Annotated in this window: 54 protein-coding genes (1 of these 54 running past the window's edge); 37 read left to right on the top strand and 17 right to left on the bottom strand. The window is 67.0% G+C overall.

The annotated features are described in order from the left end of the window. Both VNF71_06575 and VNF71_06580 read right to left on the bottom strand, forming a co-directional pair. A partial coding sequence (locus VNF71_06575; GenBank protein ID HVA74213.1) for a hypothetical protein occupies window positions 1–380 on the bottom strand: 380 nt, incomplete at its 3' end. Between the two features lie 112 nt (window positions 381–492). After that, on the bottom strand, window positions 493–966 hold the full coding sequence (locus VNF71_06580) for a MarR family transcriptional regulator (GenBank protein ID HVA74214.1): 474 nt from the start codon (window positions 964–966) through the stop codon (window positions 493–495). Window positions 967–1,055: 89 nt separating this feature from the next. On the opposite strand from VNF71_06580, the gene VNF71_06585 reads away from it, so the two are divergent. From VNF71_06585 to VNF71_06645, 13 genes are all read left to right on the top strand, one after another. Continuing rightward, the gene (locus VNF71_06585) at window positions 1,056–1,568 is read left to right on the top strand and encodes a cupin domain-containing protein (protein HVA74215.1); all 513 of its coding nucleotides are present in this window, start codon (window positions 1,056–1,058) and stop codon (window positions 1,566–1,568) included. A 247-nt stretch (window positions 1,569–1,815) separates the two neighbouring features. Then, window positions 1,816–2,250 carry a VOC family protein gene (locus tag VNF71_06590; protein ID HVA74216.1) on the top strand — a complete coding sequence of 145 codons (435 nt, stop codon included), beginning with the start codon at window positions 1,816–1,818 and terminating at the stop codon, window positions 2,248–2,250. A 428-nt stretch (window positions 2,251–2,678) separates the two neighbouring features. Next, window positions 2,679–2,918, top strand: coding sequence for a ribbon-helix-helix protein, CopG family (locus VNF71_06595; GenBank protein HVA74217.1), 240 nt, complete (start codon window positions 2,679–2,681; stop codon window positions 2,916–2,918). Then, window positions 2,905–3,222, top strand: a complete 318-nt coding sequence (locus VNF71_06600) for a type II toxin-antitoxin system PemK/MazF family toxin (GenBank protein HVA74218.1) — start codon at window positions 2,905–2,907, stop codon at window positions 3,220–3,222. Before VNF71_06595 ends, VNF71_06600 begins: the two co-directional genes overlap by 14 nt. Before the next feature lie 879 nt (window positions 3,223–4,101). Further along, on the top strand, window positions 4,102–4,734 hold the full coding sequence (locus VNF71_06605) for a TetR/AcrR family transcriptional regulator (GenBank protein ID HVA74219.1): 633 nt from the start codon (window positions 4,102–4,104) through the stop codon (window positions 4,732–4,734). Between the two features lie 44 nt (window positions 4,735–4,778). After that, complete coding sequence (locus VNF71_06610; GenBank protein ID HVA74220.1) at window positions 4,779–5,966, top strand: amidohydrolase family protein; 1,188 nt, start codon at window positions 4,779–4,781, stop codon at window positions 5,964–5,966. Window positions 5,967–5,974: 8 nt separating this feature from the next. Beyond that, window positions 5,975–7,687, top strand: a complete 1,713-nt coding sequence (locus VNF71_06615; GenBank protein ID HVA74221.1) for an NAD(P)/FAD-dependent oxidoreductase — start codon at window positions 5,975–5,977, stop codon at window positions 7,685–7,687. Between the two features lie 65 nt (window positions 7,688–7,752). After that, complete coding sequence (locus VNF71_06620; GenBank protein HVA74222.1) at window positions 7,753–8,928, top strand: amidohydrolase family protein; 1,176 nt, start codon at window positions 7,753–7,755, stop codon at window positions 8,926–8,928. A 30-nt stretch (window positions 8,929–8,958) separates the two neighbouring features. Beyond that, entirely contained in the window at window positions 8,959–9,774 is an 816-nt protein-coding gene (locus VNF71_06625) for a class II aldolase/adducin family protein (GenBank protein HVA74223.1), read from the top strand. Between the two features lie 61 nt (window positions 9,775–9,835). After that, window positions 9,836–11,077, top strand: a complete 1,242-nt coding sequence (locus VNF71_06630) for a CoA transferase (GenBank protein HVA74224.1) — start codon at window positions 9,836–9,838, stop codon at window positions 11,075–11,077. Then, window positions 11,074–11,628: a carboxymuconolactone decarboxylase family protein gene (locus VNF71_06635; protein HVA74225.1), complete on the top strand. Its 555-nt coding sequence runs from the start codon at window positions 11,074–11,076 to the stop codon at window positions 11,626–11,628. Before VNF71_06630 ends, VNF71_06635 begins: the two co-directional genes overlap by 4 nt. A gap of 17 nt (window positions 11,629–11,645) precedes the next feature. Beyond that, window positions 11,646–12,833, top strand: a complete 1,188-nt coding sequence (locus VNF71_06640) for a CaiB/BaiF CoA-transferase family protein (GenBank protein HVA74226.1) — start codon at window positions 11,646–11,648, stop codon at window positions 12,831–12,833. 238 nt (window positions 12,834–13,071) lie between these two features. Next, the gene (locus VNF71_06645) at window positions 13,072–15,615 is read left to right on the top strand and encodes a plasma-membrane proton-efflux P-type ATPase (GenBank protein ID HVA74227.1); all 2,544 of its coding nucleotides are present in this window, start codon (window positions 13,072–13,074) and stop codon (window positions 15,613–15,615) included. Window positions 15,616–15,682: 67 nt separating this feature from the next. Here VNF71_06645 and VNF71_06650 read toward each other — a convergent pair whose 3' ends face one another. The 4 genes from VNF71_06650 to VNF71_06665 form a co-directional block, all read right to left on the bottom strand. Further along, window positions 15,683–16,534 (bottom strand): alpha/beta hydrolase, encoded by an 852-nt coding sequence (locus VNF71_06650; protein ID HVA74228.1) that lies wholly within the window; start codon window positions 16,532–16,534, stop codon window positions 15,683–15,685. 2 nt (window positions 16,535–16,536) lie between these two features. Next, complete coding sequence (locus tag VNF71_06655; GenBank protein ID HVA74229.1) at window positions 16,537–17,709, bottom strand: amidohydrolase family protein; 1,173 nt, start codon at window positions 17,707–17,709, stop codon at window positions 16,537–16,539. Window positions 17,710–17,817: 108 nt separating this feature from the next. Then, the gene (locus tag VNF71_06660) at window positions 17,818–18,969 is read right to left on the bottom strand and encodes a phytanoyl-CoA dioxygenase family protein (protein ID HVA74230.1); all 1,152 of its coding nucleotides are present in this window, start codon (window positions 18,967–18,969) and stop codon (window positions 17,818–17,820) included. Between the two features lie 78 nt (window positions 18,970–19,047). Then, window positions 19,048–19,716, bottom strand: coding sequence for a GNAT family protein (locus tag VNF71_06665; GenBank protein HVA74231.1), 669 nt, complete (start codon window positions 19,714–19,716; stop codon window positions 19,048–19,050). Window positions 19,717–19,798: 82 nt separating this feature from the next. Between VNF71_06665 and VNF71_06670 the strand changes: the two genes are divergently transcribed. From VNF71_06670 to VNF71_06695, 6 genes are read left to right on the top strand one after another with little or no spacing between them, the layout of a single operon-like run. After that, entirely contained in the window at window positions 19,799–21,238 is a 1,440-nt protein-coding gene (locus VNF71_06670; GenBank protein HVA74232.1) for an amidase family protein, read from the top strand. A 46-nt stretch (window positions 21,239–21,284) separates the two neighbouring features. After that, complete coding sequence (locus VNF71_06675; protein ID HVA74233.1) at window positions 21,285–21,965, top strand: response regulator transcription factor; 681 nt, start codon at window positions 21,285–21,287, stop codon at window positions 21,963–21,965. A gap of 21 nt (window positions 21,966–21,986) precedes the next feature. Then, a complete protein-coding gene (locus tag VNF71_06680; GenBank protein ID HVA74234.1) occupies window positions 21,987–23,453 on the top strand; it encodes a HAMP domain-containing sensor histidine kinase in 1,467 nt (488 codons plus the stop codon). Window positions 23,454–23,474: 21 nt separating this feature from the next. Beyond that, entirely contained in the window at window positions 23,475–24,548 is a 1,074-nt protein-coding gene (locus tag VNF71_06685; GenBank protein HVA74235.1) for a class I SAM-dependent methyltransferase, read from the top strand. A gap of 48 nt (window positions 24,549–24,596) precedes the next feature. Further along, complete coding sequence (locus tag VNF71_06690; protein ID HVA74236.1) at window positions 24,597–25,730, top strand: nitronate monooxygenase family protein; 1,134 nt, start codon at window positions 24,597–24,599, stop codon at window positions 25,728–25,730. Beyond that, on the top strand, window positions 25,727–26,350 hold the full coding sequence (locus tag VNF71_06695) for a DedA family protein (GenBank protein ID HVA74237.1): 624 nt from the start codon (window positions 25,727–25,729) through the stop codon (window positions 26,348–26,350). The genes VNF71_06690 and VNF71_06695 overlap by 4 nt, the downstream gene beginning before the upstream one ends. A gap of 19 nt (window positions 26,351–26,369) precedes the next feature. Here the strand turns inward: VNF71_06695 and VNF71_06700 are convergent, their stop codons facing one another. Continuing rightward, a complete protein-coding gene (locus tag VNF71_06700; GenBank protein ID HVA74238.1) occupies window positions 26,370–27,416 on the bottom strand; it encodes a cation diffusion facilitator family transporter in 1,047 nt (348 codons plus the stop codon). 41 nt (window positions 27,417–27,457) lie between these two features. On the opposite strand from VNF71_06700, the gene VNF71_06705 reads away from it, so the two are divergent. The 3 genes from VNF71_06705 to VNF71_06715 are packed head-to-tail and all read left to right on the top strand — an operon-like array spanning window position 27,458 to window position 30,999. Next, complete coding sequence (locus VNF71_06705) at window positions 27,458–28,270, top strand: phytanoyl-CoA dioxygenase family protein (GenBank protein ID HVA74239.1); 813 nt, start codon at window positions 27,458–27,460, stop codon at window positions 28,268–28,270. Window positions 28,271–28,307: 37 nt separating this feature from the next. After that, the gene (locus tag VNF71_06710) at window positions 28,308–29,714 is read left to right on the top strand and encodes an FAD-binding oxidoreductase (GenBank protein HVA74240.1); all 1,407 of its coding nucleotides are present in this window, start codon (window positions 28,308–28,310) and stop codon (window positions 29,712–29,714) included. Window positions 29,715–29,736: 22 nt separating this feature from the next. Then, window positions 29,737–30,999, top strand: coding sequence for a cyclopropane-fatty-acyl-phospholipid synthase family protein (locus VNF71_06715; protein ID HVA74241.1), 1,263 nt, complete (start codon window positions 29,737–29,739; stop codon window positions 30,997–30,999). Between the two features lie 170 nt (window positions 31,000–31,169). On the opposite strand, the gene VNF71_06720 is transcribed toward VNF71_06715, so the two are convergent. After that, complete coding sequence (locus VNF71_06720) at window positions 31,170–32,129, bottom strand: acyl-CoA desaturase (GenBank protein HVA74242.1); 960 nt, start codon at window positions 32,127–32,129, stop codon at window positions 31,170–31,172. A 124-nt stretch (window positions 32,130–32,253) separates the two neighbouring features. Here VNF71_06720 and VNF71_06725 point away from each other — a divergent pair, with 124 nt between their 5' ends. The 3 genes from VNF71_06725 to VNF71_06735 are packed head-to-tail and all read left to right on the top strand — an operon-like array spanning window position 32,254 to window position 34,107. After that, entirely contained in the window at window positions 32,254–32,982 is a 729-nt protein-coding gene (locus tag VNF71_06725) for a hypothetical protein (protein HVA74243.1), read from the top strand. 11 nt (window positions 32,983–32,993) lie between these two features. Next, complete coding sequence (locus VNF71_06730) at window positions 32,994–33,644, top strand: hypothetical protein (GenBank protein ID HVA74244.1); 651 nt, start codon at window positions 32,994–32,996, stop codon at window positions 33,642–33,644. 7 nt (window positions 33,645–33,651) lie between these two features. Continuing rightward, entirely contained in the window at window positions 33,652–34,107 is a 456-nt protein-coding gene (locus VNF71_06735; protein ID HVA74245.1) for an NAD(P)H-dependent oxidoreductase, read from the top strand. An 11-nt stretch (window positions 34,108–34,118) separates the two neighbouring features. On the opposite strand, the gene VNF71_06740 is transcribed toward VNF71_06735, so the two are convergent. The 3 genes from VNF71_06740 to VNF71_06750 are packed head-to-tail and all read right to left on the bottom strand — an operon-like array spanning window position 34,119 to window position 37,633. Then, a complete protein-coding gene (locus tag VNF71_06740) occupies window positions 34,119–34,820 on the bottom strand; it encodes a crotonase/enoyl-CoA hydratase family protein (protein ID HVA74246.1) in 702 nt (233 codons plus the stop codon). Window positions 34,821–34,854: 34 nt separating this feature from the next. Beyond that, window positions 34,855–36,198 (bottom strand): polysaccharide deacetylase family protein, encoded by a 1,344-nt coding sequence (locus tag VNF71_06745; protein HVA74247.1) that lies wholly within the window; start codon window positions 36,196–36,198, stop codon window positions 34,855–34,857. 55 nt (window positions 36,199–36,253) lie between these two features. Further along, window positions 36,254–37,633, bottom strand: coding sequence for an MFS transporter (locus tag VNF71_06750; protein HVA74248.1), 1,380 nt, complete (start codon window positions 37,631–37,633; stop codon window positions 36,254–36,256). Between the two features lie 26 nt (window positions 37,634–37,659). On the opposite strand from VNF71_06750, the gene VNF71_06755 reads away from it, so the two are divergent. From VNF71_06755 to VNF71_06770, 4 genes are all read left to right on the top strand, one after another. Beyond that, a complete protein-coding gene (locus VNF71_06755) occupies window positions 37,660–38,790 on the top strand; it encodes a CoA transferase (GenBank protein HVA74249.1) in 1,131 nt (376 codons plus the stop codon). A 196-nt stretch (window positions 38,791–38,986) separates the two neighbouring features. Next, a complete protein-coding gene (locus tag VNF71_06760; GenBank protein ID HVA74250.1) occupies window positions 38,987–39,394 on the top strand; it encodes a hypothetical protein in 408 nt (135 codons plus the stop codon). Further along, a complete protein-coding gene (locus VNF71_06765) occupies window positions 39,391–39,972 on the top strand; it encodes a hypothetical protein (protein HVA74251.1) in 582 nt (193 codons plus the stop codon). The genes VNF71_06760 and VNF71_06765 overlap by 4 nt, the downstream gene beginning before the upstream one ends. Continuing rightward, window positions 39,973–43,437 carry an NAD-glutamate dehydrogenase domain-containing protein gene (locus VNF71_06770; GenBank protein HVA74252.1) on the top strand — a complete coding sequence of 1,155 codons (3,465 nt, stop codon included), beginning with the start codon at window positions 39,973–39,975 and terminating at the stop codon, window positions 43,435–43,437. Between the two features lies 1 nt (window position 43,438). Here VNF71_06770 and VNF71_06775 read toward each other — a convergent pair whose 3' ends face one another. Both VNF71_06775 and murA read right to left on the bottom strand, forming a co-directional pair. Beyond that, window positions 43,439–44,350: a MurR/RpiR family transcriptional regulator gene (locus VNF71_06775; protein HVA74253.1), complete on the bottom strand. Its 912-nt coding sequence runs from the start codon at window positions 44,348–44,350 to the stop codon at window positions 43,439–43,441. 59 nt (window positions 44,351–44,409) lie between these two features. Then, window positions 44,410–45,708: a UDP-N-acetylglucosamine 1-carboxyvinyltransferase gene (gene murA / locus VNF71_06780; GenBank protein HVA74254.1), complete on the bottom strand. Its 1,299-nt coding sequence runs from the start codon at window positions 45,706–45,708 to the stop codon at window positions 44,410–44,412. A 55-nt stretch (window positions 45,709–45,763) separates the two neighbouring features. On the opposite strand from murA, the gene VNF71_06785 reads away from it, so the two are divergent. Continuing rightward, complete coding sequence (locus VNF71_06785) at window positions 45,764–46,024, top strand: hypothetical protein (GenBank protein HVA74255.1); 261 nt, start codon at window positions 45,764–45,766, stop codon at window positions 46,022–46,024. 21 nt (window positions 46,025–46,045) lie between these two features. On the opposite strand, the gene VNF71_06790 is transcribed toward VNF71_06785, so the two are convergent. Then, window positions 46,046–47,107, bottom strand: coding sequence for a hypothetical protein (locus VNF71_06790; protein ID HVA74256.1), 1,062 nt, complete (start codon window positions 47,105–47,107; stop codon window positions 46,046–46,048). Between the two features lie 9 nt (window positions 47,108–47,116). Continuing rightward, complete coding sequence (locus VNF71_06795; GenBank protein HVA74257.1) at window positions 47,117–48,316, bottom strand: DEAD/DEAH box helicase; 1,200 nt, start codon at window positions 48,314–48,316, stop codon at window positions 47,117–47,119. A 170-nt stretch (window positions 48,317–48,486) separates the two neighbouring features. Here VNF71_06795 and xseA point away from each other — a divergent pair, with 170 nt between their 5' ends. Continuing rightward, window positions 48,487–49,773, top strand: a complete 1,287-nt coding sequence (gene xseA, locus VNF71_06800) for an exodeoxyribonuclease VII large subunit (protein ID HVA74258.1) — start codon at window positions 48,487–48,489, stop codon at window positions 49,771–49,773. Beyond that, window positions 49,766–49,969, top strand: coding sequence for an exodeoxyribonuclease VII small subunit (xseB, locus tag VNF71_06805; GenBank protein ID HVA74259.1), 204 nt, complete (start codon window positions 49,766–49,768; stop codon window positions 49,967–49,969). The genes xseA and xseB overlap by 8 nt, the downstream gene beginning before the upstream one ends. Before the next feature lie 33 nt (window positions 49,970–50,002). On the opposite strand, the gene VNF71_06810 is transcribed toward xseB, so the two are convergent. Next, complete coding sequence (locus VNF71_06810; GenBank protein ID HVA74260.1) at window positions 50,003–51,166, bottom strand: metallophosphoesterase; 1,164 nt, start codon at window positions 51,164–51,166, stop codon at window positions 50,003–50,005. Window positions 51,167–51,323: 157 nt separating this feature from the next. Continuing rightward, window positions 51,324–53,936: a M1 family metallopeptidase gene (locus tag VNF71_06815; protein HVA74261.1), complete on the bottom strand. Its 2,613-nt coding sequence runs from the start codon at window positions 53,934–53,936 to the stop codon at window positions 51,324–51,326. Between the two features lie 95 nt (window positions 53,937–54,031). Between VNF71_06815 and VNF71_06820 the strand changes: the two genes are divergently transcribed. The 5 genes from VNF71_06820 to metG all read left to right on the top strand — a co-directional run. Further along, on the top strand, window positions 54,032–55,027 hold the full coding sequence (locus VNF71_06820) for an adenosine kinase (GenBank protein HVA74262.1): 996 nt from the start codon (window positions 54,032–54,034) through the stop codon (window positions 55,025–55,027). Window positions 55,028–55,211: 184 nt separating this feature from the next. Then, window positions 55,212–56,288, top strand: coding sequence for a redox-regulated ATPase YchF (gene ychF, locus VNF71_06825; GenBank protein HVA74263.1), 1,077 nt, complete (start codon window positions 55,212–55,214; stop codon window positions 56,286–56,288). Window positions 56,289–56,292: 4 nt separating this feature from the next. Beyond that, the gene (locus tag VNF71_06830) at window positions 56,293–56,631 is read left to right on the top strand and encodes a hypothetical protein (GenBank protein HVA74264.1); all 339 of its coding nucleotides are present in this window, start codon (window positions 56,293–56,295) and stop codon (window positions 56,629–56,631) included. Then, window positions 56,628–57,476 carry a 16S rRNA (cytidine(1402)-2'-O)-methyltransferase gene (rsmI, locus tag VNF71_06835; protein ID HVA74265.1) on the top strand — a complete coding sequence of 283 codons (849 nt, stop codon included), beginning with the start codon at window positions 56,628–56,630 and terminating at the stop codon, window positions 57,474–57,476. The genes VNF71_06830 and rsmI overlap by 4 nt, the downstream gene beginning before the upstream one ends. A 19-nt stretch (window positions 57,477–57,495) precedes the next feature. Continuing rightward, window positions 57,496–57,671 carry the 5' portion of a methionine--tRNA ligase gene (gene metG / locus VNF71_06840; GenBank protein HVA74266.1) on the top strand. It continues 1,333 nt past the right edge of the window, so the window shows 176 of its 1,509 coding nt (coding positions 1–176); the start codon lies at window positions 57,496–57,498; its stop codon lies beyond the right edge, outside the window.

Consider the following 57,671-nt stretch of genomic DNA (forward strand, 5'->3'; position numbering starts at 1 on the left):
GCCCGGCAGCCCGACGGCGGCGCTGCGACACCGACAGCGAGCCCAGCTTCAACTGCCGGCAGCGGCACGTCGCGGGATAGGTCGATGGGCCCCACGAACGTGGGGTCGTTGGCGAGCCGCAACCGGAACCGGCCCGGCTGGACCTCGACCAACTCGTTGCCACTCGGCAAGGAGCCTTCGCCCCGACCGGCCATCGCTCGGACGACTTCGCCGACGTCCTTCACAGACATCGCCCGCCCGTTGCGCTCAAGGCCGGCGGCGACCTGCTCGACGGTGACCGTGGCCCCCGGTGTCTCAGCCTGTAGCTGCTCGAAGAGGACGAGGACCGCAGCCCGCCGGCTTGTCCGCTTGGTCCGAGGTCGCCGGCGAAGCAGAACCACTCGTGCTACTGAGCTGCCACCGCTTCCCGTTTTGCATGAACACAGCTCGGGTCCACTTGTTCTGAGTTGGGCCGATGCATGCGTCGGGTATCTGTGGAGGGCCGAACCCGGGTTAGAGGATGGCTAGTGAACCCGCTAGCTGCTGGGTCAGCAGCTCGAGGGAGCTGTGCAGCTGGGCGAAGCGCCGCGGCCCCAGGATCCCTGCGATGCGCAGCTGGGCCGCCCCAGCCTCGGCGTAGATTGTCTGCTCGAGCCGCCGTCCCTTGGAAGTAAGTCGGATCACGCGAGCCCTTCCGTCGGCCGAATCGGGCACGCGCAACAGGTACCCGTGTTGTTCCAGGTGCCCGAGCAGGTCGTTGACCGACTGTTTCGTGATCCCCACCCGGTTCGCAAGCTGGCTTGGACGTACTCCCTCGAGGCCCGGATAGCGCCAGAGCCCGACGTGCGCGGCGTTCAGGTCGTCGTATCCCGCCGCAACGACTCCCGCATAGAGCTGACCACGGACCCACTGCCAAACGACACCCAGCATGGCGCCGACGTACGGGCTTCGCTCGCCGTTGGGGTGGTCGAAGGAATCGCTTGACATACTCGTAAGGCTACCTTACCATGAGATCTAGTCGTAAGGATGCCTGACTATCCGATTCGGGACAGGTTTCTGACTAGGAGGTGGCCGAAGTGACGACGGCAATTGTTGACTCCCCCGACAACGAAGAAGGGCTGGCGTGGTGGTTCCTCGACACCTTGGTCGTTGAGCACCGCTGCGCACCCGGAATGAACACCGTGGTGCTAGAGATGACCTTGCCAGTCGGCTCGGCGCCCCCGCTGCACGTCCACGACGACCTCGACGACACCTGGTACATCCTCGAGGGCCAGATGGTCGTGCGCTGTGGCGACGAGGAGCTGGTGGTCGGAGCGGGGCACTGGGTCTCCATGCCCCGCGGCGTGCCACACACGTTCCGAGTGGTCGGTGAGCGCGAGGCGCGGATCTTGCTCGTGCACGACAACGCCAGCTTCCGTGATTTCATCCGCGATCTCGGCACTCCACCTACGGCGCGTGTCGTGCCGAGCCACCCAACGTTCCCGCCCGTGGACGAACTGGCGCGCATCGCTGCGTCTCATGACCTCAGGCCAATCGGGCCTCCCATGAGCGCTGAAGACAGTGACACCGTCCTAGCCGGCGCTAGCTGATCCGCTGGCGATCCGAACGGGAACGAGATCGAGCCATACGTCGATATCTCGAACGCTTGACCCGTTAGATCCTCCCTGGGGGTACTGGCCGCAGCACGCGTCGTGCCCGAGCAGCCCACCTTTCCCACCATGGACGAACTCGTCCGAATGGCCAGCGCCAACGACGTCACGCCGGTCGGGCTAAGTGACACGCCTCAATGGCGCTCCTGAGCCTCGCCAACCACAACTGATTGCGAAGGGACCAGCTATGCGAGTTCAATCACTCGGCCACGTTGTCCTCAACGTCAAGAGCATTGAACGCTCCGAAGCATTCTATTCACAGATATTGGGAATTCCTGTTATCTCGCGGATCTCGCATCCGGCGCAGATGACGTTCTTCTCGCTCGGGAATCACCACGACCTCGCCATAACGGCTATAGGGGAAGACGCGCTCTCCCCGGATCCGACCGCCACCGGACTGGCGCACATCGCCTTCAAGATTGGTGATTCACTCGACCAGTTCTGTTCCGCGAAGACCGACCTCGACGGCGCAGGTGTCCCGATCCTCTACGTGGCGGACCGCGCCTACACAAAAAGCATGCACCTGCTCGATCCCGACGGGAACGAAGTCGAGCTTTACATCGACACCTCCGACGCATGGAAGACCGATCTCCCACCCCTCACTCTGATGCCGACCCAATGACGTGGCCGATCGAGCCCCTGGCCGTGCCACTCTGCGGCCGGCTCGAATGTCCCGCAGAACATCGCCCTCGCCAGACCGCCGCATCGCGCCCTAATTGACGGCGATCGGTAACAGCGGCCGGGTATCGGCGACCGGTTCCCAGCAGCGACACAACGACAACCGTCAGGTCGGCAGCCGATGCTCGTCGATGTAGCGGTCGACCTCCCGGTGAGCGTCGGCCTTGACGTTCCACAGCGACCAGTATCTGCCAGTTGACTTAACCCGACGGGTGACAAACGCGTCCCCAGTCGGTAGAAACTCCCATCCATCGGGCTCTTGCAGCTGGGAGCCCGACCTTCCATGTTGGGCCCTCGGTGGCTCGGCCGGCTGAGGGGTGTGCGGCCCACCGCCGGCGTCTCCTGTATTACATTCTGTGGTACACTATTGCCATGGCAAGAGCGATCTCCGTCCGCCTCGACGACGAAGCCGACAGGGCGTTAAGAGCCCTGGAAGCGACGGGGTTGAGCCAGTCGGAAGCGATCCGGATGGCGCTGCTTAGCGAGGTCCGCCATCGTCGCCGGAGCAAGGAGCTCGCCAAGGAAGTTGCGGCTCTCGAAGCCGACGAGCAAGACAGGGAGGAAATGCTGGCGGTCGCCGAGCTGATGGAAGCCCTTCGTGCTGCGCGGTGACGTCTATCGCTTCAGGCTTCCCAAGGGGGTCGGGCACGAACAGCACGGCGATCGGTACGGCGTTGTCGTGCAAGCGGACGAGTTCCTGCCGCGCTCCGTCGTAATCGTTGCACCCACATCCAAGAGCGCTCGAGCTGCTTCCTTTCGTCCCGAGGTAGAGGTAGCGGGAGAAACGACACGCGTGCTGGCGGAACAGATCGGTGCCATTGATGCCAACCGGCTGGGTGACCTCGCCGGTCATCTGACTCCGGAGGAAATGTGGGGAGTAGACGAGGCGCTACTCGCCGTACTCGGGCTGGGCTGAGGCATCGAGGATCTCGCGCATGTGCCGCTTGCTACCGCGCCTGGGGTAGGAACAGGGGGGAGAGTGACCACGGAGGTGCGGTTATGGCTGACACGCCGACATCTGGGACCAGTCCTCAGCCTGGGGCGACAGCAACCAGGGCGCAGCGTAAGGGGGACCCACGCCATCCCACCCGGCGCACGCGAATCTCAGCGGCATGGGTCGGTGTCATCGCTGCCGCCGTGGTGCTAGTGCTGCTGCTCGTATTCATCCTCCAAAACACGAGATCGGTCAAGATCTCGTACTTCACCGCCAACGGGACAATGCCCCTTGGCGTCGCTCTTCTGCTCGCCGCCGTCGGCGGGGTGCTCCTTGCAGGCGTCGTCGGCTCACTGCGAATCTGGCAACTACGTCACAGGCTGAGCGGTCAAAGGAAATCTGATCGCCCGACTAGCCGAGTCGAGGGCCAGCCCGTCACTCGAGTCACCAGGGATCCGCAAGAACCTTGAGTATCGACAGGCGGACTACCGGTTGCCGACCCAGGCGACCTATCGGCGCGTCGTCTCTCATGGTGAGGGCACTGACCAGGCGGACGATGGTGCCGGTCTTTGGGTCGCAACGGACGTCGACTTTGTCCATCACGGCCCGCATTATCGCGACGCCACGACCCCGAGCCGAGTGCAGGTCGGGCGTCAGGCCGCTCAGCCCGGCGGACTGACGCGGGATCCGGACGCGACCTCGCGCCCAGCTCCTCCGGAGACCCCCCGAATCCCTTGACACGCGACAGGCTTGGCGCGACACTCCCTGTTAACGGCTGAGCGATGCATCAGTCACTGAGAACAGCTCTTGGGGGGACCAGACGGGATGCCGACGGTGTCGTCTAGGCGTGAGACCTACCGGGTGAGCACCGGTGAGTCCGGGCGGTATCTCCATCCCGACGTTAGGCGTAGGCAGATAGTTGAAGCCGCGTCCAGGGTTTTCGCCGAGAAGGGCTTTCCGGCTACGCGTATGTCGGATATCGCGGCTGAGGCGAATATCGCGCAAGGGACGATTTACAGGTTTTTCGACTCCAAGGAGGAGATAGCGAAGGCGGTCTTCGAGGTTTCCGAGGAGATCTGTCGAGCGGCTCTGCAGCGGATTCTGCGTGAGTCCCCCGATGGCGATGCGAAGGCCATTTTGGGTCGCTATATCGCCTGGTACGTCCGCTTCTTGGCCAGAGGAAGGCGAATCGTCGCGGCCCTGTTCGCGTGGGAAGTCGACACGAACGGGAGGTCCGGTAGCGATATCGGCTGGACGCACTGGAGAGGTGAGCAGCTCGGCCGGCTCCTCAAAGAAGCTGGAGTCGAAGAGATCGAGGGGACGGACATGGGCCGGCTCCTTCCTCTTCTGATTTACAGCTTGACGGCGTTGTCCAATCTTCACGCAGAGGACAGCCAGGAGGACGAAGAAGCTTTAGGTAGACGGATCATCGATATCGTCGAGCGGCTCTTCGATGTCGAAGTCCCGAAAGAAAAGGGGGGACCCAAAAGGTGACTCAGACCCTTTCCCGCGATGTCGGCGGTCAGTTGGATGACGCGTTGAGTGACGATCCGGAACCCCGGCGGCGGCTGTTACCGATCATCTCCGTAGACGACCATCTGATAGAGCCCCCGGATCTGTTCGAGGGTCGGCTCCCGAAGGCTTATGCGGACCGCGCCCCGAAGGTGGTGGAGGTCGATGGCAGGCAGGTGTGGGAGGTTGATGGTAGGCAGGAGCTGAATATCGGTCTGAGTGCCGTGGCCGGTCGCCCGAGGGACAGTTGGAGCCGGGATCCGGTCCGCTTCGATGTCATGCGCCGGGGTTGCTGGGACATCGATCGGCGAGTCGCCGATATGGATATCAACGGTGTGGGTGCTTCTATCTGCTTTCCTTCCGGCCTGATCGGGTTCTGTGGTTCGAAGCTGCTGCAGGTGAAGGACGACGACTTCGCTCTCGCTCTGCTGCGGGGCTACAACACCTGGCAGCTCGAGGTGTGGCACGGGCGTCATCCGACACGGATCATCCCGATGCAGATGCCATACCTGCAGGACGCAAAAGTGGCAGCGCAGGAGATCCGTTCCAACGCAGAGCTGGGATTCCGTGCGCTTTCGTTCTGCGAGGACCCCGCCAAATTGGGGCTCGCGTCGATCTGGTCTGGATACTGGGACCCCGTCTTAGCGGCTTGCGAGGAGACCGGCACGGTTCTGTGTCTCCACGTCGCATCGTCCGGCTGGAATCCGACGGTAGCGAAGGAAGCTCCCCCGGCGATGCGCCCGATCCACTTCATGTCGATCGCGCTCATTGCAGCGACAGACTGGCTGTGGTCAGGGATACCGACGCGGTACCCGAAGCTCAAGATCGTCATGTCCGAAGGCGGGGTGGGCTGGGTGCCGGTGCTCGCCAGGCGGAGCGACTACGTCATGAATCACGCCATCGCCGGAGAGGAGGCCGGTGCGTGGACCGACTCGCTTCTTCCGAGCGAGGTATTGAAGAGGAACTTCTGGTTCTGCCTGTTGGACGAGCCTCTCAGCCCGGAGGTGGTCTACACAGCCGGCATCGACCACCTCCTGGCGGAGAGTGACTATCCGCATGCCGATGGCACCTGGCCCAACACGCAGGACGTCATGGCGAAGCGTCTGAGCTGGCTGGATGAGAAGGATGCGCTGAAAGTGTCATATCGGAATGCCGAGGCTCTCTTCGACTTCAAACTCGATGAGGCTCAGACTCAGACCGCGATGACGGCGTAGGGACTGCCATGGAATCAGAGCACTATGACGCTGTCATCGTGGGGGCCGGATTCTCCGGGATGTATGCGCTTCACAAGCTCCGTGATGATCTCCAGTTCAATGTCATTGCTGTCGAACAGGGCAGTGACGTAGGGGGAACCTGGTACTGGAATCGCTACCAAGGCGCCCGGTGCGATGCTGAGTCGATCTACTACTCCTATTCGTTCTCACTGCAGGTCGAGCAGGGATGGAGCTGGACCGAGAAATACGCGACAGGTCCAGAGATCTTTGAGTACGCGCGTTATGTGGCCGACTGCCATGATCTCCGCCGCAGTATCCGGTTCAAGACGACCGTCGAGGCAGCGGTCTTCGATGAGCAATCGAATGTCTGGCAGGTAAGGACCTCGGATGGACGGAGCGTCAGCGCCAGCTTCTTGATCATGGCGACAGGTCCACTGTCCATCCCTTATGTCCCGGACTTCCGCGGTCGGGACAAGTTCAAGGGTCGCGCATTTCACACCAGTGAATGGCCCGACGATCTGGATCTGACCGGTAAGCGAGTGGCCTGTATCGGCACCGGCTCGTCCGGAATACAGACATGCACGGCGATAGCCCCGGCGGTCTCACAGCTGTACGTCATGCAGCGCAGCGCCAACTTCGCGGTGCCATCGGCAAACCGCCCGTTGACACCCGAGGAGATCGAAGCGGTCAAGGCTGCTTACCCTGAGGAGCGGCGCAACGAGTTGCGCTCGAAGGCACCGAAGACGGCGATGTCGGTCGGCGAGGAGGAACGTCTTCAGCACTATTCGGAGATGTGGGAAGCCGGTGGACTCCGGTTCCTCAACTCCTTCTCTGACATCATGTTCGACGAGCAGGCGAATGAGACCGTGGCGGAGTTCGCTCGATCGAAGATTCGCGAGATAGTCGAGAATCCGGAGGTCGCGGAGGCCCTGTGCCCGGTGGATCACCCCTTCGGCTCGAAGCGGCTCTGCGTGGACACGGGCTACTACGAGATCTTCAACCGCCCGAATGTGACGCTGGTCGACCTGCGCCGGGACCCGATCGTCGAGTTCACGGAGACCGGCATCAAGACCGAGGCGCATCAATATGACGTCGATGTCGTCATCTTCGCGACCGGGTTCGACGCGATGACCGGCGCCGTCCGGCGGATCGATCTCGTTGGCCGGAACGGGATGAAGCTCAAGGACAAATGGAGTCACGGACCGACGACTTATCTGGGGTTCGCGATAAGCGGCTTCCCGAATCTGTTCCTCATCCACGGCCCGGGCAGCCCATCGGTCCTCGAGAACATGATCAGAGGATCAGAGAACCAGGTCGACTGGGTCAGCAGGTGCCTTGCGTACCTGAGAAGAAACGGGATCGAAACGATCGAAGCCACCCCCGAGGCCGAAGCCGACTGGACCGAGCATGTCAACCGGATGGCGAACGCCACCCTGTTCCCCCGCTCGAACTCCTGGTGGGCCGGAGCGAACATAGACGGGAAGCCTCGGGCGTTCATGCCCTACGTGGCAGGACTTCGCCGCTACATGAAGTTCTGTTACACAGCCGCCGCGCAGCGTTACAGGGGCTTCGTGCTCGACGGCAAGGACCAAAGCGGCGACGAAGACCTGACCGAAACCTCGGTCGAGGACTTGCTCGACGTCGCGGAACACCGATGGTACGGCATTGCTGGCCTCCCCCCGCCTCCCCCAAGGAGGCGCCAGAAAGCGGTGACGTCCTGACGTCTCCTCCGCCACCAGCGGGTTGCAGGTAACGGGATCTTGCCACGAAAAAGGAGTTTGGCGAATTGCAGTACAAAGTGATCTCAGCGGACAACCACATCACGGAACCGCCCGGTACGTTCATAGAGAGGGTGCCGGCGAGGTTCCGGGACCGCGCTCCGCGGATACTGCCGGGGGACGATGGCGGAGATGGATGGAGCTTCGACGGCGGTGAGCCCCGGACGACGTTCGGCGCCGGAGGGCAGATGGGCGGCCTGGCCTCCCCGAAGGCGAAGTACCGCGGGATGAAATGGGAGGACATCCTCCCCGGCAATTACGACGGAGCGGCTCATCTCAAGGACATGGAGCTGGACGGCATAGATGCGGTAGCCGTGTATCCCCTGGCGAGTGCAGCTACGTACGCGATGGAAGATCGCGACCTGGCGCTGGCATGCGTCCGGGCCTACAACGACTGGATGATCGACGAATTCTGTTCGGTCGATCCTTCCAGGCTGCTGGCCATGTGCCTCGTCCCGGTGGATGACCCCATGGACACGATTCTCGAAGAGGTCGAGCGCACCGCGCAGAAGGGAGCCAAGGAGTTCTTCCTGCCCTTTTACTCAGCGCGACCTTACTGGGACCCCTACTACGACCCGCTGTGGAAGCTGGTGAGCGATGCGGGCTGCCCGGTCACGATCCATAGGGAGCATGGTGGGAAGGGCGGAACGCAGGAGGGCAACCGCGGCTATCAGGGTGTCCAACTTCCCGACAGCGGCGAGATAAAGGACTCACTGTGGGTGTCGAGCACCGTCCAGCGCTTCTTCTCCGTGATGGGGAGGATCACCGACATGATCTTCACCGGCGTGTTCGACCGCTTCCCGAACCTGAAGATCGTCAACGCAGAATGCAACTTCGGCTGGGTCCCGTTCTGGAGGCAGACGATGGACGAGGAGTGGGAGCGCCACCAGACGACCGGATGGACGAAGATGCTGGCCGTACAGTCACCCTCCTCGTATCTCGGGCGAAACGTCTTCGTGACGATCCTCGACGACAAGGTCGGCTTCGACTTGGCGAGAACCGACAAGGGCCTTCAAGAGATGGCGATGTTCTCCAACGACTATCCCCACAGCGTGACGCTCTGGCCTCGAAGCCAGGAGGTAATAGCGGACTTGACGCAGGGCATGGACGAATCAGCCAAGCACGCCATTCTCGCCGGCAACGCCATCCGCGCCTTCAACCTTGACGCCATGGCGACCATATAGCGGGCCAAGCAAGAGAGGATGTGAGAACGAATGGGAGTGACCACCGTAGACGTCAGCTCGCAGGAGCTGGGTGACCAAGAACAGCAGTGGGCCGTCCGTTGCGATCTGGCCGCCTGCTGTCAACTGGTGGACCTGTACGGCATGTCGGACTTTCCGGGAACCCATATCACCGCAAGGGTCCCTGGGACTTCCGACCACTTCTTCATGACACCCCCTGGTATCCATTTCGGCGAGATGAAGGCGTCGGATCTGGTCGAGGTCGGACCGGACGGGAAAGCCGTCGGCGAGGGGATGCCGCCTATCAACTACGCCGGGTTCGTCATTCACAGTGCGGTGTATTCCGTGCGGCCGGACGTGGCGTGCGTCGTTCACACCCATACCGAACCGGTCAACGCGGTCGGGATGATGCGAGAGGGGCTCTTGCCCATCACCCAGAAGGCCCTCTTGCTCTGGGACGCTGTGAGGTACCACGAATTCGAAGGAGCGGCGCTCGATCTGGAGGAACGCCAGCGCCTGGGCGAGGACCTCAACGACGGTTGGTGCATGATCCTGAAGCACCACGGCGGACTGACGGTCGGCCGCACCGTCGGTGAAGCGTTCTCCTGGACTCTCAAACTCGAGGTGGCGTGCAAGCACCAGGTCACCGGCCTGAGCTGCGGGCGGGAGCTGGAATGGCTCTCCCCGGAGGTCGTGGAAAAGACCATCGAGCAGGGCCGCCGCTTCCGGGCCGCGCGGTTGGAACGGGAGGCGAACGGGCTGCAGTGGTCGGCTCTGATGGGCGACCTGGAGTGGCCGGCATACCTGCGCAAGCTCGAACGCGAGCGAGGCGGGGGGTGGCGGCAGTAGGAGTGCTGGCTGTGGCTCTCTGCCGGGAGGGCTCACTTTTTCTTGATGCAAAGGACTGCGAGTGTCGTCAGAAGGTAATGGTCTTCCGCACCCGGCTGCCCTGGAAGGGGTAGTCGTCGTCGACCTGACGAGGCAGATGGCCGGTCCCTATGGGACTGTCATCCTCGGCGACTTCGGCGCGGATGTCATCAAGGTCGAGTCCCTGCCCGACGGCGATCCGAGTCGGAAGTCCGGGGTGGCTTTCTGCGGTACCGAATCGGCTGTATTCCTCCAGTGGAACAGGAACAAGCGAAGCATCGCGATCGATCTCCGGCGCCCTGAGGGCTTGCAGGTCCTGCTCGAGCTCATCGACCGGGCGGACGTACTGGTGGAGAACTACCGGCCCGGCGTGGCGGAAGAGATCGGGATCGGTTACGACGTCGTGTCCGAGCGCAATCCGCGGCTGCTCTACTGCTCGCTTTCTGCATTCGGCCGTGAGGGCCCCTACGCCCTGTCCCCGGGCACCGACCCGGTAGTACAGGCCATGTCGGGTGTGATGTCGCTCACCGGCGAGGTTGGAGGCGGCCCGCTCCTGGTCGGGATCCCGGTTGCGGACTTCACAGGGGCGCTGATGGTGGCTCAAGCCGTGCTGCTCGGCCTGGCTGCACGGGAGCGGACCGGGAGAGGCCAGCGGATCGACATCTCGATGCTCGCCTCGCTGCTGTTCGGCCTGACGACACGGTTGGCGACTTACTGGGCTACAGGTCGAGATTCGGAGCGGTACGGCAGCGCTCACAGCGTCGTGGCACCCTACGAGGCGTTCCAGACGGCCGATGGCGAGATAGTTGCCGGTTCGTGGGCGCCGGATGCGTGGCCCCGCTTCTGCGAAGCGATCGGCATGCCCGAGCTCGAGAATGATCAGCGGTTCGCAACGAACAAGGAACGCGTGGCCAACCGAACCGACCTCAGGTCTGTGCTCACACCTGTCTTCAAAACGCACACCACCGCCGAATGGGAAGAACGGTTCAGGGCCGCGACCGCATTGTTCGGGGAGATCTGCAGCATCTCGAGGGCGCTTTCACATCCCCAAGCGGAAGCGCTCGGCGTGGTCACATCAATGCCCCACCCGCGGCTGGGAGAGATACAGCAGCTGGCGAATCCCATCCGCATGTCCGAAACGCCAGCAGAGCTGCATCACCCTCCACCGCTGCTCGGGCAGCACACCGCGGAGATCCTCCGCTGGGTGGGTTATAGCAGCAAAGAGATCTCGTCCCTCATGAGCGACGGTGTCGTGCTTGCTGCACAGGAAGAGGCGGCGCGTTGAGCCTTCGCCGCCCCGCACGTCCTCGAGTTGGACCGCGTCCCGACATCCTGGAGAAGAGCAAGCCGATCACACCGGCCGCCAACGTGCGGGCAACCATCGCCCACAACCCACCGTTGGCCAGAGCAGTCGGCGCGCTGTGCAACACGGTCCTGACCGAGGGCAAGACACCCCGTCGGCAGCGGGAACTGGTGATCCTTCGCACCGGCTGGAACTGTGAGGCCGAGTACGAGTTCGGCCAGCACACGCTGTTCGGTCGCGAAGCCGGCCTTACCGACGACGAGATCGCCGCGCTGACAAGACCGCTGAAGACCCACCCCTGGGACGATGAGGACCTTGTCCTGCTCCGGATGGCAGACGAGCTCCGAGCCGACTTCACGGTCACCGACGAGACATGGCAGGAACTTGCCGCACGGTGGTCGACCCCCGAAATCCTGGAGCTCGTCTTCGCGGTGCTGTGTTACATGATGGTTTCCGGATTCCTCAACACCATGGGTGTCGAGATTGACCGTGGAGTACCGGGGTGGCCGGTTCCCAAGGAAGCAGCGGGTTGATCTCATTCCTCGAGGGTGTGAAGGTAATCGACCTGTCCTGGCTGATTCCGGGGCCGTATGTCAGCATGCTCCTGTCGGACTTCGGCGCCGACGTGATCAAAGTCGAAGACACCAATTCGCCCGATTACCTGCGGACTTCGATCGACGCGGCCCGGCATGGCGGCACATCGTCCATCTACCAATGGCTGAACCGCAACAAGCGCGGTATCGCGGTGAACACCCGAGAGCCCGAGGGCGTCGAGATCGTCAGGACACTGGCGCGAGAGGCGGATGTGCTGGTCGAAGGCTTCCGACCAGGCGTGGCAGAACGCCGGGGTCTCGGATATGCGGATATCAGCGAACTGAACCCTTCCATCGTCTACTGCTCTGTCACCGGCTTCGGGCAGTCCGGACCATGGGCTGCCATGGCGACACACGGCGGTGCCTATGACGCGGTGGCCGGTCTCGCCGTCCCCTACAGACTCGACGACGGCACCTATGCCCAATACAGGCCATTCCCGCATGGACTGACATATGGATCATGGCTGGCGGCCATGGCGGTCTCCGCGGCGCTGACGCGAGCGAAGACAGCAGGTGAGGGTTGCTACATCGACATCTCCTGCGTCGATGCCACCATGATGGCCCTCGCGCAGGAAGCGTTGCCCGTCCTGAACGACGGAGCGCAGTGGCCGCCTGATGCCGAGGACGAGGCGAGGCTGAAGTACTGCTACTACGAGACCAAGGACGGCCGCTTCATGTTGCTCCAGGCTCTGGAGCGACCGTTTTGGGAGGCATTCTGCGACGTCGCTGGCCGCCCCGATCTGAAGGAACGCGGGGCCTGGAACGGCGATCCCATGGATCGAATCAAGGCCAAGGATGACCCGGAACTGCGCCGGGAGCTCGTTGATATCTTCCGGAGTCGCACCCAGGCGGAGTGGACGAAGCTATTTCTCGAGAACAACGTCGCTGGCGCTCCCTATTGCTCCCTGTCCGAGGCCGCGCGCAACGAGCACTTCCTGTCGAGGTCGATGTTCTTGGAGCAGCAGCACCCGGACAATGCGAAGACCATCACCACCGTGGCCAACGCCACGAAAGTCCTGGGCCAATCCTTCGAGATACGTCGACCTGCGCCTGAGTTCGGTCAACATAGCGATGAAATCTTGTTGGCGCTCGGATACGAAGAGAGTTCAATCTCGGATCTACGTGCCAGGCGAATCGTGAGATAAGGAGCTGCCGAGTGACGCGGCGCCGGCCCGCCTATCTCGATACCGGCACCTTTGGCTGGCATGGCCGGGGTGTTCGAGCAGCCGACGACTTGCCCGAGCAGCCGCCAGAGGGGCCTTCGGCCCTATGGGGCAAACCCGCCTGAGCGCGATGGTAGGGGATGCCAAGAGATTCGGGACTGGGAGTGGCCGAACCGCACATCCCCGGAGAAGGCTCTGCTTCGTCGAGAAGGGCGTGAGCATGAATCGAGGAGCCGCCAAGCTGAGAGACCTGCGACACAACGGCACCGACGAGGCCACGCCGAAGCCTCAGGCTGAAGCCTCCGACCACGAGCCGGGCTCGAAGCGTGCGGGGAAGGACGATCTGCAGACCGTTCCCCTGGCGGAGGTGGAGAAACGGTTGGAGTCGTCACCGGACGGCCTGACCCAAATCGAGGCGCAGAAGCGGCTCGACCGGTACGGGCCGAACGAGATCGAGGAGAAGAGGGCCAATCCGTTACTGAAGCTGCTCGCCTACTTCTGGGGTCCCATCCCGTGGATGATCGAAGCGGCGGTGATCCTGTCGGCCGTGCTCAAACACTGGCCCGATTTCTTCGTCATCCTGGTCCTGCTGCTCGCCAACGCCGGGGTCGGGTTCTGGGAGGAGCGCCAAGCGGGCAAAGCTATCGACGCCTTGAAGGCCCAGCTGGCGATCAAGGCCCGGGCGCTCCGCGACGGGAAGTGGGTCACCCCGCCGTCGCGTGAGTTGGTACCAGGCGACGTCATCCGCCTCCGCCTGGGCGACATCGTGCCGGCCGATGCGCGTCTGCTGGAGGGCGACCCGGTCGAGGTGGATCAGTCGGCACTGACCGGGGAATCGCTGCCCGCCACGCGCAAGACCGGCGAGGCGGTGTTCTCCGCTTCGATCGTCCGCCAGGGTGAGATCGGCGCCCTGGTCTATGCCACGGGCGCGAACACCTACTTCGGCAAGACCGCGCAGCTGGTCCAAGAAGCACGAACTGTCAGCCATTTCCAGCGGGCAGTGATGAAGATAGGCACCTTCCTGATCGCGCTCGCGGCTGCGCTAGTAACGGTGATCGTCGTCGTATCGATCGCCCGCGGCGACCCGTTCTTCACCACGCTGCAGTTCGCCCTGGTGTTGACCGTGGCCGCGATTCCCGTGGCTATGCCGACGGTGTTGTCGGTGACCATGGCCGTCGGGGCGCGTCTGCTGGCCACGAAGAAGGCCATCGTGAGCCGGTTGGTGGCCATCGAGGAATTGGCGGGCGTGGACGTGCTGTGCACGGACAAGACCGGCACCTTGACCCAGAACAAGCTGACCCTGGGCGAACCCTTCGCCGTGGACGATGTCCCCTCGGCACAGGTCATCGTCAATGCTGCGCTGGCGTCGCGCGCCGACGATGCCGACGCCATCGATCTGGCCGTGCTGGGCGCCCTGGAGAGCGATCAGGCGTTGCAGGGCTACCAGGTGGTCCACTTCCAGCCGTTCGACGCCGTACGCAAACGTACCGAGGCGGCCGCCACAGCCGCCGACGGAACCTCGTTCAAGGTGGCCAAGGGCGCACCGCAGGTGATCCTCGAACTGTCGGCCAACGCAGAACAGGTGAGACCAGACGTCGACCGGGCCGTCAGCGAGTTCGCAGTGAGGGGCTTCCGTTCGTTGGGTGTGGCACGGGCCGAAGGAGGCGGGCCATGGCAGTTCCTCGGCGTGTTGCCCCTGTTCGACCCGCCACGCGCCGACGCCAAGGCGACCATCGCTACAGCGCGCCACATGGGCGTGGACGTCAAGATGGTCACCGGTGACGCCCTTGCCATCGCCCAAGAAACCGCCAAGACACTCGGCATGGGCAGCGACATTGTCGATGCCTCCGGGCTGGGCGACGTCAAGCGCCAAGAGACGGCAGCTACGGCCGAATCCATCGAGAACGCCGACGGGTTCGCCCAGGTGTTTCCCGAACACAAGTTCCACATCGTGGACGTCATGCAAAAGCGGGGGCACATCGTCGGCATGACCGGTGACGGGGTCAACGACGCCCCGGCGCTGAAGAAGGCGGACTGCGGCATCGCCGTATCCGACGCCACCGACGCGGCACGCGCCGCCGCTTCCATCGTGCTGACCACACCCGGGCTCTCGGTGATCATCGACGCGATCAAAGAGAGCCGGAGAATCTTCCAGCGGATGAGCAGCTACGCCATCTACCGCATAGCCGAGACGCTCCGCGTGCTGGTGTTCGTCACCCTCGTGATCTTGATCTTCAACTTCTTCCCCGTGACCGCGATACAGATCGTGATCCTGGCCCTGCTCAACGACGGAGCAATCCTGTCCATCGCCTACGACAACGTCCGCTACAACGAGCAACCCGAGGCCTGGAACATGCGCCTCGTGCTCGGAATAGCCACGGTCCTCGGCGCCGTCGGACCCATCGCCGCGTTCGGCCTGTTCTACCTCGGCGACAAGGTCTTCCACCTCGACCACCCGCAGCTTCAGACCCTCATGTACTTGACGCTCTCGATCGCCGGGCACCTGACGATCTTCCTGGCCCGCACACGCGGCCCGTTCTGGTCGATACGCCCCGCTCGGGTCCTCCTACTCGCCGTGCTCGGAACCCAGACACTAGCGACGATCATCGCGGTGTTCGGCATATTCATGACCCGCCTCCCCTGGGGATATGCAGCCCTCGTATGGGGCTACGCGCTGGTGTGGTTCCTCCTGACCGACCGAGTGAAACTGCTCGCGTACCGGATTCTTGACCCAATGAACAACAACACACCCGCCGATCGCTAGCCACCAGACGCATCCAGCAAGCCGTCTGGTGTCGAAGCACGGGCGCGTCCCGACCTTGTGCTGATGTCTAGGCGGGGCCGAACCCGGCCGACCACTCCAGGAGTTGGGGTACGAGGAGCGGCCAACGCACGAAGAGCTGCCCCTTCGCGCTCTGCTCGTTCCACTCGCTGTCGCCCCACGGCGGCTCGACCAGCTGGCTCTGGGGCAGGAGACCGGCCAGCCGCTCCGAGGTCTCCCGGGTGTGGTGAGCGTCGCTCTCACCGCTGCGAAACACCAGCGCCGGAATGTCGAGCGCCCTGACCACCTCGTCGGCGACGCCGGGGATCAGCTCGCCCTCCCTCGGGTAGTAGGCGAGCATCCAACGCTCCATCGTGCGGATGAACGTCTGGCGGTCCTGGGCCAGGATGCGGTCTCTGTTCCCCGGGTTGCGAGCCTGGACCTCCTGCCATTCGGGCAGGCCGGCCACCGCCTCCATCCCGTATTTCCAGGCGGCGGCGATCGACCCCGAGCAATAGTGGACGCCCAGGCTCAGCAGTCCGTAGGGCCCACCGCTGATCCACCACGTGGTCACCGCCTTGGCCACATCCCGGTGCCGGGCGGCGGTGAGCAGCGATACGCGGGCCCCGCCGGAGCCGCCGGCGACGACCGCCGGGGCCATGCCCAGCTCGCGGATCAGGCCGGCCAGGGTGTCAGCCTGCATGGCCGACTCATTGTCTCCGTCGAAGCAGACGTCGCTCGACCCGGTGTTCGGGCGATCCCAGATCAGCACCTGTTTGCCACCGGTGGCCAGGGCCTCGGCTGTCTCCCGCACGCCGGGGAAGTCTCGGGCGAAACGGCCTCCGGGCGTGAGCGCCCATGGCTCCCCGGCTCCGATCACGTCGTAGGCGACCTCGATCCCGCTGATGTTGAGTGTCGGCATGGTTAAAGACGGTATAGCTTTGCCGCGTTCTCGCCCAGGACCTTGCGGCGGGTCTCCGGCCGCAAAGCCAACATTTTGTCCGCAATGGAATCCAGCGGAGACGGATAGAGGCACGTCGGGTGCGGGAAGTCGGTTTCGAACAGCACGTTGTCCTCGCCCACGCTGTCGATCAGGTCCTGCACCTTCCCCCGGTTCTGCTCGAACCAGAACGTGGCGTACCAATGGTCCTTGAAGTACTCCGACGGCATCCGCTTGAGCTTGGCCGCCTGCACCGGGGCGTTCTCCCACAGCTCATAGTCCATCGTCTCCAGGATGAACGGGATCCACCCGACGCCGCTCTCCACCGACACCATCTTCAGCTTCGGGTGACGGTCGAATATGCCGGCGAACACGGTGTTGATGATCACCCGGGCGTTGTTGATGAACAGCATCGAGCCGCCGATAGCCGGCTTCACGAACTCGTCCTGAGACGCCCAAAAGTAGTTCCCGTAGAAATTCATAGCGGTCAGGCTGGCGCCGATGTGGAAGTGGACGGGCAGGTGGCGGTCGGCGCACACCTCCCACAGCGGATCCCATTCCCGGCTGGCCAGGTCCGGGGAGCCCAGGTCCTGCGGATCGCTGGTCATGTTCACCCCACGCAGGCCGAGCCCGGCGACCCGTTCCGCCTCCCGTACGCAGTCGGCGACGTCCCAGGCGGGTAGCACCGGCATCGGCAGCATCCGGTTGCCGGACCACTCCTGCAGCTCGGCGGCGTTGTCGTTGTAGATCTCGACACACAGCCGGCGCAGCTCCAGGTCCTGGCTGGCACCGCCCAGGCCCTGCCCACCGAGGCCGATCGAGTTCGGGAACATCACCTGGGCGTGGATGCCGCACGCATCCATTACCTGCAACCGAACCTCCGGGTTGTAGGCCGCCTCGTGGACGCGGTCGATGCCCCACACGATCATCGACTCGGCGAACGGGAACTTTTCCCCGTCCCGGTCAATGACACCACCGCCGCCGGCGAACCCGAGGGGGGTGCCGTCGAACACCCACGTCGGCCGCCCATCAACGGTTTCGACGCGGGGAACCCGGTCCTTGTACTTCTCCGGCGCCCGCTTGGTCCACAGGTCGTGGGCCTCGGTCAGATGCGTGTCGGCATCTACCACCAGTACGTCCTCGGCCACCTTGCTCATTTCGGTCCCCCTTGGTCCCGGGTGCTACGGCCTAAGCGGGAGGCTAGTCACTCGGAAGGCGAGGCGGTCCCAGCCGGTGGCGCCCTGAACGGATACGGCCGGCTGGCGTTACGTCGCGTCGCGCGAGGGCCCCCCGAGCCGGGCGACCTGCTCGGTGCGGTTGCGTACCAGGTCGTTGAGCGCTTGACCGGGCCCGATGTGGTCCCAGAGGGCGGGGGGGTAGTGGGTGACGTACATGGTGCGGCGCTGGCCTGCGCCGGTCGGTTTGGGCGAGGCGTGCATGACGTCTTGGATGTGCACGGTGACGTCGCCGGGGGCGGTGTCGATGCCAACGACGGGGACGTTGGTGAGGCGGTCCTTCCAGAGGTAGTGGAGGGTCTGGCCGTGGCTGCCCGGGACGACCTGGAGGTTGCCGGTGGCTGCGCTGGAGCCGGTGAGCTGGATGCCGATGCTGACCGAGGGGCAGAAGATCGCGTGGCCGCCGGTACCGCAGTCCTGGTGCCAGGGGATGTTGGACAGGCCGCTGGTCCGGCCCGGGACCTTGATCAGCACGGCAGTTCCTTCCATCCGGTCGGGCGCGATCCTGAGATTCGGGTCCAGGAGGGTGCCTAGCCGCTGGACTCTGGGATCGCTCTCGAGGGCGGCCAGCACAGGGGAGCGGAGGCTGGCGTAGACCAGCCGGCACAGCGCAGTCGAGCCATCTTCGGTGGTGACCCACCACGACTGGTCGTCGCCGGGACGGGCAAGTGAGGCCAGCCGGTCGATCTCCTGGTTGGCGGCTTCTGTCTCCTCGGCGCTGAAGACGCCTTTGATGTGGAGGTAACCCATGGTGCGCAGCTGGGCGGCGAGCTCGGCGTCGTCGGTGTCCGCGGTGAAAGTGGCAGCAGGGTCCCGGCCATGGAAGTCTGCCCGCGAAGGGTCATAGGGCGGTATGCCGGCGTGGAGGTACTTGAGGATCGGGTCCCAGTCGGCCAGCTGCTCGAAGCCGCCTCGCTCGAATGTCAGCTCGTTGCTGAGAAAAAGGCCGACGAAGGTGCTCACCTGCCCCACCAGGTCGTTCCATGCCCGGCGGCTGAGACGCACGGCGGCGGCTCCGTGGTCGAGACCCTCCTCGACCAGCACGGACGTCCCGTCGGCGGTGTAGGTGATCGCCTCGTCCTCCACGTAGAAGGTGAGACCCCCCGTGGCGGACACGTCGGCGGCGACCCTTCGAAGCACATCGTCGTGCACGCCGGCCGGGACTGCGGGAGCGAGCGTCATGGCGCCAGTATGCAGCAACCCGAACAGACGGGCCGTATGCCATTGGCTCCGGCAGCACGGTTCCGTCGGCTGCACCGTCTACGAATCTGGCCCCACCTCACCGAACATCCACAGCGCCGGCCCGAGCCCCTCGATCGTCACTTCTGGCCAGTCCGTCGACAGATCTTCCCAGCGCGATCTCGTAAGCACGAGCCGGATGATCGTCGCGCTCTTGCCGCGCCTCTCCACGGTCTCGGTACCGTCAGGCACGTAGCCGAGCTTCTCCGACACGCGAAGGCTGGTGGCATTGTCGGAGAACGCCCCGCTTCGTGCCACCTCGGTGCCGAGGCCGGTGAATGCGAGGTGCAGAACTGCCCGCCGCATCGCCGTCCCGATGCCGGAACCCTGGTATCGCCTTCCTAGCCACGAGCCGGTCTCGATCGCGCGCGTGGTCGCGAACTTCGAGGCGCTCATACCCTGCGTCCCGACAACGCAGCCATCGCGTGTCGTTACGAGAGGAAGATGCCACGAGGCCGGATCCCACTCTGCCCTCATCTTCCAGTTCCACTGGAGCACGCTGCGGGCTCTCTCCTCGGGAGCTACGTCACTCCACGGGACGCTGAAGGGCATCGTGTCGGGGTCGTGAATGTCCTCCAGGGCGAGGGTCGCCAGCGCGGCCAACTCGGCCTCGTCCGCGAAACGCAACTCGATGTCGCCGGTGCGCACCCGCAGCGAGTAGAGCGGCCAAAAGGCGGAGATGTCTCCCATCGCTCTATGAAACCCACTTCATGTCAACGGGGCCAACGATTTCGAGCAGCGATGGGGCGCCGGCACACCTACAGTCCCGAACGTGCACGACGACCTCGCGTACGCAGACGTCTTCACTCTCCGGGCTGAGCAGGTCCCTGCAGCAGAGTTGGCCAGGGCGCTGGTCGAGCGCATCGGGGCCATCGACGAACCAGGATCTCCGACCGAGCTCCGTTCCGTCCTGGCTGTGTCGCCACGGGCGGTGGACGAAGCCAAGCGCTGCGACACCGGGCCCAAGAGGGGTCCGCTCCACGGCCTGCCGGTCCTGGTCAAGGACAACATCGAAGTCGCCGGCATGCCGTCTTGTGCCGGGGCCACGAGTCTCGCCGGCCGCCCAGCCGTCCGCGACGCGCCGCTGGTGGCACGCCTGCGAGAAGCGGGTGCGATCGTCCTCGGCACCACGAACCTGTCCGAGTGGGCCAACATCCGCTCCCCGCGATCGACTTCGGGTTGGTCGGCGATCGGGGGACTCACCGCCAACCCGTGGGCGCTCGACCGAAGCGCGGGTGGGTCCTCGTCGGGATCGGGTGCGGCGGTCGCAGCAGGGCTCGCGCCGCTGGCGGTCGGTACCGAGACAGACGGGTCGATCACCTGTCCCTGCTCGCTCAACGGCGTCGCGGGAATAAAGCCCACCGTCGGTCTCGTGCCGGCGGGCGGCGTCGTGCCCATCAGCCGGAGTCAGGACAGTCCCGGGCCGATGGCGCGAACGGTCGAAGAGGTGGCACTGCTACTCGAGGTACTGAGCGCGACGCCCGGAATCCTCGACAGAACGAGACGCGGGGTCGCTGACCTGAGGGTCGGCGTTGCCCGAACCTGGCGGACGGGGCACCCGGCAACCGACCGCCTGTTCGATGACACCACCGCGCTGCTGCGGGACTCCGGTGCCGACCTGCTCGACATCGAGGTTCCGGTCCCAACGCCCGAGGTCGAAGAGGATGAACTCACCGTCCTGTTGTGCGAGCTCGTCGAGGGAATGTCTCTCTATCTCCCGACACGCGGTCCGCAAGGTCCGCAGAGCCTCGCCGAGGTGGTCGAGCACGAGAATGCGAACAGCTCCATCGAGCTGGCACATTTCGGCCACGAGTTCTTCGAACGAGCGCTGTCGCTGGGCGGTACCGGCACCGGCACGTACCGCGACGCCCGCACCCGCAACCTCGCATGGGCCCGCGGTGATTGCCTCGAGCCCGCCCTGAGCAAGTGCGACGTCCTCATCGCACCGTCCTATGGTCCCGCGTGGAAGAGCGATCTCACCCTCGGTGGCCACCCGGCGGCCGCGTCGCCCGTCACCACACCGCCGGCGATTGCCGGGTGGCCGGTAGCCACCGTGCCCATGGGAGCAGTGGACGGTCTGCCGGTAGGAGTCTGCGCTGTCGGGCGCCCCGGATCGGAGCCGCTGCTGCTGGCCGTCTGCCGTGCAGTGGAGCAGCTCAATGACGGCAATCCGCCTCAGCGACCTGCGTGGCGCCAACCCACCCGCGGCTGATGGATCTCACACTTCCCTTACAAGCCGGTGCGACACTTGGCAACGCATGACGACCGAGCAGGCGACGATCGTGGTGGTAGAGGATGACCCAAACATCGCGGACCTTCTCGACATGTACCTCCGCAGGGACGGACACCGGGTCATCCAGGCTTCCGACGGCGAGTCAGCACTCACCGCGGTCAGCCGCGAACGACCGGCTCTGATCGTCCTCGACATAGGCCTGCCCGGCGCTGTCGACGGCTTCGAGGTCTGCCGGCGCCTGAGAGCGACCAGCGCCGTGCCCGTCATGATGCTCACCGCCCGGGGCGACGAGATCGACAGGGTGCTCGGCTTCGAGCTCGGCGCAGACGACTACGTCACCAAACCGTTCTCTCCGCGAGAGATTGCGGCGCGCGTCAAGGCCATCCTGCGACGAGCTGCCGGCCCACCGCCGCAACAGCCCTCGATCCTGCCGGCAGGCGACGTCGAGGTGGACCTCGCCCGCCGCGAGGCGCGAGTCGGAGGGCGCCCGGTGGCACTTGCGACCCGCGAGTTCGACCTCCTCGCCTACCTGGCCGGGAACAAGGGGCTCGCCCTCTCGCGCCAGCAGCTCCTCGACGGAGTGTGGGGTCCGGGTTGGTACGGCGATCAGAGGACCGTCGACGTCCACGTCGGGCAACTGCGGAAGAAGTTCGGTGACGCTCTGACGTTGACCACCGTCTGGGGCGTCGGGTACAGGCTGGACTAGGACGGAAGGAGGAGCACGTCTATGCGCCGCCGCCTCACCGTCGCGATGGTGGTCATGGTCTTCGGCACCCTCGTCCTGTCCGGTCTCGTAAGCCTCGCGCTCGCAGCTCACAGCGCGACCGTGCAGACGCGCCACGAGTTGATGAACGAGGCAGAGGGACTTGCGGCCAGCGTCACGACCGAAGCCAGAACCGCCAACCGCAACGACCCGGCCAAAGCGCTCCGGACCCTTCTCGCCGGGCTCAAGTCGCCGCTCAGGCTCGATGGGTCCGCGGTACTGGTCGTCTCGCCGGACGGCCGCTTCCTCGATCCGGTCAACCCCCGCCGGACCCCTGTCCTCCCCGGTGGGCTGACAGCGGCCGACCTGCCACCGCAGACCCTCCTCGACCTCCAGCCGGTATCGGGCACCACGGGGGGAGTCGTCTTCGCGGCCTTTCCCTACAAAGCAACGGTCCAGATCCTCGGTGCTCCGCGCGACGTGGTCCAGACCGTGATCCTGACCCGTCGGCCCCCGAGCGCGCTGGTGAGTGCCGGCCCTTGGTTCGCGCTCTCGTCGCTGATCATCCTCATAGTGGCGTGGATACTCTCGCGCCGGCTCGGGCGGAGATTCGTCAAACCGGTCGAAGCTGCCCAGCAGGTGACGAGCCGGATCGCCTCAGGCGACCTGGATGCTCGGCTCCCCGAACACCCCGGGACTGATCCCGAGCTAGCGGCGCTCGCCGCGTCGATCAACTCGATGGCGACGAGCCTGGCGGAGGCCAAGAATGCCGAGAGGCACTTCCTGCAATCGGTCTCGCATGACCTCAGGACGCCTCTGACGTCCATACGCGGTTTCGCGGAAGCGATCGAGGACGGCACGACAGCGGACACCGTCGCCGCGGCCGGCGTCATCGCGTCCGAGGCCCGCCGCCTCGAACGGCTCGTATCGGACCTCGTCGGGCTTGCCAGCCTCGAAGCCAAGAGGTTCAACCTCGAGCCTCGACCACTCGACCTGAGAGCAGCGGTTGCCGATGTGACCGCAGCGTTCGCGCCGGCCGCCGCCGAGCTGCATCTGACGCTCGCAATGGACCGGCCACCGGCACAGGACGCGGTGTGGACGTACGCCGACCCCGACCGCCTGGCCCAAGTGGTCGCGAATCTGATCGAGAACGCGCTCCGCTACGCCCGAGCCGCCGTGAACGTCGGTGTCGGCCAGTCCGCCGGCAGCGCGGTCATCACCGTCGCCGACGACGGGCCCGGGATCTCGGCGCAGGACATGCCGAGCATCTTCGAGAAGCTCTTCGTCGCTCGCCCTCGGCCGGACAGGCCGATCGGCTCCGGGCTCGGTCTGACGATCGTGTCGGAGCTCACCCAGGCCATGGGCGGGTCGGTACGGGCGGAATCGCCGATCGAGGGGGAGGGGGGCACGCGGATGGTCGTGACGCTTCCTCTGGCCGCGTCATCCGGGACCCCGGCGGCGACTCCGGCCGGAGCCACCCCGCGCCGCTGATCGGGATGCTAAGCACTTTGCATGCCCTCCGAGCCGACCGCTGATCAAGTAGCCCTTTTCGCGCTGAAGGTCTGGGAGTACAAGCAGGGGGAGAGCGTCTCGCTCATGGTCCACCTGGGCGACCGGCTCGGTCTCTACAAGGCGATGGCCGGAGCGGGACCGCTGACCGCCGGCTCACTCGCGGACAAGACCGGGCTCCACCCGCGCTGGCTACTGGAGTGGCTTCGCTCCCAGGCGGCCGCGGGCCTCATCAGGTCCGACGACGGCGAGGTGTTCGAGATGCCACCCGAAGCGGTGCCGGTGCTCTCCGACGAGGGAGGAAGCCTGTGGTTCGCCGCCGGCGCGTTTGCGGGCGCGGCCGTACCGCCCGGGGTCGTCGACCGACTCGCCGACGCCTTCCGGACCGGCAAAGGACTCAGCTACGACGATCTCGGACCCTCCGCCGCCCACCATGTCGAAAGGATGCTCGGCCCGTGGAGCCGCCTCGCGCTCGTTCCGGTGATCCTTCCCGCGCTGGAGGGAGTAACAGACCGGTTGTCCGCCGGGGCGCGTGTCGCCGACATCGGCTGTGGCGCCGGCGTTGCGCTGCGAGCCATGGCTGAGGTTTTTCCGAACTCGACCTTTGAGGGTTTCGACCCTTCGACCCATGCCATAGCCCGAGCCCGGGAGCGCGCGCGCGAAGCGAATCTCCCGAACATCCGGCTCCACGAGGTGGGCACCGAGCAGCTGCCAGGCGACCCGAGCTACGACCTGGTCCTGACGTTCGACTGCCTCCACGACATGCCCCGCCCGGCCGAGGCGATGGCCGCTATCCGCAGGGCGATCAAGCCCGACGGCACGTGGCTCATCAAGGAGATCCGGAGCTCGTCTCGCTGGTCCGAGAACCTGCGAAACCCGCTGCTGGCGATGATGTACTCGACGTCGGTTACGACTTGCATGTCGTCGGCCATGTCGGAGCCAGGCGGAGCCGGACTGGGGACCCTCGGGCTGGACCCCGAGCTGCTCGAGCGGATGTGCACGCAGGCCGGCTTCACCCGTTTCGCTCAACGTGACTTCGAAGACCCCGCGAACCTCTACTACGAGGTGAGGCCCTGAGCATCCTCAACTAGAAAAAGAGCCACCCGTCCCCGGAAGGAACCTGTCGTGCACACAAGAGCCTGCGACCTGCTCGGAATCGAGTTCCCCATATTCGCCTTCAGCCACTGCAGAGACGTCGTGGCCGCGGTGAGCAAAGCGGGAGGCTTCGGTGTGCTCGGCGCAGTCGCCTACTCGCCAGAGCAACTCGACATAGCCCTGTCTTGGATCGACGAACACGTAGGCGATCGGCCCTACGGCGTCGACGTCATCATCCCGGCGAAGTACGTGGGGGACGAGAGCGGTGGACTGATGGCGAGCCAGGTCCGGGATCTGATCCCCGAAGAGCACCGGAACTTCGTCGAGCAGATCCTCGGTCGCTACGGAGTCCCGTCGATGACGGAGGAGCCTGAGGTTCCGGGCTCCGACCGGCGGATGCCCTTCTCCAAGGAGAGCACCGACGAGCTTCTCGACGTCGTCTGGCGGCATCAGAAGGTGCGGTTCATCGCCAACGCCCTCGGGCCGGCGCCGGCGCACCTCGTCGAAGCCGCCCACGAGCGCGGGCTGGTCGTCGGCGGCCTTGTCGGCACGGTCGAGCACGCCAGGCGCCAGAAGGCGGCGGGGGTCGACTTGGTCATCGCTCAGGGCTACGAGGCAGGCGGCCATACGGGGGAGATCTCGACCATGGTGCTCGTTCCTCAGGTGGTCGACGTCGTCGCCCCTGTTCCCGTGCTCGCCGCCGGCGGGATCGCCGACGGACGCCAGGTCGCAGCCGCCCTCGCGCTCGGCGCGGAAGGTGTCTGGTGCGGGTCTGTCTGGTTGACGACTGACGAAGCGGAAACACACCCGGTTGTGAAAGCGAAATTCCTTGCCGCCTCGTCCACCGACACCATCCGTTCCCGCGCCAAGACCGGCAAACCGGCCCGGCAGCTGAAGTCCGCATGGACCGAGGAATGGGAGGACCCCGCAAACCCCAAGCCGTTGCCCATGCCACTGCAGGGGGCCCTCGTCGCGGAAGCTGAGACCCGTATCGCCCGCTCGGCCGCCACCAACGACGGAGCCCGCCAACTCATCAACTACTTCGTCGGTCAGGCCGTGGGACAGATGAACCAGCCGAAGCCTGCGGCGAAGGTCGTCCTCGAGATGGTAGAGGGGTACATAGACGCCGCGAGCCGGCTTGGTTCGACGCTCACCACCGCGTGAGCGCCGATCATCTCGTATCGAGTTACGGATACTGGGCGGTCTTCGTCCTCGTTGGTCTGGAGAGCATCGGGATCCCACTTCCGGGCGAAACGATCCTCATCGTCGCCAGCACGCTCGCAGGCAAGTACCACCACCTGAGCGTCTGGGGCATCTTCGCGGCGGCATCCGCAGGGGCGATCATCGGCGACAACATCGGCTTCTGGGTCGGCGACAAGGGCGGTTACCGGCTCCTCCGCCGCTTCGGGAAGTACATCCACCTCGATGAGGGCAAGCTCAAAGTCGGCCGCTACATCTTCGACCGCCACGGGGGCAAGGTCGTGTTCTTCGGCCGCTTCGTATCGGTGTTGCGCACCTACGCCGCCTTTCTCGCCGGAACCAACAAGATGCGGTGGCGCGCCTTCCTCGTCTTCAACGCGGCCGGCGGGATCCTGTGGTCCGGCATCTACTCGTTCGCGGCCTACTACGCCGGCGACAGCCTCCGGCACGCCTCCGGCAAGATCGACATCATCATCGGCGCCATCGCTGTTGTCGTGATCGTCGGCGTGTTCCTCTTCATCCGGCACCAGGGTGGAAAGCTGCAGGAGCGCGCCGAAGCCGCCTACCCCGGACCCCTTGCGTAGAGAGGCTCTGCGAACCTCTTCAGCCGCTATCGGGGAAGTGATGCGCCGTGATCGTGTGCGGATCGGTCGAACCGTCGGCACTGCAAGGGTTCAGGTGGATCGTCGCCCCCGCCAAACGGGGAAGCTCGTGCAGCAAGCGGTGCTCCGCTTCCTCCGCGACGGCGTGAGCCTCTGAGAGAGTCAGCGCGGCATCCGCGCCGATGTCGGCCTCGGCAAGCAACTCGTGGCCCACCCAGCGGACCCGCACCCGGTCGACACGCGAGACCCGCGGGACCGCGGCCAACGCGTCCCGGGCGGAGTCAACCAAGTCAGGGTCGACGGAGTCCATCAACCGCCGGTAGATGTCGCGGGCGGCGTTCTTCAACACCATCAGCACGGCGACGGTGATCACCAGCCCGACCACGGGGTCCGCCTGCTTCCATCCCGCAGCCACTCCTGCCGCGCCCGCCACCACCGCCAAGGAAGTGAACCCGTCCGTGCGAGCGTGCATCCCGTCCGCGACGAGCGCAGCCGAGCCGATCCGCCGTCCGACGCGGATGCGGTAACGCGCCACGAGCTCGTTGCCGGCGAATCCCACGAACCCTGCAGCGACCACCCACCCGACACCCTGCATCGACCGGGGATGCTGGAGCCGTAAGACGGCCTCCCAGGCAGCGAGGACGGACGAGCCCGCGATGACAGCGACGATGAATATGCCTGCCAGGTCCTCTGCTCTTCCGTAGCCGTAGGTGTAGCGCTCGTTCGGGGGGCGCCGGCCGATCCAGAACGCGATGCCGAGCGGCACCGCGGTGAGAGCATCCGCGAAGTTGTGGATCGTGTCGGACAGCAGCGCGACCGAGCTGCTGACTATCACCACCGCCAACTGGATCGCCGCCGTGACGGCAAGCCCCGCCAACGACACCTTCAACGCCCGCATTCCTTCGTCCGTCGACCCGAGTGCTGCGGCGATCGAGTCGCCGGCGTCGTGGCTGTGCGGCACGAAGATCGACTTCACGAACCCCACCGGCCCGCCACGGTGAGTGTGATCGTGGGCGTCCCCGTGATCGTGGTGGTGCTCGTGCGCCACGTGCTTACCCTACCGATCAGCTGGAGTGCTATGACGGTGTTATGCCCGATGCAGACGCGCACGCCGCCCAGATCGCGGAGCGGGGTTGGACGGTCATCGAGGACGCGATCGAACCTCAGCTCCTCGACGCCCTGGCCGAGGATCTCGCCCGCCTCGAAAAGGAGCTCGACGTCCAGCCCGCGACCAACTCGTTCGAGGGCCACCGCACCCTGCGCGTCTACAACCTCCTCGCCCGTGGGGAGATCTGGTGGAAGGTCCCGGTACACCCGGTCGTGCTGCCGGTAGTCGAGAGAGTCCTCGATCCGGGGTGCCTCGTCTCGTCCCTCTCCTCGATCAACATCGGGCCCGGCGAGACGGCCCAGCCCATCCACTCGGACGACCAACTGATCCCCATCCCCAAGCCGCACCCGCCGACCGTGTGCAACACCATGTGGGCCCTGACCGACTTCACCGAGGAAAATGGCGCGACCCGCGTGATCTCCGGCACCCACCTGGCAGACGCCTCTCCCGACTACGGCAGCCCGTATGACTCGGAGCCTGCAGTGATGCGCCGGGGGAGCGTGTTGGTGTGGCACGGCAGCCTCTGGCACGGCGGCGGTGCCAACACGACATCCGAGCGGCGGATCGGCATAGCCATGAACTACTGCGCCGGCTACATACGCCAGCAGGAGAACCAGCAGCTGGGCATCCCGCCCGCGGACGTCGCCCGCATGCCGCGCCGCCTTCAGGAGCTCGTCGGTTACGGCATCTACAGCGGGCTCATCGGCCACATCGACAAGCACTCACCCGGGGCCGTGCTCGCCAGGTCCGCGTCCGAGTCCGACTCGCCGATGGTCTGGGACGTGGTCGGCTAGTCGTTGGCACCCTCCGGCCGCGGGTAGCGTCTTGGGGGTGACTCTGGCCGGACACCCCGACACCGCGCCTCGGCAGGGCGCAGCGTGGGACGCCTACCGCCGGCGCGTGGCGACCCTCCAGCGGCAGTACGGCGCGATCCCCGCCGGCGATACCGTTCGCCTCGCCAAGAAGACGTCCAACCTGTTCCGCCCTCGCGCCCGCGACGCAGGACCCGGCCTCGACGTCGCAGCCTTCGACGGCGTGATCGAGGTCGACGCTGCCGCCCGCACCGCGGACGTGCAGGGGATGACCACTTACGAGCATCTGGTCGACGCCACGCTGCCGCACGGCCTGATGCCGCTGGTCGTGCCCCAGCTGAAGACGATCACCCTGGGCGGGGCGATCACAGGGTTGGGCATCGAGAGCTCGTCGTGGCGCAACGGCATGCCTCACGAGTCGGTCCTGGAACTCGACGTGATGACCGGAGCCGGCGAGGTCGTCACGGCAACCCCGGGCGGCGACCACAGCGACCTGTACTACGGATTCCCCAACTCTTACGGGACGCTCGGCTACGCGCTGCGGGCGCGCATAGAGCTCGAGCCGGTGCAGCCGTTCGTGCATCTCCGCCACCTCCGTTTCCGTCGCTTCGACGACCTCGTCGAGACGCTTGCGTCCGCCTGCTCCACCGGGGTCCATGACGGAGAAAGACTGGACTTCGTCGACGGTTGCGTCTTTTCCCCCGAAGAGAGCTATCTGACGCTCGGGTCGTGGTCCGATGAAGCTCACGCCGTCAGCGACTACACCTGGATGGACATCTACTACCGGTCGATCCAGTCGCGCAGCGAGGACTGGCTCACCGCCCGCGACTACCTGTGGCGCTGGGACACGGACTGGTTCTGGTGCTCGCGTGCGTTCGGCGCGCAGAAACGTTGGGTGCGCCGGCTCGCCGGTCGCCGCTTCCTGCGCAGCGACGTGTACTGGAGAATCAAGGCCCTCGAGGACCGCTACCACCCCAAGGCGCGCATCGACCGGGCCCTCGGCAGGCCCGCCCTCGAAGACGTCATACAGGACATCGAGGTTCCGATCGAACGGCTCGCCGAGTTCGTCGAGGGTTTCCAGAGGGAGGTGCCGATCAGCCCGTTCTGGCTCTGCCCGCTGCGGCAGCGAGACCCGGACGCGGCCTGGGACCTGTACCGCCTCGACCCTTCGGTCGTCTACGTCAACGTCGGCTTCTGGTCGAGCGTGCCGCTGGCACCCGGTATGGATCCAGCGCACCACAACCGTTGGGTCGAGGACGAAGTGGACCGCCTCGGCGGGCGGAAGTCCCTGTACTCGACAGCGTTCTACGACGAGGACCGCTTCTGGGACCTCTACAACGGACCCGCCTACCGGACCCTCAAGTCCCGCTACGACCCTGACGGCCGGCTGCTCGGCCTCTACGAGAAATGCGTCCGATCCGCATGACCGCCTCGACCACGGAGGACACATGGCCAACCGCACCGCTATAGCGCCCGTACTCGCCAAAGTGATCGGCCCCGGCAAGCCGATCGCATTCGAGGCCTTCGACGGCAGCAGCGCAGGCCCGGCCGACGCGGAGAGCCGGATCCTCGTCAGGGACCCCCGCGCTCTCAACTGCGTGGCCACCGCCCCGAGCGACCTCGGCCTCGCACGGGCCTACGTGTCCGGCTACATGGATCTCGAAGGCGACATGTACACCACGTTGGAGATGCTGGCGGCGGAGACCGTGGGGTCGTTGTCGTGGGCGGACCGGCTGGGAGTGCTGCGCGATCTCGGTCCTGGCATCCTCCGTCCTGTTGCCCCACCACCGGAGGAGGTGCACCCGGGGCCGTGGTGGGGGCTGCGCCACTCCGTCAGCCGCGACTCGCGGGCGATCAGCCACCACTACGACGTCTCCAACAAGTTCTACGAGTGGCTGCTCGGTCCCTCGATGGCATACACGTGCGCGGTATACCCCCATGACGGGGCGTCGCTCGAAGAGGCCCAGGAGGAGAAGGTCGACCTGGTCTGCCGCAAGCTCGACCTCCAGCCTGGCCAGCGGTTGCTCGACGTCGGTTGCGGGTGGGGGACCATGGTGGTGCACGCGGCGAAGCACTACGGGGTGCGGGTGGTCGGCGTCACCTTGTCGCGCCAGCAGGCCGAGTACGCGCAGAAGCAGATAGCCGAGCTCGGGCTGTCGGACCTGGCGGAGGTGCGCCACGACGACTACCGCAACGTGACGGAGACCGGTTTCGACGCGGTCAGCAGCATCGGCCTGACCGAGCACATCGGAGCCAAGAACCTCGCCGGCTACGTCCGTTTCCTGGCTTCGAAGCTCCGCCCCCATGGCCGCCTGCTGAACCACTGCATCACCCGCGCAGTGACGTCGGCGCCGGCGCGCCCCGGCGGTTTCATCAACCGCTACGTGTTCCCCGACGGCGAGCTCGAAGGCGCCGGCACCATCATCTCCGCCATCCAGGACAACGGCTTCGAGGTCCGCCACGAGGAAAACTTCCGCGAGCACTACGCCCGCACGTGCACTGCGTGGGGGGCGAACCTCGAAGCCCACTGGGACGAGGCGGTCCGCGAGGTGGGGGAGGGGCGCGCCCGGGTGTGGCGCCTCTACCTGGCCGGCTCGCGTCTCGGGTTCACGCAGCGGCGCATCGAGCTGCACCAGGTGCTGGCGGTCAAGAGCGTCGACGGCGTGTCGGGCATGCCCCTCGAGCGGCTCGAGTTCCCCCGCCGGCGCTGAGACCCGCCGGCGCTGAGACCCGCCGGCGCTGAGCCCCGCCGGCGCTGAGCCCCGGCTCCCCGCCCGCCAAAAGTCGTTAGCAACGCTAACTGGGTAGCTTAACTATCCCGTGGGGATACTTAACCTACCCACTACCTGAGGCAGCCCAGACCGAAGGCCCCTCCGAGCTCTCAGGCCGCCTGCACCCGCCGGCGGGCGATCATCGACGCGTCCGGCCAGCGCACGTCGCTCACCCAGCGCAGCTTCTCCATGACCTTGATGAGCATGGCGCTCGAATCGATCTCGAAGAGGCGTACACCGTGGCGGGCGGACGTCGGCTCCGCATGGTGGAAGTTGTGCCAGGACTCCCCAAACGACGGGATCGCCAGCCACCACACGTTCTGGCTCCTGTCACGCGTGCGGAACGGCCGGCGGCCCTTGATGTGGCACACCGAGTTGATGGCGAAGGTCACGTGGTGGAGCAGGCCGACCCGCACCAGGCTCCCCCAGAAGAAGGCTGTCACCGCACCCTGCCACGACCACGACCACAGGCCGCCGACCAGAGGCGGGAGCAGCATCGACACGGTGACCCAGAGCGGGAAGGTGCGCGACACCCGGCTTATGTCCTTGTCGGCGACGAGCTCGGGGGCGTAGTGGTTCTCGGATGTCTTGTCCCAATCGAAGAGCCAGCCGACGTGGGAATAGAAGAAGCCCTTGGTCAACGCCAGCAGGCTGGTCCCGTATCGCCAGGGCGAGTGCGGGTCGCCGGGCTTGTCGGAGAACCGGTGGTGGCGGCGGTGGTCGGCGACCCACTGGATGACCGAACCCTGGATCGCCATGCTCCCGGCGACCGCGAGGACCACGCGGAGCCAGCGCCGGGCTCTGAATCCCCTGTGCGTGAAGTAACGGTGGAAACCCACGGTCACCCCGTGCCCGGTCAGCGCGTACATGAACACCGCTATCACCGCGTCACGCCACCCGAGGCCCCGCCCCCACAGCAGCGGGATAGCTGCGCCGAGAGCGACGAAGGGCAATGTCATGAAGAGCAGGAGGAGGATCTGCTCGGTCCAGGTCTTCGTCTCGGGTACTTCGGCGTCAGCATCCGGAGAATCCAGGGCAACGGCGTCTACGGCAGCCTCAGTGAACGTCAATTGACCTCGTCTCTTGGGGCGAACGGCCGCCGCTGTGTGGGCCGGCCGGACGGTGCGGCTCCCATTCTCGCATGTCCCGACGGACCCCGCGTACGCGCGGCCCGCGCGCTACCTTGGCCGCGCTATGAGGCCGGTGGAGCGCGTGTTGCTCGCCACTGCGTCCGCGATCCTCGCAGCCGGTGTAGCCGGCGCAGTCACCGTCGGTAGGGCACCGTCCACCCGCGGTTCCGCACCGCCGCATACGAGCACGACCAGCGGCTTCCACAACCCGTCGAACACCACCACGACGGTCCCATCCGCTACGACGGCCCCCGGCGGACCCGGACCCGATTCGGCTGCCCTAACCGCCGGCATGCTGGCGCCGGTCGACCTGGGCGGCTTCTACCGGGTCAACGATCCCTACGCATCGACCGTGCTGGCCACCGCTCCGTGTCTCGCCGGCGTGGGCCCCTCGCAGGCTCAGAGCGGGCGAGCGTTCACAGGGCTCGTCGTGCCGGGCGGGCACCCGGCCATAACCGAGGTGGCGACCTCCTACCCGGGCTCTGCAGCAGAACAGGTCTTTCATTCCGTCAACGACGCGCTCGCCGCGTGCAGTGCCTTCTCCGCCAACCTCGCCGGCCAGAACATACGTGTCCAACTGTCCCCCCAGAGCACCCCTGCGGTCGGGGACGCATCCGACTCGTACGGGGGGACCTTCGCCGCCGGCGGCAAGACCTGGTCCCTCCAACTCGAGGTCGTGCTCGACGCGAAGATCGTCCTCGTGGTCGTCTACGCCGACACGGTCCCGCCGACCAATGCCATCTACGGCGACCTTCCCTCCACAGTGGGCGCAGCGATAGGGAAGCTGGCCTAGCCTGCCGGGCCATGGCCACTCGCAGGGCGACCCACACCGAAGCAGCCGCTGCTCTCGCAGAACGCGATCCCGTGATCGCCGGCCTGGTCGACCGGGTGGGACCGCCGAAGCTGCGCAAGCCCTTCGACACCCACTTCGCGGCCCTGGTGCGCTCGATCGTCTACCAGCAGCTGGCCGGTAAGGCCGCCGCCGCCATACACGGTCGCCTGGTCGTCGCTCTGGACGGGGATGTGCGCCCGGAGACGCTCAGCGCGCTCCCCGATGAAGCCATGCGCGCCGCCGGCCTGTCGGCCAACAAGTCGGCGTCTCTGAGGGACCTCGCCGCGAAGGTTCTCGACGGGACGGTCGTGCTCGACCCAGCCGGCCTGCGCCGCGAACCCGACGAAGAGGTGATCGCGCGCTTGTCAACGGTGAGGGGCATCGGTGTGTGGACCGCGCAGATGTTCCTGCTCTTCCAGCTCCGGCGCCTCGACGTGTGGCCGACCGGCGATCTCGGTGTACGGCGGGGCTTCGGGCTGGCGTGGAAGGTCCCGATGCCGACACCCAAGCAGCTCGAGCCCCTCGGGGACCCGTTCGCCCCGTACCGGTCCGTCGCCGCGTGGTACTGCTGGCGCGCGTGCGAGGTGTACGCAGGCGCCGCCGAGAGCGCCCTTACGACGTGATCGACCGATGAAAAGACTCCTCGTCGTGCACCACACGGTCTCGCCGGCCACTCACACGCTCCACCTTGCGGTCGTGGCCGGAGCGCGCGACCCGTCCCTTCATGACGTGGACGTGGTGGAGAAGCCGGCGCTCGCTGCCACCGCGACAGACGTGCTCGAAGCCGACGGCTACCTCCTCGGCAGCCCGGTAAACCTGGGCTACATATCCGGCGCGTTGAAGCACTTCTTCGACCAGATCTACTACCCGTGCATCGGAGCGACGCGGGGGAGGCCCTTCGGCGTGTACTTGCACTCGAACTCCGACGCCGCCGGAGCTCTGCGGGCGATCACCACGATCACGACGGGCCTCGAATGGCACCAGTCGCAGGCGCCCCTGGTCGTGGCCGGCGAGCCCGGCCCCGACGAGGTAGCCGCCGCCCGGGAACTGGGCGCGAGCGTCGCTGCCGGGCTGCTGCTCGACTGAGCGGAGAACCTTTACCGCTGCGCGGAGGGCTTGCCCACCGACGCGAGGTCCTCGTCCATCTTGTCGAGCATCCGCTCCACGACCGCGCGCCGCGCTCGGGTCTTGGTTCCCGACACCGCCCCGCGCCTGAGCGCGGATAGCCGCTGTGCCTCCTCCATGGCGACGTCGATCACCCCCGCCGGCGCCACATCGTCGAGGAAGCCGGAACGGACGGCGGCTTCGGGCCCACCGATCTCACCGAGCACGATCCGGTCGAACTCGCCTGCCGGCATCCGGTAGCGCGCCAACTCCACCGCCCACACGGGGAGCGGCATGCCGATGGCGACCTCGTTGAGGCCGATCTTGTATTCGCCCGCCGCTCCGATGCGCCGGTCACCGGCCAGCAGCACGAGCGCGCCTGCCGCGAGGGCGTGGCCGGTGCAGGCGACCACAACCGGCATCGGGTGTAGGACGAGCCTTGCCACGAACCTCCCGCCGGCGGCGACGAGCGCCCGCATGGAGTCTTCGCTCGAAGTCATCGTCGCCAGGTCGAAGCCCGCGGAGAAGCGCCCGTCCCGACCGGCCAGCAACAGCGCGGACACGCCCTCGTCGGCGGCCGACTTCTCGAGCGCCTCGGACAGCTCAGCGAGAACGTCGAGCGTGTAGACGTTGGCCTTGCCGTCGTCGTGGGTGACGACCGCAACCCTGTCCTGTACCTCGTAGGTCACCGGCATGGCCGCAGATGCTAGGGCCACCCGTCAACCGAGCTCATCCCGGCAGTTCGCCCAGGAGCAGGTAGCCCCCGCCTCCCGGGAGGATGCCGAAGAAATGGTCCAGCCCTGTCTGGCCACCTCGCGACCCCAGGTAGGGGGCGCCGAAATCGAAGACACCGCCGTCGGAGGCGACCAACCAGTAGCCACCCGTCGAAGGGTCGGCAGCCATCCCGACCACGGGCTGGTTCAACACCAGGCTGCCGGTGGACCCGTAGAAGTGGGCGTCGCCGAACGTGAAGATCCCCCCGTCGGCTGCGACCAGCCAGTAGCCGCGCCCGTCGGGCGTGGACGCCATGCCGACGACCGGTCGGTTCAGTTTGACGCTGCCCATCGAGCCGTAGAAGTGGGCGTCGCCGAATGTGAACACGCCGCCGTCGGCTGCCGCGAGCCAGTAGCCACCCCCGTCGGGCGTCGACGCCATCCCCACCACCGGCTGGTTCAGTTTGGCGCCGCCCATCGAGCCGTAGAAACCAGCTCCCCCCATCGTGAACACCCCACCGTCGGCAGCAGCGAGCCAGTAGGCGCTGGCCGTCGCCGGATCCGCCGCTGCGCCGACGAACCCGCGGTTCGACCGCACCGCCGGCGAGGTCGCAAGAGGCGACGAGAAGGCGTAGGCATCGCTAATGACCGGTCCGAACCACGGGTCGCCACAGATCGCAACGAACGAGTACCCGCGCGACTCGAGACCGGTGATGATCCCTGGAAGCGCGCCGACGGTCTCCTGGCGGTTTCCGCCACCGTCGTGCAGGTCGACGACTGCACCCGGGAACGCGGCGCCGACGACGCGCGACACGATCGTCTGAGTCCCTGGCAGCGACCAGTCCCTGGGGTCGACCGAATAGCTCATCGTCGTGAGATTCCGTTGCGCGAGCTGGGCGAGCACAGTGGAATTCCAGTCGTTGTACGGCGGTCTCACGCACGACGGCGTCACGCCGGTCAACGACCGGAGCTCGTTCTGCGTCTGGTCCACCTGGTAGCTGAACGCCGATACCGGGATCGTCGCCAGGTCCGGGTGACTCCACGTGTGGTCCTCCACGGGATACCCCGCGCTCGCGAGCTGCCGTGTGTACTGCGGATAGCTGCTGGCGTTGACGCCGATCTCGAAGAACGTCGCGGGCACGTGGTAGCGCTCCAGCACGGACAACACCTGTGGCGTGTACGGCCCGGGTCCGTCGTCGAACGTGAGGGCGACATACTTTTGCCCGGCGGTCCAGCCGGTACCAGGAACCTGGTAGGTGTAGAACGCCGGCGCCGCCGACGAAGCCCCCGCGCGCGGGGCGAGCACCGAGCAGCACCCGGCGATCATCACCAGGCATACCGAGACCTTCAGGCCCTTCATTCGTTTGCCCCCACTCTCTTGACGCCCCCGCTGCCCGGGGACGACCACACGCAGACTACCCGGCGCCGGTGGATTCCGCTGGGAGCCGCCTCGACGCGACCAGCGCCAATAGCGCGACCAGAGCCGCTGCTGCGAACGCCGCGAGGAGCCCGTCGCGGGTGCTGGCCCGATGCTGATGCGCCACGGCGACAGCAGCGCCGGCGACGCCTGTGCCGAGCGCCGTGCCCAGCAGGTCCGACAACTGCAATCCGGCGCTCGCTTCCCCGACGCGGGCAGGATCGGCGAGACCGAGCACGATCAACGACGTCGGCGAGTACGCCGTCCCTATCCCGAACCCGGCAACGCCCCATGCGAGAGGGGCCACCCACAAAGGCACCGATCGTGACAGCAGCGACGCCATCGCCACGATCCCGGCCACCACGAACATCAACCCGCCGGCGACCAGCGTACGGGCGCCGCGTACCGACGCCAGCCTCGCCTGGACCCATGAGCCGGCCGTCCACGTAACCGTCGCAACCGTCAGGGTCAGGCCGGCGAACGTCGTCGACGTGTGCCGCACAGACGTCAACGCCAGTGGAACGTAGGCGTCGCCCGCGAAGTAGGCGAACGTGAGCAGCCCGCGCACCAGGACAGCCGCCGGCACCCCCGGCCGTGCCCGCAGCGTCCCGGGCGGCGTGAGCTTTTTCAGCGCAGGGAAAAGAGTCCCCGCGCCGACGGCAACGAGCGGGACCGAGGCTGCCGGCTCCGCTGCGCTGAGGCCTGCGAGGAACAGCCCGGCGCCGGCAGCGACTGCCAGCGCCGGCACGACCCGCGCTCCGGCCGGTCTTTTCCCCGGTTCCGCGTCTGAGTGGGGCATCGCCGGGATCGCGATCGCGGTTGCCACGACGACGAGCGGGATCAGCCCCACGAACACCCACCGCCAGCCCGCCAGGTTCGCGATCTGCGCCGCCAGCGCCGGGCCTATCAGCCCCGGGACGATCCACGCGGTCGACATGACCGCGAACATCCGCGGCCGGGACTGGGGTGGGTACGTGAACCCGACGGCGACGTACGCCGCCGCCGGCACCATGCCCGCTCCGAGACCCTGCACAACCCGGCCTCCGACGAGCACCGGCATGTCGGGCGCCGATCCGCCGATCGCCAGACCGACCGCGAACACAGCGAGCCCCAGGGCCATGGGATAACGGGGGCCGCGAGCGTCGGCCATCGACCCGCCGGCAACGGTACCGAGGAGGCTCGAGAGGAAGAAGGCGCTGAACACCCACCCGTACAGACGGATGTCGCCCAGGTGATGGCTGACGACGGGGAGGATCGTCGCGACCGACAGGCTCTCGAACGCGATGAGCGTGACCGTCATCACCAAGCCGGCGGTCACCCTTCTTCGCCCCGGAGCCCACACCCCGCCGGCGGTCGCCTCGCGCCTGCGGGTCTCCATGGCGTCACAACGCTACGGTGACCTCGATGCTTCAGGAGCCTCTTTCCGCCGGCGGAGCCTTCCAACCCCTCTCGGGTGTGACGGTGGTCGAGGCGGCCTCGTACGTGAGCGGACCGTTCGCGGCGATGATGCTCGCCGACCTCGGAGCCAGGGTGACCAAGGTGGAGCCTCCGGGCGGCGACCCTTACCGGCGCTTTGGGCGGGCGGTGCAGGGCACCGGGATCATGTTCGCCAACGTCAACCGCAACAAACGGTCCGAGGTCGTCGATCTCAAGGCCGATTCCGGGCGGCGGCGCCTGCGGGCCCTGGTCGCGGAAGCGGATGTGTTCCTCACTAATTGGCGGCCCGGCGTGGCGGAAGAACTCGGGTTCGACGAGTCCTCGTTGCGTTCGCTCAACCCGCGTCTGGTGTGGTGCCGCGTGAGCGGCTTCGGCCAGGACGGCCCGCTCGCCGGCGCACCGGCGTTCGACACGGTCATCCAGGCGAGGGTGGGCTTGATGTCGGTGCAGGGGGGCGCCGGCTCGCCGGACTCCGTGCGGGGGTACCTGGTGGACAAGGTGACGGCGTCGTTTGCGGCTCAGGCGATCATGGCGGCCCTGCTTCAGCGGGCTTCCACCGGCGAGGGAGGGGTAGTCGACGTGTCGATGCTCGACGCGATCGCGTATTTCATGGGCCCCGAGCTGCTCGCCGAGCGGACCCGCCTCGAGGACGGAGAGGGAAGGCCGGCGCTTGCCGAGCAGCTGACAGCGCTGCGGTGCGTGCAGACCTCCGACGGGTGGGTACTGGTCAGCCCCGTGCGCGCCAAGCAGCTCAAAGGCATGGCTGCTGCCGCCGGTCATCCCGAGTGGGTGGACGAGCTTCGCGGCGAAGCGGATCCCGGACGTCGAACTGCGCGCATCTACGACCTCGTCGCCGGCGTCACGCCGTCCGCCACGACCGCCGACTGGCTGGAGCGCTTCGAGGAGCACGACGTTCCTGCGGCCCCGGTCCTCGACATCGACGAGCACCTCGCGGACCCTCAGGTCGAGCACAACCGCACCTACGTGTACTACGACCATCCGGCCCTGGGCCGGATCCGCCAACCGCGCCATCCGACCCGCCGGCCCGGCGCCTCCGACCAGCCCGACCCGTCGCCGTCGCCGGCTCTCGACGAGTAGACCGGCCCAGGGCCTTGCCGGCGTCACAGGCCGGCGCAATGATGTGAAAGCGGTCCGGCCAACCCGCCGGATGCGTATCTCGAGGTCGTAGCGCCGCCCGACGGCGCCCGTTTCGCCTCCTGTATTGCACGCCACGGCGTGCCTGGCGAATGGCGGCGCGCCACCGGCGCGTCAGTCGCACGACAGGAGGTCGTACATGTCCCGTTCGGTTGATCTGTTCATCTCGTCGCCCGAGCCGCTCGACGCGGTGGCCACGAAGATCAGTGACCTCGCGAAGGTGAGCGTTGTCGCCGGCCCCGATGGGCGTTGGGAGGTGCGTGAAGGCGACACGTCGGCGTCGTTGTACGAGCACCGGTACATCGACGACGGCGACCTGTTTCTCAGCCACTACCAGTACGTCCTGTCGGGGCAGGCGCCGGCGACGTCCCGGCCCCAGGACACCCCGGAGGCTGCGCTTTTGCGTCGGGTGGGGTCCGTGTTGCAGCAGGGGACGTCCTGGCCGGTGCTGCTGGTGCTCGACCTGCAGTACAGGGAGCAGGTCTCCGCAACCCCGGCAGCGGCCGGCGCAGGCGAACGCGAAGGCTCCAACGGGAGCACCCCGTGACCGCCCTCGAGTCCGCCGGCGGGCCGCCTCGTGACGGTGCCGCCCGGCAGCGGCCGTTCCTGCCCATCGCCGACGCTCTGGCCTCGTGCGCCCGCGGCAGAGGCTCGCTCGACGAGTCCGCTCGCCGGCTCAGCCACGAGGAGCTACGCGTGGCGCGAACGTTCGCTGGCGAGGGCCACGACGTGAAATCGGTTCCGGAGCGGAGGGGGAGCGGGCGTACAGCGGACCTCGAAGTATGCGGTACGCCCGTGGAGGTCAAGTCGTGGTTGGCCCTGTCCGACCGGCGCGGAGTCGCGCCGAGCCCCAGATCGGTCGTCAACAAGCTGATCTCGGCCGAAGGGCAGAGCGCCGTCGTGGTGCTTTCCGCCGCCGGGAGCGGACTGTCGGCGTCGGATGCCTCCGCGGGGGTCGCCCGCTACGCGACCCTGCGACCGCGTTCCAACATCAGCTCGGTCCGGGTGATGGGCGACGGCTACGACCTCTCCTGGCGTCGCTCGCCGAGTTTGGAGCTGCGCCGGTCGGCGGCGAGGGTGCCGGGCAGGGCGGCGGAGAGGGGCATCGGCATCGAGCCTCTTTAGGTGCGCGAAGCTTCCCCTGTGAAGGGAGCGGCGCCGCTGCCCGAGGAAGGCTCGTGGGAAGCACAGGTCAGCGCACTGCTGGCGGTGGAAGGTTGCGGCGCGCTCGCCGAGTCGTTCGTGGCGAGCGTCCCGAGCAGCTACCGCGATCAGACCGGCCCTCCCGACGCCGTCCGGGATGCGATCGAGCTGGCGTCCCTGGGCGACGCCGGCGCGGACACCGGGGCCCCCGCCACAACCGCCGACCGCGCCTTCGGCGGACCGCACCGTCTCGCCGTGCGCCCCTCCGCGGATCCCGAGTGTACGTTCAGGATCCGCCGTTACGGCGAGCACGGCATCGAGCTCACCAGACTCCTGCCGATCCTCGAGAGCTTCGGGCTCGTGGTCGTGGATGCCATACCTCACCGGTTCCTCCCCACCGCCGCCGGCGGCGGATCAGCGATGCACATCGACGACATCGGCGTGCGGACCGACTCGCCCCACGGCGTGGAGGCACTGCGCTTCGTTCCCGACATACACGGCCCCCGCCTCGTGTCGGCGCTCGAAGCGGTGTCGCGCGGCGAGACGGACGTCGACTCGCTCAACCGCCTCGTGACGGTCGCCGCCCTCGATTGGCGCCAGGTCGCGTTGCTGCGCGTCTACCTGCGCTACTGGACCCAGGCCGGCGCCGGCACCGACGCTGTCGAGCTGGCCGATCCCTTGGTGCAGTTCCCCGACTTCGCCCGTTCCCTCGTCGGGTACTTCCAGGCCAGCTTCGACCCGGCCCTGTCCCGCGGTCCCGGCAACGTCGCTCCCGGCGAGGCTGCTGAACGCGCCCGTTGCCTGGCGGCGTTGGACCTGGTGCCGCACCTCGAGCAGGACCGCGTCCTTCGCGGGTTCCTCGCCCTCGTGGATGCGACGCTGCGGACCAACTACTTCATGACCGACGCCTGCGGCGCTCACCGCCCGGCGATAGTCGTCAAGTTCGACAGCGCTCTCGTGCCCAACCTGCCCAAGCCGCGGCCGAAGGTGGAGGCGTTCGTGCACGGGCCGAACGTGGAGGGCGTACACCTGCGCGCCGGGCTCATCGCGCGCGGTGGTCTCAGGTCCAGCGACCGGCCGCACGATTTCCGCACCGAAGTGCTCGACCTCGCGTTCGCGCAGGTGAAGAAGAACGCCATCATCGTCCCGACGGGAGCAAAGGGCGGGTTCGTCTCGCGGGCGCCGTCGTCGGACACCAAGCCCTGGGCCCACGGCGGCTCTACGGACACGCCGGCGAGCGACCCTGCATCGGTACGTTCGGCTTACGAGGTGTTCGTCGAGTCGTTGCTCGACATCACCGACAACGTCGTCGGCGGCGAGACGATCGTCCCCCGGGACCTGGTAGCGAGGGACGGTCCCGACCCGTACTTCGTGGTGGCGGCGGACAAGGGCACGGCGACCTTCTCCGACCTCGCCAACTCCGTCAGCGAGAGGAACGGCTTCTGGCTCGGCGACGCCTTCGCGTCGGGCGGATCCAGGGGATATGACCACAAGCGGCTGGGCATCACCGCCCGCGGCGCGTGGGTCGCGGTGGCCCGCCACTTCCACCAGTTGGGCATCGACGTGCAGGCCGAGCCGGTCACTGTCGTCGGGGTCGGCGACATGTCAGGCGACGTCTTCGGCAACGGCATGCTGCAGAGCGAGCAGATCAAGCTCGTGGCGGCATTCGACCACCGGCACGTGTTCATCGACCCCGACCCTGACCCGTCTACCTCTTACGCCGAGCGGACGAGGATGGCCACCCTCGAGCGCTCGAGCTGGGCCGATTATTCCGCTGCGGCCATCTCCGCCGGGGGCGGTGTATGGGCGCGAGACGCGAAGTCGATCCCGCTCGCACCCGCAGCCCGGCGTGCGCTCGGCGTGGAGGCGGAGGAACTCAGCCCGCCCGAGGTCATCTCGGCGATCCTCTCGGCGCCCGTCGACCTGCTGTGGTTCGGCGGCATCGGAACGTTCGTGAAGGCTCCCACCGAATCCGATGCCGACGTGGGCGATCACGCGAATGACGGCGTACGCATCACGTCCGACCGCATCCGGGCCCGCGTGATTGCGGAAGGCGGGAACCTTGGCATCACCCAGCAGGCCCGCATCAGGTACTCCCGCCGGGGTGGGCGGATCAACACCGACTTCATCGACAACGCGGCCGGCGTGGCGACCTCGGACCGGGAGGTCAATCTCAAGATCCTCCTTGCCCTCGCCATCGAGGAGGGGCGGCTTCAGGCCGCCGACCGGGACGGCTACCTGCAGCGCGCAACCGATGAGGTGACGCGCGAAGTGCTCCGCCAGGTCGACCACAGCGTCGCTGCCCTCGACCGGGCGGTCCTCTCCAGCGCGCACGAACCCGACGCCTTTGTGGCCCTAATCGACACTCTCGAGGAATCCGGTCGTTTCGACCGGTCGGTCGAGTCACTGCCCGGCAGCGAGGAACTCACGGTGAGGCGCGAGGCCGGCGCCGGTCTCATCCGGCCTGAGCTCGCCGTTCTGCTCGCCTACGCCAAGTCCGACCTCGTCGACGCGATCGAGCCGTTGATGGAAGCCCGTGGCGGAGACTTCCTCGATTCCGTGACGCCCTACTTCCCCTCCGAGATCCGCACGGAATTCGCGGAGCTGATCCCGCGCCACCGGCTCCACCCGCAGCTGGCCGCCACCGACGTGGCAGGGGAGATCGTCGACCAGCTCGGGATCGTATGGGCGCACGAGACTGCCGCGGAGCTGGGCCGCAGCCTGCCCGAGGTCGCCACGGCCTTCTGGGCCGCCCGCCAGGTCATCGGGGCCGGGGACCTTTGGGCCGAGCTGGAATCACGAGGCCGTTCGGTGTCCGCCGACGCCGAGGCCGCGCTGCACGCGGAGATCGCTGGGTCGGTCACCCGGCTGACCCGCGCCTACCTTCTGCGTCCGGGCATGGCGTCGGTTCCGGACACGGTCGCCCGGGACATGCCGGTGACACGTGGACTTCGAGGACTGACCCTCGGGGAGCAGGCGAAAGCCTCCCTAGACCGTCTCGTCGAGCTCGGAGCTCCTGAGGATCTGGCCGAGAGTCTTTCCCGCTGCCAGCTGGTGTCAGCGGTCGGCGAGGCACAGCCGGTAGTGGAACTCACAGGGCGGCCCGTGGCTGAGGTGGCCGAGACCCTTGCCGCGATCGACCGGGCGGCGGGGACAGAAGCCGTGATGCGGGCCGTCGCCGCATCCGCTTCGACGATCCCGCCTCCGGCCAGGTTGACCCTGTGGCTGGGCAGATCCGTGCTCGACGACCTCGCCACCTGGAGAAGGAACGTCGCTGTCAAGGTCCTCTCCGCCGGCGGTGCGCCCTCGGAGTCACTGGCGGCGTGGCTGTCCGAGCAGCAGGAAGTCCTCGCGGGCGCCGCCCGGATGCTCGAGTCCACGCCGGCGGGCGGGGACATGCTCGACAGCGCCGTGCTGGTGGTGCGGCGGCTCCAAAGAGCGCTTTGACCTAGCCGGCGGCCTCCACCTCTTCGTCGTTGGCGATCCGCTCGGCTCCCGGTGGCGGGTTGGTGCCGCCCGGTTCGGCCACCAGAGCCCCGGTCGCGGTCCACGCTGCCTCGATCGCGTCGAGGCGTGCAGGTGCGCTCTGGCGGAGCCTCACAGCAACCGCCGTAACGAGGGTGTTGGCGAGGGCGATGCCGCCGGTGAGACTGTCGAACGGGCCGATCCCGCGGGCCGAGACGAAGAAGGTGTGCTCGGCCGCAGAGGCCAGTGGAGACAACGGGCTATCAGTCAGCGCGATCACGGCAGCTCCGCGCTCCGCGGCCCAACGCACGACCGACACGAGCGACCGCTCGTAGCGTCGTATGTCGACGGCCACCAGCGTGTCTTCGGCCTCGAGACCGGCGAGCGCACGGCTCACCGCGACCTCCGAGCCCCCTACCTGTGCGACGCCGTCCCGCAGCTGGCCGAGCTGCCCGGCCAGCACAGAACCGATCGGTGACATCACCTCTCCGGCGAGCACCCACACCCGCCGGCGGCGGTCGGCAAGGCGTGCGACGGACTCGTCGAGCATCCGCGGGTTGATCGCGTCCAGGGTGCTGAGGACGTTGTCCTGTTCCGCCGCCTGCACACGCGCGAGAAGATCCGACGGCGGTCGCTGGCGGATGCGGTCACGGGCCGGGCCCAGCTGGCGAGCCAGCTCCGATTGCACGTCCGCCTGGAGGTCGACGAAGCCCTCGTAGCCCAGCTTCACAGCCAGGCGAACGACCGACGGCCCACTCGTCCCCGCGCGGCTCGCCACTTGGGCGACGGTCCCGAACGCGATGGTCTGAGGCTCGCCGGCGAGAACCTCGGCGATCTTGCGCTCCGTCGAAGTCAACCGCTCCGCGTGCGCCACGATCCGCTCGACCACACCCATAACGTGCGCGGCAGCATAGGTCTATCGTGCGTCGAGGGGCGCCCGAATGTGCGATCGGGTCAGCGCGTGCGCAGGTCCAAGCCGAGCGAGCGGAGTTGGTCCGCGGGACGGTGGTAACCGCGCTCGAGGTGGTGAACTCCCCGCAGGACCGAGGTTCCCTCTGCAGCAGCCGCTGCGATGACGCTGGAGAACCCGGCGCGCACGTCGGGTATCTCCACCTCGGCTCCCTTCAACCGGGATACACCTCTCACGACGGCGGAGTGAAGGTTGCTCGTCTCGTAGAACCTGCACGCCGGTCCTCCGAGGCAGCTCGAGAACAACTCGATCTCCCCGCCCATCTTCTGCAGTGCCGGAACGTATACGAATCTGTCCTCGTAGACCGTCTCGTGCAGGACCGACATGCCTTCCGCCTGGGTGAACAGCACCATCAACGGCGTCTGCCAGTCGGTCATGAACCCCGGGTGCACATCTGTCTGCACCGCCGCAGCTCTCAACCCGTCCGGTGCAAACGCCGCCATGCCGTGGTCGTCGACGTCGACGACGGCGCCCATTCGCATCAAGGTCGTGATCGCCGTGACGAGACGATCCTGCTCGCATCCCACCACCCGCACCTGCCCTCCGGTGAGCAGACCGGCGACGAGGTAGCTGAAGGCCTCGTTGCGGTCGCCCTGCAGGCGCGTGCGGGCTCCGCGTAGGCGCTCGACTCCCTCGATGACGATGACACGGTCGGGCTTCAGCTCGATCCTCGCTCCCATCCGCTGCAGGAACAGCGCGAGTTCGAGCACCTCAGGCTCGGTCGCCGCTCCTCGGATGACGGACCTGCCTTCGGCCATCGACGCCGAGAGCAGCGCCGACTCGGTCGCTCCCACGCTCGGATAGGGCAACTCGATGATCGTTCCTTGAAGGCGGGTGCACTTTGCGGAGATCCCCTCATCGGTCACGTCCACCTCCGCGCCGAGCGCTCTGAGCGCGTCGACGTGGAAGTCGACCGGCCTGCTGCCGAGCTGATCGCCGCCGACGCGCGGCACGAAGGCCTCGCCCGTCAGGTGGAGCAATGGGCCCAAAAGGAGCACGGGGATCCGGTTGAGCCCGCTGAACGAAAGCGGGACCGCAGGAGTCACCTCCTCCGGCGGTGTGACGGTGAGAGAGTCGCCGGAGCGCTCGACCCCGGCTCCGATGGCGGTGAGGATCCTCGCGGTGATATCGACGTCGCCGACCTCGGGGACGTTGGTGATAGTGCTGGTTCCCTGGCCGAGCAGTGCGGCCACCATGTGCTTGGTAACAGCGTTCTTGGAACCATGCACCTGTACCTCACCGCGCAGCGGTCCCGCCGGTTCGATCACCCACGCGTCGGACACGGATCAACCGTACCCGCTCGGCCGCTCGGCGCCTCCCGTTTGCCAAGCTGTTGGTGTGTCCCTCCCCGCCCAGCCGACGAAGATCCTGGTCACATCGCCGTCGACCACTGTTCCGCAGTTCGGTGGACCCGGCTCGGTGATCACCATAGAGGGGGGCCCGAACGCGACCGCCAACATCCCGGGGCCGCGCAGCGACCCTGCCGACTTCTGGGGGAGCGGTCTCGTCATCGTCGCAATCCTCGTTTCCATTGCGGTAGCGAGGTTCGTCTTCCGGCGTCCTGGTCCGCCGGCGCCGCCTGCCGAAGGCCCTCGATGACGGAATCGCCGGATACCTCCCCTATATCCCACTGACGGGGCTGCGGTCCGACGTCCAAGGCGCCAGGGGAGCCTCCACCAGTCGCGCGAGCTCCAATAAGACGTGGTCGTAGTTGACCCGCCATCCCTTCCACGCCGTCCACGCCGCTTCGCGATCCCCTTTGACCGGAACGCCGGCGGCAGCCATCTCGTCGACGTCTTTTTCCCATTCGGAGCGGTTGATCGAGATCGGCCCGTCGGGCGGCGGGTCGGGGTCGAAGCGGATGCCGAACAACTCCGCGATGCGCCGCAACGTGAGGTAGCCCGCGCGGAGGCAAAGCTGCGCGTCCGGGTCCACCGGGTGCTCGACGGCGCCCACCCAGAACGCGGCTCCGTCGAGTAGAGCACCGGCGGCGGTGACCCACGAACGGTCGGGTTGGGGAGAGCGGAAGAACACCAGGATGGGAAACGTCGAATGCGTCTCCTCGACGTCGGCGAACCAGGCTTCCCATTGACGCCACAGTTCCGTCAACCGGTATGGGCCTTCTTCGATCAGTTGGAACCGTATGAGCATCGTCGCCGCGCGTGGGGGGATGCCGGCTCGGACCTGCAGCAGAGCCACCCCGTTCTCTCGTCTGGAGAATGCTCCATAGATGCTCGGCAGGTAGGTGATGAGCAGGGCGAGTATCAGCAGGCCGATACCCGCCTCGGCGTAGGTCAGCAGCAGGGGTCCGACGCCGGCCGCCGTCGTCGTGCCAAGTGTGAACATGGAAGATCCCGACAGCTCGATCGCTGCCGACACCGATCGATCCGTCACCCCCAGGTAGATGAGGGTGAACCCGCCCAGCACCAGAACCAACCAGGACGCGAGGATCGCGAGAAGTGCGACCGGACCGAGCATGGCCATGATCCGATCTCGTGACTCGTAGTTGTCGGACCGGCGCGCTCTGAGCCTGAACAGCGCGCGCACGACGGAGACCACCGCGCTGGACACGCGGCTCTGGGTCCCCCGCGGCAGGACTGTCGTGCGGATCGCCGACAGAATGGTGGCCACGACCACGGCCGCACCCACGACGCCCACGAACACCCTCAGGGCGACGGGCATGCCTGCTTGTTAGGCGACCGACGCTGTCGCCGGGTCCCAGGAGCGGAGGTTCCTCAGCCGCGGGTCGTTGGAGAACATCTCCACGATCGGTGCCGAGAGACCCAGCCGTTTCTGGATGCGCTCGATTTCGAGCTCCTCGTTCCAAAGCAGGAGGGTGACTGCAAGGCCCTCCCGTCCGGCGCGTGCGGTCCTGCCCGAGCGGTGCAGGTACGACTTGTGGTCCTCCGGTGGATCGAAGTGGACGACGACGTCGACACCCTCGACGTCGAGCCCGCGCGCGGCGACATCTGTCGCCACGAGAACCGGAAGTCTGCCGTCGGAGAAGCTCTTGAGGGCGCGCTCGCGCATCTGCTGGCGGAGGTCGCCGTGAATCGCGCGCGCGTTGACTCCTTCCGCGCGGAGCGCGTCGGTCAGCCGGTCGGCGCCGCGCTTCGTCCTGCAGAACACGAGAGCCCGCTCGGCGCCGGCGCAGATGGCCGCAGTGACCCGGACCTTGTCCATCTGATGCACCCGGATGAAGCGATGGCCCATCGCCGTCACGGTCTGCTTCGCGGACTGCACCTCGTGGTGGACAGGGTCGGTGAGCTCGTGGCGGACCAGGCGTTGGACGTCCCCGTCGAGGGTGGCAGAGAAGAGCATCGTCTGGTGCGGCTTGATCAGGTGCCGCAGCAGCCACTCGACCTGTGGCATGAACCCCATGTCGGACATGCGGTCCGCCTCGTCGAGGACGACGACCTCCACCTCACCCAGGTCCGCGGACCCGCGCTGGCGCAGGTCGATCAAGCGGCCGGGTGTGGCTACCAGGATGTCCGTCCCCGCTTCGAGCGCCTTGATCTGCGTGTCCATCCCGGTGCCGCCGTAGCAGGCCGTCAGCCTGAGGCCGGCGATGTGAGCCAGAGGATCCAGCACGTCGGCCACCTGCCTCGCCAATTCCCGCGTGGGCACGAGGATGAGACCGAGGGGCACTCGCTTGCCGCCGGCGTTGGACCGTGACGTCTCGACTCGCTGGATCAACGGGAGCCCGAAGGCCAGCGTCTTGCCCGACCCGGTCTTCGCCTTGCCGCACACGTCACGGCCGGCGAGGCCGTCCCGGATGGTCAGCGCTTGTATCGGGAAGGGCTCGATGATTCCTTGGCCCGCGAGGGCATCTACCAATTCGGGGGCGACCCCGAGCCCGGCAAAGGACCGGGCCGGCTCGGTGTTTGTCAAACCTGCTCCTGGTGCATCTTGTGGGAACCCGGTGCGACGAGACGATGCAAGACGACTCCGGGCCTCGCGACCGGAGCTGTCGTGCCGGCCGCCCGGGCACCCCTCCGGGGCCCGCTACCGCTTTCATGGTAGCGGGTCCACGGTCGAGGCCCCTGGATAACCTTGCACCGGTGACCCTGCCCCTGTTCGACGACGAAGCTGCGCGGTCACCGAGGACGCTCACCCTTGTCCGCCTCGCGGGTGAGATTGCTCGCAGCCTCGGAGGTATCGGCCGGGTGGCCGTCGAGGGTGAGGTCCACCGGCCGACCGTCTCGAGAGGTGGCTGGACGTTCTTCACCTTGAGGGATCGCGCCGCACAGGTGTCCGTCGTCGTCCCTGCGACGAAGGCCCGTCGTTGCCGGGCCGTCTCTGGTGAGCGTGTCTGCGTGACCGGGGGCCTCCAGTGGTCGGCGGACAGGGGCCAGGCCCAACTCGTGGCCGAGGAAATCGTGCCCGTGGGGGAGGGGGCGATCGCCGCCCTGATCCTCGAGACCCGCCGCGTGCTGGAGTCGGAGGGACTCATCGGCCGCAACCGCAGGACGATCCCGGTGCTGCCGCGCGCCATCGGCGTCGTGTGCGGCAGCGATGCGGCGGTCCGCAAGGATATCGAATCCGTCGTCGCTGCCCGTTTTCCCGGTTACCCGCTCCACTTCGAGGAGACGACCGTGTCGGGCCCGGGGGCATCAGTGTCCATCGTTGACGCTATGCGCGAAGTCGTATCGCTCCCGGATGTCGACGTAGTGATCGTCGCGCGGGGAGGCGGGGACGCCCCGTCGTTGCTGCCCTGGAGCACAGAGGAGGTCTGCCGGGCGGTCGCATCGTGTCCGGTGCCCGTCGTCTCCGCGATCGGGCACGAGGGGGACCGCCCTCTGTGCGATGAGGTCGCCGACCTGCGGTGCGGTACCCCGTCGCTCGCCGCGACCGCGGTGGTCCCCGACAGAGACGGGCTCGCGTCGGCGCTCGATGCCGTCCTGACCTCGGCGTCCTCTGGTCTGGCCGAAATCGCGGACCGGGCACATCGCAGGATCAGCGCCTCCGACCCCGGGAAGGCGCTCGACGCCGGCTTGGAGCGAGCATCGTCGCGCCTCGTTCATGCAGGACAACGGTTGGCCGACTGCCACCCCGCCCGCCGGCTGGACTCGTGCAGGTCCCGCCTCCTCGCCGCCGACCACCGCCGCCCGGCCGGCGAGATCATCGGTCGAGCCGCCGGCCGGCTGGCTGCCGATCTGCGCCACCTCGGTGCGCTGTCGCCGCAACGCACTCTCGAACGTGGGTACTCGATCACCACCGGACCGGAGGGTCGCGTTCTCCGACGCGCCGCGGATGTCGGCTTGGGGGATCCCATATCGGTGACGCTGGCGGAGGGAAGGTTGCACGCGCAGGTGACGAAGGTTGAGGAGGCAGGTACCAGTGGCTGAACCCACCGCCGACGACGAGCGGACCTTCGAGGAGCTCATCGCGGAGCTCGAGCAGGTGACCGAGGTGCTGGCGGCCGGAGAGGTCGGAATCGAGGCGGCGGCAGACCTCTACGAGCGCGCTCAGCGGTTGCACACCCTCGCCTCCGAGCGGCTGGCACGCGTTCAGGAAAGGGTAGAAAGGCTCAGCCGCGGCTAGCTCCACTCAGAGGCTGGCAACGGCGAAAAGCGGCTACCACTCGATCGACCAGCACCTGTCGTCGAGATCGCCGGGACTCCACCATCGCCAGATTCCCCCGACCGCTCGGCCTGTCATCTGCGTCCAGGCGACTGCGTCGCGCCGTTCCACTCGGCGAACCACTTGGCGGATCCCGCCCTCGTAAACCGAGTACCCCGCCCATTGGCCCGGGTAATCCTTGGTCGACCCGACCTCGACGACCGTGACCCCTCCGACTCTGTAGCGGCGGTTCCTGTGAGTGTGCCCCGCGATGACCAGGCTTCGCGCGTTGGCCGCACGGAGTCCCCTCGACAGCTCTCGCGAGTCCGCCCACCCCAACGGCGGCGGGTAGTGGGTGTGCACCGGCCAGCGCCGCAGCGGGTGGTGCAGCGCGACCACGACGGGCAACGCCGTGTCGCGGGCGGCCCCGATCACTTCCTCGATATCGGTGGAAGTCATCCTGCCTACGTGCCGGTCCGGCACGGGAGTGTGGCTCAGCACCAGCCTCAAGCCGTCCATGTCGACCACTCGCGTGCTGGCAGCGGCGATGAACCCTTGGGCGCTGAGCATGTCGGCCGCGCGCTCGACCGGAACGGGCCCGCGGACATCGTGATTGCCGAAAGTGATCGCGACAGGGACGCTCGCACGGCCAAGGACGTCGACGGCCGTCTCGTACTCCGCTGCCTTGCTGTCCTGAGTCAGATCCCCTTTCGCAACGATCATCGACGCACCCCAGTTCTCGGCCTCCTCGATGGCGGAGGCGGCACACCGCACGGGGTACGGCTCCAGGCCATCGGGGCGAGGCGCCGGATCGTGGAGCCGGTGAAGCGCGCCCAGGCGTCGTTCGCCGAAATGGCAGTCGCTGATCGTGGCGAACCGCGAGAGCAGCCTTCCAGGTGGCTTGCCCAGCGTCGTGGCCACGGCGACACGTCTTCGCGGAATGCCATCCCCGGAAAGCAGGACGTCGTAAGAGGTGGACGGTTCGAGGCCTGGAGCCGTCAGGGCCCCCGGTCCGCCGTTTCCCTCACCAGCGCGCAGACCACCGGTTCGCCGGTACCACTCTGGCGGGGTCGCGTCCACGTCGAACGACTGGTCGCCGATCTGGAACCTGACCTGGGCTCGCTGTAGCCGGGACCACGTGATCTGCAGCGAGTCGTGCTCGACCGCAAACACGCTCACGGCTCCGCGCAACAGGGACGGCATGCCCCTCACCGGGGTTTACCGTTCGCCGCGTTGTGGAGATAACAGAACCCAAGGTGGCGGGTCCCACGCCGGGTGGGCGGCACCATCGCCGCCCATCTGGCGCGACACCCGCCACCGAGGGGGTTGCCGGGCACTAGCCGCCGAGAGTCGCGGCGATCGTTCCCCGCAAACGAGCTGCAAGAGCCACGTTTATGTCGAGACGTTCGAGGATCTGGTCGAGGCGCGGTCCCGAGATCACCATGTGGGATTCGGCGCAGAATTCGTGGACGCTCTGCGCAACACCCGGATCGGCAACGGACTGCAGTGCTTCGAAGATCCGGAGTATCAGCTGCGGCGTGAAGCGCTCGTTGAGCAGATCCCAGTTGGCCTCTATCCACGTCCAGGCGGCTCGTGTAGCCCCCGGATGCGCCAGGACGGAACCGATGAGGAACGGAGCGTCCTGGGCCCTGACCTCGTCGCTGCCAGCCAGCACCAGGGTGCGTTCGATCAGATCGGGTTGACGAGCTTCGGACAGCGCGTAAAGGAACCGGAGCTTCTCCTGAGGGTTGTCGTTGGCGCGGTAGTGGTCGGCGACGAGCGACCACTCGCGATTCCCGCCGGCCGCTACGAAGATCCGTAGCGCCGTGCCTACGACGTCCGGGATGAGGCCGATGTCACCAGATCCTTCGTCTCGAGGGTCCGGTCCCCGAGCGTTCGGCTTGGCCTTCCCCCTGAGGAAGTGCTCGACGCGCTCTGCAACCTCCCGGCGTAGCTGCAAGTCCTCGCCGACGAGTCCCATCACGGAGAGCGCTCTTGCGCGGGTGACACCTGTGCGCCGGTCCTCGCCGGGGCGCGGCTCCCACCCCAGACGCCCCCAGATCTCGGTCGCCAGCTCTCGCGCGAACGAGATCACAGCGTCGCTGTCCCGACCATGAGCCAGGGATCGCAGTAGAGAGATCATGGACGACAGCGCAGCCCAGACGTCTGCGTCGTCGTCCGATGAGAGGGCTTCGGCAAGCGACATCCACTCCGATAGCTCGACCGTGCCCGCCACCACCCCGGCCCAGTTGTCGGCGAGCAGATCGAAGCGTTCGAGCGGTTCGCACAGATCGACGAGACCGCGCTCAGCCAGAGCGCCGAGCAGATCCTGCGAGTAGTGGGTGCGGTAGAAGCCGGATGCTCCGTCATTGGCGATCACCCAGTCGACCGGCCCGTCGAAGGTCACGGTGTGCTCTGACCCGTCCAGCAACAGGCGTTGCCTTTGTACCGTCCCTGCGACCGACGCGCGCAGGGTGACCGGGATGATCCAGCGTTCAGGGCTGAGCGTCCCGTCGTAGAGGAAGCGCCGTTGACGGAACTCCAGGGTCGACCGGTCCGGTCCCGTTTCGACGGCCACGACGGGGTGGCCGCGCTGGCGGATCCAGGAGTTCATCATCGTGCGGACCGGCTCGCCCGACGTCGTCTCGAGCGCATCCCAGAGGTCGGTCGTCTCTGTGTTGCCGTAGGCATGTGTCCGCAGGTAGTGCCCGATGCCCTTCCGGAACGTCTCCGCTCCGAGGTACTGCTCCAGCATCCGGAGGACCGCACCGCCCTTCTGGTAGGTGAGGACGTCGAACATCGCCTCGGCCTCTTCGGGCGCTCCCACGTCGAACTCGACCGGCCTGGTCGCGCGAAGCCCGTCGATCGCCAGTGCAGCCGACCTCCCGGCAGCAAAGTCGTTCCAGACCCGCCAAGCCGGGTTGAAGTCGTCGGTGGTGATCAACTCCATGAAGGTGGCGAAGGCTTCGTTGAGCCAGATCCCGTTCCACCACTTCATGGTCACCAGGTCGCCGAACCACATGTGTGCGGTCTCGTGCGCGATGACCGTCGCGACGCGCTGCAGCTCGAGCTGTGAAGCCCGCTCGGGGTCAACGAGCAACGAGTGCTCCCGGTACGTCACGCAACCGAGGTTCTCCATCGCCCCGAACGAGAAGTCCGGGATGGCGATGTGGTCGATCTTCTCGGCGGGGTAGGGGATCTCGAAGTAGCCGGAAAGGAACCGAAGGGCGTGGACGCCGGCCTCGACAGCGAACCCGGTTAGATGCCCTTTCCCCGGTACCGAAGCGATTCTGAGCGGGACGCCGTCGGCATCCGCGGGTTCGGTCAGGTCGAACGGTCCGACGATGAACGCCACGAGATAGGTGGACATCCGGATTGTGTCTGCGAACCGGACACGTTTCCGCCCGCCGCCCAGCGGGGTCGAGTCGATCTCCGCGCCGTTCGACAAAGCGGCCAGTTCTTCGGGCACGACGAGCGACACCGAGAACACAGCCTTGAGCTCGGGTTCGTCCCAGCACGGGAACGCACGCCTCGCGTCGGTAGCTTCGAACTGGGTCGCCGCGATGGTGTGAGTCGACCCCTCGGTATCCGTGAACGTGCTGCGGTAGAAGCCGCGGAGCTGCCGGTTCAGCGATCCGCCGAAACGGATATGCAGCTTGTAACCCTCCCCAGGGCTGAGTTTCCGCGCAAACCCCAGCTGAATCCGCTGTGCCTCCTGCTCGACGGTGACCTCCGCCGGCAGGAGCTCGCCGCCAAGCGTCTCGAGGGCCGCCTCCTCGATGGAGAGATCGAGTGCGTTCAGGACCAGCAAGTCGGTCGGCTCCAGGACGCTCACCGTGATCACCTCGGAACCCTCGAAGCGGGCGCGCCCGATGTCGACGGAAAGTTCGATCTCGTATCGCTCTGGGCGAGCGACGAGCGGCAGCCGATAGTCCGAGGCCTGCGACACAGAATCTCCTCCCTGGCCGTCCCAAGCGGGCCAACGGGTCACCCTACTGGGGTACCCACCTTCCGGGTGACACGCCGGCGGTAGCGTGGACCAGCATGGAAAACAACGAAAGAGTCGTCACTGTCGGCCACGCCATCGTCGACGTTCTGTCGCCGTCCGACGACGGGCTGGTCGAGCGGCTCGGCCTGCACAAGGGCACGATGGCGCTGGTGGACGGCGAGAAGGCGGAGCTGATCTACTCCTCGCTGGGCCCGGCGACCGAGGCCTCCGGCGGCTCGGCAGCGAACACGGCGGCCTGCCTCGCCTCCCTCGGCGAGCCGGTGGTGTTCGTAGGAAAGGTGGCGGCCGACCCGCTTGGAAAGGTGTTCTCCCACGACATCCGCGCTGCCGGAGTTCGCTTCGACTCGGCGCCGGAGAGTCGGGTGGACGCCGGCACCGGGCGGTGCCTAATCCTTGTCACGCCTGACGCGGAGAAGACGATGTGCACGAACCTCGGCATCGGGGCGATGCTCGGCCCCGCCGACGTCGACGTGGCGTCGATCACCGCTGCCGAGATCGTGTACATGGAGGGCTACCTCTACGGTGAGCGGCACACCGACCAGGCGGTCGAAGAGATCATCCGGGTCGCGAAGGCCGCCGGTACCAAGGTTGCGCTGTCTCTGTCCGATCCGGCCTGGGTCGACCTGAACGCTCCCCATTTCGACCGGATACTCGATCAGGTGGATCTTCTGTTCGCCAACGAGGAGGAGGCCCGCCGCATGACCGACTCGGGCGACGCGCAAAGTGCCGTGGAGGTGCTGGCCGAGCGGTGCGAAACCGTCGTGGTGACCCTCGGTGCACAAGGTTCGCTGGTGCGAACAGGGCGCGACCTGGCTCGCGTCCCGGCGGCGCCGGTCGACCACGTCGTCGACACCACTGGCGCCGGCGACAGCTACGCCGCGGGGTTTCTGTACGGTTTCGTCAACGACCTCGGCCCCGAGCGATCTGCCCGTCTCGGTGCCCTGGCCTCGTCCGAGGTGGTGTCGCACCTCGGCGCACGGCCGCTGCGATCGTTGGCCGAGCTTGCACGGCGATCGGGCCTCACGGTTTGAAGGCGACCCGGCTAGCGCAGGACGTCAGCGACCGCGGTTCGGCTTCTGGCCGTGGTTGGCCTTCTTGCGTCGAGCCCGCAGGCGGGCCTTGTGGGTGCGCTTGGACATGGCCGGCCAGGCTAGGCGAGCCGCCCGCCTCGGGCCAAGCCGCCGGTCCTCGCGGAGGCCCTAACCTGCAGAGCAAATGGAGAAAATAGGCATCGTCGGGCTCCCCAACTCGGGGAAGTCCAGTCTTTTCAACGCATTGACCGGCGGTTCCGCGCCCGTCGCCCCGCATCCGTTCTCCACAACCGAGACCGCTGTCGGTGTGGCACAGGTTCCCGACCACCGGCTCGACAAGCTCGCCGAGATGAGCGCCAGCCGCAAGGTTGTGCATGCGACCGTGGAGTTCGTGGACATCGCCGGCCTGGTGGCGGGTTCGTCCGCCGGCGAGGGGCTGGGCAACCGTTTTCTGGCCGGGATCAGGGAAGCCGACGCGCTGTGCCTGGTCCTGCGTTCCTTCGAGGACCCCAGCGTCCCAGGTGACTCCGACCCCCTGTCGGATCTCGGGGTGCTCGAGCTGGAGCTCGTCCTGGCCGACGCAGCCACCGTGGACAGCCAGATCGACAAGCGCCGGAAGGCCGCCAAGGCCGACAGGTCGCTCGCCTCCGAGGTCACCGCTCTCGAAAGGGCCAAGGAGCAACTGGACTCCGGGGTGCCTGTCTACCGCTCCAAGCTCGACGCCGATGATCGGGCGTTGCTCAAGCCCTTCTTCCTTCTCACCAACAAGCCGGTCTTCGCCGTCGTGAACCTCGGAGAGGATCAGGTTGCCGCCAGCGAGTCGATCGTGAAGCCGGTGGCCGACGAGCTCGGTACCCACGGAGACGTGCTCGGTGTCAGCGTCGAGCTCGAGGCCGAGGCGGCGCAGCTGGACGCATCGGAGCGCGCGGAGTTGATGGAGGGTCTGGGGCTCGGCGAGGGGGCGCTCGCCCGGGTCGCGAGAGCCTCGTACCACATGCTCGGCCGGCGGACGTTCTTCACCACAGGTGACAAGGAGAGCCGAGCGTGGACGTTCCGCGCCGGCGCGCGAGCACCCGAGTGCGCGGGGGTGATCCACTCGGACCTCCAGCGCGGTTTCATCCGCGCGGAGGTGATCCGCTGGGATGAGCTGCTCGGACTCGGTTCCTGGCACGCCGCCAAGGAGGCCGGCAAGCTGCGGATCGAGGGCAAGGACTACGAGGTCGTGGACGGCGACGTGCTCGAGATCCGTTTCAACGTCTGAGCCCATGTCGTGGTTGCTGCGCGAGGACGACGTGCTGGCCGCCGTCGAGGAACGGCGCCCTGGTTGGCAGACCAGCATCGCCGGGGTGGTGATCATCGGACGGCCGGGACTGGTCCAGACCGTCACCCGGTCTGCCGCGGCCGATCTCGACACCGCATGGTGCGTGTCAACCGAGATCGCAGCCGACCGCGGAGGATTCCTCGTCAAGCGCGTCTCCACGCTGCCGGCCCGCCGGTGCAGTCTCCCGCGGTTCGGGGCGGGAGTGCTGGTCGTGGCTCCGGTCGGTTCGTTCGAACGGTGGAAGCTCTGTGTGGGCGACTGCCTGGAGGTGCGCGGATCTTGACCGAAGGGCGCGTCGTCCTCGTGGGCACCCCCATCGGCAACCTGGGCGACCTCTCGCCGAGAGCCCGCGAATCCCTCGCCGGCGCGGCGGTGATCTTCTGCGAGGACACACGCAGGACGCGCAAGCTCCTCAGCGCCGCCGGCATACCGGCACCTCGGCTCGTGGCGATGCATCAGCACAACGAGTCCGCCGCGAGCGCCGAGGCCCTGGCCCTCGCCTGCGGGGGCGGCGTGGTGGCGGTGGTCTCGGATGCGGGGATGCCCGGTATCTCGGATCCAGGGACGCGGCTGGTGGCACTGGCCGCCGGTGAGGGTGTTCCGGTCGAGGTGGTCCCGGGGCCGGCGGCCTTTCTCACCGCCCTAGTGGGGTCCGGCCTGCCGACGGCAAGGTTCTGCTTCGAGGGGTTCCTGCCCCGGCGTGGGCGGGAGAGAACCGAACGCCTCCGCGCGATCTCGGCTGAAGCCAGGACGACGGTCCTCTACGAGTCGCCGCGCAGGGTCGCAGCGACCCTCGCCGATCTCTCGTCGGCCTGCGGTCACAACCGGCGGGTCGCTCTCGGCAGGGAGCTGACCAAGCTCCACGAGGAGTTCTGGCGGGGGAGACTCGGCGACGCCCTCGAATGGGTCGAGGCGGGAGAACCCCGCGGGGAGTGGGTCATCGTCCTCGACGGCGCCGCTCCGGAGCCGATCACGGCAGGCGAGGAGGAGATCACCTCCGCGCTTCGAAGGCATCTGGCCGCCGGGGAGACCCGCAGGACGGCGGTCGACGCTGTCGCCGCAGAGTTGTCCATCCCGAGACGCCAGGTGTACGAGCTGGCGATAAACCAAGCGCGCGACCAGCCGTAGTTCCACCTAGCCTCGTCCTGTGGCCCGCTTCTACGTCACCACTCCGATCTACTACGTCAACGACGCGCCCCACATCGGCCACGCCTACACCACGGTCACCGCGGATGCACTGGCCCGGTGGCACCGTCTGCTGGGAGACGACGTCTACTTCCTCACCGGCACCGATGAGCACGGGCTCAAGGTGCAGCGCGCGGC

The sequence above is a fragment of the Acidimicrobiales bacterium genome (genome assembly GCA_035533095.1).
Taxonomy (GTDB): domain Bacteria; phylum Actinomycetota; class Acidimicrobiia; order Acidimicrobiales; family Palsa-688; genus DATLUM01.

Coding starts and splice junctions, on each gene's coding strand:
- VNF71_06580 (HVA74214.1), bottom strand. CDS start 966: ATGTCAAGCGATTCCTTCGACCACCCCAACGGCGAGCGAAGCCCGTAC.
- VNF71_06590 (HVA74216.1), top strand. CDS start 1,816: ATGCGAGTTCAATCACTCGGCCACGTTGTCCTCAACGTCAAGAGCATT.
- VNF71_06595 (HVA74217.1), top strand. CDS start 2,679: ATGGCAAGAGCGATCTCCGTCCGCCTCGACGACGAAGCCGACAGGGCG.
- VNF71_06615 (HVA74221.1), top strand. CDS start 5,975: ATGGAATCAGAGCACTATGACGCTGTCATCGTGGGGGCCGGATTCTCC.
- VNF71_06625 (HVA74223.1), top strand. CDS start 8,959: ATGGGAGTGACCACCGTAGACGTCAGCTCGCAGGAGCTGGGTGACCAA.
- VNF71_06645 (HVA74227.1), top strand. CDS start 13,072: ATGAATCGAGGAGCCGCCAAGCTGAGAGACCTGCGACACAACGGCACC.
- VNF71_06650 (HVA74228.1), bottom strand. CDS start 16,534: ATGCCGACACTCAACATCAGCGGGATCGAGGTCGCCTACGACGTGATC.
- VNF71_06655 (HVA74229.1), bottom strand. CDS start 17,709: ATGAGCAAGGTGGCCGAGGACGTACTGGTGGTAGATGCCGACACGCAT.
- VNF71_06660 (HVA74230.1), bottom strand. CDS start 18,969: ATGACGCTCGCTCCCGCAGTCCCGGCCGGCGTGCACGACGATGTGCTT.
- VNF71_06665 (HVA74231.1), bottom strand. CDS start 19,716: ATGGGAGACATCTCCGCCTTTTGGCCGCTCTACTCGCTGCGGGTGCGC.
- VNF71_06675 (HVA74233.1), top strand. CDS start 21,285: ATGACGACCGAGCAGGCGACGATCGTGGTGGTAGAGGATGACCCAAAC.
- VNF71_06680 (HVA74234.1), top strand. CDS start 21,987: ATGCGCCGCCGCCTCACCGTCGCGATGGTGGTCATGGTCTTCGGCACC.
- VNF71_06685 (HVA74235.1), top strand. CDS start 23,475: ATGCCCTCCGAGCCGACCGCTGATCAAGTAGCCCTTTTCGCGCTGAAG.
- VNF71_06705 (HVA74239.1), top strand. CDS start 27,458: ATGCCCGATGCAGACGCGCACGCCGCCCAGATCGCGGAGCGGGGTTGG.
- VNF71_06715 (HVA74241.1), top strand. CDS start 29,737: ATGGCCAACCGCACCGCTATAGCGCCCGTACTCGCCAAAGTGATCGGC.
- VNF71_06725 (HVA74243.1), top strand. CDS start 32,254: ATGAGGCCGGTGGAGCGCGTGTTGCTCGCCACTGCGTCCGCGATCCTC.
- VNF71_06730 (HVA74244.1), top strand. CDS start 32,994: ATGGCCACTCGCAGGGCGACCCACACCGAAGCAGCCGCTGCTCTCGCA.
- VNF71_06735 (HVA74245.1), top strand. CDS start 33,652: ATGAAAAGACTCCTCGTCGTGCACCACACGGTCTCGCCGGCCACTCAC.
- VNF71_06740 (HVA74246.1), bottom strand. CDS start 34,820: ATGCCGGTGACCTACGAGGTACAGGACAGGGTTGCGGTCGTCACCCAC.
- VNF71_06745 (HVA74247.1), bottom strand. CDS start 36,198: ATGAAGGGCCTGAAGGTCTCGGTATGCCTGGTGATGATCGCCGGGTGC.
- VNF71_06750 (HVA74248.1), bottom strand. CDS start 37,633: ATGGAGACCCGCAGGCGCGAGGCGACCGCCGGCGGGGTGTGGGCTCCG.
- VNF71_06755 (HVA74249.1), top strand. CDS start 37,660: ATGCTTCAGGAGCCTCTTTCCGCCGGCGGAGCCTTCCAACCCCTCTCG.
- VNF71_06760 (HVA74250.1), top strand. CDS start 38,987: ATGTCCCGTTCGGTTGATCTGTTCATCTCGTCGCCCGAGCCGCTCGAC.
- VNF71_06775 (HVA74253.1), bottom strand. CDS start 44,350: ATGGGTGTGGTCGAGCGGATCGTGGCGCACGCGGAGCGGTTGACTTCG.
- VNF71_06790 (HVA74256.1), bottom strand. CDS start 47,107: ATGCCCGTCGCCCTGAGGGTGTTCGTGGGCGTCGTGGGTGCGGCCGTG.
- VNF71_06820 (HVA74262.1), top strand. CDS start 54,032: ATGGAAAACAACGAAAGAGTCGTCACTGTCGGCCACGCCATCGTCGAC.
- ychF (HVA74263.1), top strand. CDS start 55,212: ATGGAGAAAATAGGCATCGTCGGGCTCCCCAACTCGGGGAAGTCCAGT.
- VNF71_06830 (HVA74264.1), top strand. CDS start 56,293: ATGTCGTGGTTGCTGCGCGAGGACGACGTGCTGGCCGCCGTCGAGGAA.